Here is a 55,235-nt window from a genome sequence, read left to right as displayed (position 1 = left end):
TTGTCGGTCGGGGTTTCTGCAGCCTCGACCGCAGCCGCTGCGACGCCCGAACTGCCGCCTGAGCAGGCGCAGACGCCGGCCTCGAAAGAGGTCGTGCGGCTCGCCGACTGGGTGATCGCCTCGGGCGACTACAACGGTCTGCCGTTCATCATCATCGACAAGGTGTCGGCCGAGGTGTTCGTGTTCGGCGCCGACGGTCGGCTGCGTGGCGTGGCGCCCGCCCTGCTGGGGCTGGCCCGCGGAGACGATTCGGCGCCGGGAATCGGCGAGAAGGAACTCGCCAAGATCACCCCCGAGGAGCGCACGACGCCTGCCGGCCGATTCGTCGCGGGCTTCGGCGAGGAGCCGGGTGACAAGGACATCTTCTGGGTGGACTACGAGACCGCGGTCTCGCTGCACCAGGTGGTGACGAACAATCCTCGGGAACATCGTGCGCAGCGGCTGCAGTCGCCAGGCGCCGACGATAATCGCATCACGTTCGGCTGCATCAACGTGCCGGTCGAGTTCTACCAGCAGATCGTGCTGCCGACCTTCACCGGCACCAAGGGCGTGGTCTACGTGCTGCCCGAGACGCGCCCGCTGGAGCAGGTCTTCCTGGACTTCCAGCCGCAGGACGATTCCCGCTCGCAGCTGGCCGCCACCAGCGCGCCCGGCGTGGACGCGTCCGACACGGTCGCCGGCGGGCCGACGAACGTCTTTCCGTACACGAACGCACATCGCTGAGGAGGGTGAAGCGCGCCGGGCGCTTGTGTCACGGCGTCCCACCGCCGTGCTCGGATCCGCCCTCGGGATGGGCGGGAAAAAATGGTCGGAGTGGCAGGATTCGAACCTGCGACCCCCGCGTCCCGAACGCGGTGCTCTACCAGACTGAGCCACACTCCGACTTGGGAGGGCGCCTTATAGAGGCGATCGTTCTGCACCGCAAGCGGGTCAGAAAGACCTTTTTTGGGGCGTTGCATCCGGCGAACTGTTGGGCTATCTCCACGCCCTCGCCGCGGGGGACACATCCTCCGTAGCCGTTCCTGCTGGGGAATGGTGTAATGGTAACACTGCGGTTTTTGGTACCGTCATTCTAGGTTCGAGTCCTAGTTCCCCAGCCAACGCTCCCTAAAATTCAGAGACGTCCGCAACGGCCGCGCAGCCGCCAAGCGTGGCGACACGCTCGAACTTCAACTTCGCTTCGTGCGGGCTCCAGGCCGGCCTTGGAGGTGCGGCGGTTCGCTGGGGTGGCCAAGCCCCCTGGCAGCCCCTGAGGGCGCTCTAGGCGCCGCCCAGGACCATGCCGGCGGCGTCCGGCGCGCTGGCGTCGCCGCCATTCAGCGCCTTGCGCATCCAGACGATGTCGACCCAGCGGCCCTTCTTCCGGCCGAAGCCCTTGCCGACGCCGGCGTGCTCGAATCCGAGCGACTTGTGCAGGCCGATCGAACCCGCGTTCTCGGAATCGCCGATCACTGCGACCACCTGGCGGATGCCGAAGTCTTCGCAGGCCTGGATGACTGCGCCCAGCACCGCCCTGCCAACGCCGCGGCCCAGCGCGTCGGGCGCGATGTAGACGCTGTCCTCGACCGTGTAGCGATAGGCCGCGCGCGGCCGGAACGGACCGGCATAGGCGAAGCCCAGCACCCGGCCGGCGTCCTCGGCGACGAGATAGGGCAGGCCGCGCTCGACGATCGCCTGACGGCGGGCGGCCATGTCCTGGATGGTCGGCGGGACCTCCTCGAAGGTGCCGAAGCCGTTGAGAACGTGATGGCCGTAGATCTCGGCCAGCGCCGTGGCGTCCTCCGTCGTCGAAGCCCTGACGATCACTGTTCCCAACCCCGTTCCTGCGCCCAGATCGCAAAGGCGTAATCGAGCGCGATCTCCTTGAGGAAGTCGAAACGGCCCGAGGCGCCGCCGTGGCCGGCCTCCATGTTGATTTTGAGCAGGATGGGAGCATCGCCGCTCGTATGGTCGCGCAGCTTGGCGACCCACTTCTGCGGCTCCCAGTAGGTGACGCGCGGATCGCTGAGCCCGCCCGTCGCCAGGATCGGCGGATAGGGCTTGGCCGCGACCTGGTCGTAGGGGCTGTAGCTCGCGATGCGGTCGTAGGCGTCGACGTCCTCCAGCGGATTGCCCCATTCAGGCCACTCCGGCGGGGTCAGGGGCAGGGTGGTGTCGCTCATGGTGTTGAGCACGTCGACGAACGGCACGGCGGCGATGATGCCGCTCCAGAGGTCCGGACGCATGTTGACCACCGCGCCCATCAGCATGCCGCCTGCCGAGCCGCCATAGGCGACCATCCGACCAGCCTTGCCGTAGCCGTTGGCGCTCAGGTGTTCGGCGCAGGCGATGAAGTCTGTAAAGGTGTTGATCTTCTTCTCCTTGCGGCCGTCGAGGAACCAGCCCCAGCCTTTGTCCGAGCCGCCGCGGATATGCGCCACCGCCCAGATCCAGCCGCGGTCCACGAGGCTGAGGCTGCGGATCGAGAAGGTCGGCTCCATGGCATGGCCGTACGAGCCGTAGCCGTAAAGCAGCAGCGGCGCAGAGCCGTCGAGCGGCGTGTCCTTCAGCATCAGCACCGTCACCGGCACCAGCGCCCCGTCAGGGGCGGCGGCGTAGAGGCGGCGCGCGACGTAGCGGGCGGGATCGTGGCCGGAGGGGATCTCCTGGGTCTTGCGCAGGGTCCGCTCACGGCTGGCCATGTCATAGTCGAACCACTGCCGCGGCGTGGTCGGCGACTGGTAGACCAAGCGGGTCAGCGTGGTCTCGTATTCCAGTCCGCCTTCCAGCGAGAGGGCGTAGGCCTCCTCGTCGAAGGCGATCTCGTGGCTGGCGCCGTCACGGGCCATGATCACGATGCGATCGTTGGCGTTCACCCGCTCCAGCCGCGCCAGGAAGCCGGCGAAGGCTGCGAAGCCGGTGATGAAGCGGCCGGGCTCATGGGCCACGAAATCGGTCCAGGTGGCGCGGGCCGGAAGTGGCGCAGACGACTGAACGAGCTTGAAGTCGACCGCGCCGTCGGCGTTGGTGCGGATCACCCAGCGGTCCGACCAGTGGTCGAGCTCGTACTTCACGCCTTCCTGGCGCGGTTCGGCGACGATCGGGGCGGCCGTCGGATCGGCGGCTGGGATCAGCCAGAGCTCGGTGGTCTCCTGGTTGCCGACGTGGATCAGCACATGGCTACGGTCCGACGCCAGACCGACGCCCAGGAACATGCCTTCGTCGGCCTCTTCGTAGACCAGTACGTCTTCGCCGCCGCGGGCCGGGCGGCGATAGACCTTCGAGGGGCGGGCGTTCTCGTCGCGCCAGATCCAGAAGATCCATTCGCTGTCGGGTGAGAACACGAACGAGCCGTAGGCGCTGTCGATCGCGTGGTCGAGCGTCTGGCCGCTCTCCAGGTCCTTCACGCGGATCGTATAGTACTCGGAGCCCTGCTCGTCGGCGGCCCAGGCGTAGAGCTTGTGGTCAGGGCTGTGGCTGGCGGCGCCGACCTGGAAAAAGGCCTTGCCCTTGGCCAGGGCGTCCTCGTCCAGCAGGACTTGTTCATCGCCGCCGCCGCGCGCGCGGCGGCCGTGGACGGGGTGCTCGGCGCCGATCTCGTAGCGGGCGTAGTATTCCCACGGGCCGTCGGGGGCCGGGACGCTGGAGTCGTCCTCCTTGATGCGGCCCTTCATCTCGGCGAACAACTGGGCCTGCAGCGCCTCGGTCTTTTCGAGCAGCGCCTTGGTGTAGGCGTTCTCGGCCTCCAGGTGCTCGCGGATGTCGGAGCGCAGGACCTTGGGGTCGCGTAGCACCTCGCGCCAGTTGTCGTCCTTCATCCAGGCATAGTCGTCGGTGCGGGCGCGTCCGAGCTGTTCGATGACCTTGGGGACGCGGGCGGCGGCGGGGGGCTTGGGAGCGCTCATGGCAAGCTACATGCGCCGCCGCGGCCTGCGTCTCAAGACCTAGAGCAGAACCGCGTCCACCGCCGTGCAGGCGAACTCCTCGATCGTGTTCTCCACCGCCAGTTTCTCGATCACCGCGTCCTTGAGGATCATGGTGTAGCGGGCGCTTCGTTCGCCCAGATGGAAGCTGTCGGCCCGCACGTTGAGGCCGAGCTTGCGGGTCAGTTCGAGGTTGCCGTCGGACAGGAAGCGGATCTTGCGGCCAGGATCGAGGTCCTGGGCCCAGCGGTCCATGACCCAAGGATCGTTGGGCGTGATGCAGGCCAGCAATTGGAATCCCGCCGCTCGCAGCCGCTCGGCGTTGCTGATGAAGTCGGGGAGGTGCTTCTGGGCGCAGGTGGGGCTGAAGGCTCCGGGCATGCCCATGAGGATGGCGCGCTTGCCCGCGAACAGCCGCTCGGTCGACAGGACCGCCAACTCGCCGTTCTGGAGTTCTGCAAGGGAGGCCGGGGGGATCCGCAGCCCGGCGACGATACGCTTCAACATGCTCGGCTCAACTCTCCGTGCGAGTCTTGCGCTGGCCTCCCTACTGACCGCTTAATTGCGCACACGGAGGCGCCGCGCGGCAATCGGGCGCGGTCCAGCGGACTTTCCGCTAACGGCGTTCTTAACTAAGTAACGCTCATCGTCGGGGAGCGTACGAGTTCTTTAGTTTCTAGGGGCGAATGCCTTGGATCTTGCAGTTGAGCTGATACACGCGACCGTCCAGCTGGAGCAGCCGTTGGGCGATGGAACGCGCACGGTGGGCACTGGGTTCCTCATTGCGGAAACTGGTCCCGACGGCGCGCCGCGCACGGTGCTGGTGACCGCCAACCACGTGCTGGCCAAAATGCCGGGCGCCGAGGCGCGGATCGGCTATCGAATCTCCAATCCGGACGGCAGCTGGAGCTACTCGCCCCAGACGCTGAAGATCCGTGACGCCAACGGCGCGGAGCTTTGGACCAAGCATCCCTCGCGGGACGTCGCGGCGATCTCGATCACCGCGCCGGAAGCGTTCGCCAAGTCGGCGATCCCGCTGCAATGGCTGGCCGGGGACGACACCTTCCAGTCCAACCATGTCGGCGCGGGCGACGAGATGATGGCCCTGGGCTTTCCACGCGGGCTGGCGGCGAACCAGGCCGGCTTCCCGATCCTGCGATCGGGGCGCGTCGCCTCGTTCCCGGTGGCGCCGGCCCAGGTGTTCCCGACCTTCCTGCTCGATTTCACCGTGTTCCCGGGCAATTCCGGCGGCCCTGTCTTTATGTCGCAGGCGGCCCATCGCCGGGTCGGCGGCGTCGATGCTGGTCAGGACGTCCAATTCATCGCCGGCTTGCTGACCCAGCAGGTCGAGCTGAACAACGAGCGGCTGGAGATCGGCATCGTCACCCACGCCAAGTTCATTCGCGAGACGATGGCGCTGATGGACAACCCGCACGCGCCGATCACCGTCGCGCGGTCCGAACCGATGACCGGTGCGCGCGCGGCCTCGGCCGAGGAAGCGGTTTCACCGCAATAAGAAACGCCGCCCGTCGTGGAGACGGGCGGCGCTCTCATATTCTGACGATCGGTCGGCGCGCTTAGGCGCCGTAGACCACCGAGATGGTCTCGGCGATGCAGGCGGGCTTGGTCTCGCCTTCGATTTCGATCGTGCACTCGTTCTTCAGCTGCATGCCGCCGGCCTTGGCTTCGGCGCCGATCAGCTTCTGGCGCATGCGCACGCGCTTGCCGACGCGGACCATGTTGATGAAGCGGACCTTGTCCGAGCCGTAGTTGATGCCGCGGGTCACGCCCTTGATCGGCAGCATGCCGGCGCCCAGGAACGGGATCAGCGACAGCGTCAGGTAGCCGTGGGCGATCGGCCCGCCGATTTCCTTCGTCGCGCGCTCGACGTCGACGTGGATCCACTGATGGTCGCCGGTGGCTTCGGCGAATTGGTTGACTCGTTCCTGGGTGATTTCCACCCAGTCCGACACGCCGACTTCCTGACCGACCAGGCCGGCCAGATCCTTGAACTCCACCGGGTTCATCGTTTGCTCCCAAATCAATTGAAACAGATGTTCGAGGTCTAGCACCTGTCTGGGCGCTCGCAACGCCTTTACGCCGCCGCCAGGGACATTAAAGAGCGCCCTATGCAACGAGCTCTCAGCGTCAGCCGGATGACCGGCAACAAGTCGACCTTCCCCGACTGGTACCAGGCGATCGTCCGCGAGGCGGACATGGCCGAGGTCAGCCCCGTGCGCGGCTCCATGATCATCAAGCCGTGGGGCTACGGCGTCTGGGAACGGATCCAGCAGACCATGGATCGGCGGATCAAGGAGATGGGCGTCGACAACGCCTACTTCCCGCTGTTCATCCCGCTGGGCTTCTTCGCCAAGGAGGCCGAGCACGTCGAAGGCTTCGCCAAGGAGATGGCGGTGGTGACGCACCACCGGCTGAAAAGCATCGACGGCAAGCTGCAGCCCGATCCAGACGCCAAGCTCGAAGAGCCGCTGATCGTCCGTCCGACTTCGGAAACGATCATCGGCGATGCGTTCTCGCGTTGGGTGAAGAGCTACCGAGACCTGCCGCTGAAGATCAACCAGTGGGCCAACGTCGTCCGCTGGGAGATGCGCACGCGCCTGTTCCTGCGCACGTCGGAGTTCCTCTGGCAGGAAGGGCATACGGCCCACGCCGACCGCGAGGACGCGCTGAAGTCCACCCTGCTGGCGCTCGAGATGTACCGGGAGTTCTCCGAGAACGTCCTGGCCATGCCCGTCGTGGCCGGCGAGAAGCCGGAGAACGAGCGCTTCCCGGGCGCGGACAACACCTTCTCGATCGAAGCGATGATGCAGGACGGCAAGGCCCTTCAGGCCGGCACCTCGCACTACCTGGGCACCAGCTTCTCGCGGGCCCAGAACATCCGCTACCAGAGCGACAGCGGTGAGATGGAGTTCTGCCACACGTCCAGCTGGGGCACGTCCACGCGCATGATCGGCGGCGTGATCATGACCCACGGCGACGACGACGGCCTGCGCCTGCCGCCGGCCATCGCCCCGCGCCAGATCGTCATCGTGCCGATGCTGCGCGGCAAGGAAGAGGACGCCCAGGTCCTGGCCTATGCCGAGGCGCTGGTGAAGGACCTCAACGCCCAGGTCGCGCTCGGCGAGCCGATCCGCGCGCTGCTGGACGTCAAGGACCAGAAGTCGAGCGACAAGCGCTGGAACTGGGTGCGCCGCGGCGCGCCGGTGATCGTCGAGCTTGGCCCGCGTGACGCGGCCGGCGGCCAGGTCAGCTTCATGCGCCGCGACCGTCTGCGCGACGGCGACAAGGTGAAGTCTCAGGCCCTGGCCCGCGACGAGTTCGTCGCCCAGGCCCCGGCGCTGCTGGCCGAAATCCAGCAGTCGCTGTTCGACGAGGCCAAGGCGCGCCTGGACGCGAACATCCGCAGCGATCTGACCAACTTCGAGCAGGTGGCGGAGTACTTCGGCCAGCTTTCCGACGAGGACGAGGAAACCTCGGCTTTCAAGGGCTGGGTGCGCGCCTCCTGGAGCCGTCCGACCGGCGACGAGCTGGAAAAGGTCGTTACCCGCCTCAAGGCCCTGAAACTAACCCTGCGCAACGCCCCGGCCGACCAGCCGGCCTCGTTCGGCGCCTGCGTCTTCACCGGCGCGCCGGGCGTCGAGGAAATCCTGATTGGGCGGTCCTACTAGGCGCAGACTATCGGCGAGGCGTAGGCGCCTCGCCGATATCTCGAAGCTCAGTATGCCTCGAAGCTATCCAGGCCTAGAAGCTTGAAGATCTCGTCGACACTCTCGGCGGCGCGCACCTGCTCCATCAGCGGAAGCAACACCGTTTCCTGTTCGTCGAAGAGGCAGTAGTCATCCGGAAAGGCTTCGAGCGACTTGCAGGCGCGAGCCTTAACTTCGTCCAGGGCCGCCTCTTCAAGTCGGACTAGGCTGTACTCGATCCTGTACAGTCGACCGGACAGCATTGCCTTTATGAGCCAGGGAATTAGGGGGCGCGCGCGGCCCTTGTCGTGGATTGCCGTGACTCGCCAGCAACCGCCGTCGCCATCGATGACCTCCATCCCCAAGGATTTGCCCTCACGCAGCGTCTGCACTCCGCAGGTCGTCAGCGACCTTCGATCGGGGAAGCCCCAAATCTCTCGGTCGGGCGTGAAGCCGATCACCGGGAAGTTGAAGTCGACAAGATCGGACGTAATCGAGCTATCAGCGGACGAACTCATCTGCGCGAAGTCCCCCTCGGTTGGAGGAGGTTTTGCACGCTATCGGCCAGGTTCGCCGCCGCCGCCGTTGGCAGCGCTTTCTGCCAGTCGGTGGTGCCATACCAGGCGCGGCGAATGGGATCGTATCGGGGCTGGCCCTTCCAGCTTCCCGTCAGGCGCCGATGCTGCTCGACCGGCAGGACCTTGAGGAGTGCGTAGTGATTGCGAGGATCCTGGGCGGTGCGGCTCAGGCCCTTCAAGGGGATGGTGTGATGGATCTCCTGCCCTTTGCCGGCCAAGCCCTTCGCCCGAATTTGTTTGGCCGCGGCGTTCGCCGAGACGGAGCCCTCCTTGAGCACCTTGATGCCCTTGCTCGCGGCTCGAACGCCCTTCGCCGCGATGCCGACCGGCAAGAGGTCTGCCACCGCCATCGCGCCATTGAAGGCCGCGCCGGCATAGTCGCCGTCTTGATAATCGGCGACAGCCTCCCATGCGGGGCCAACTACGGGAATGAACGATTGCGCCAGATTGGGCCTGGCGATCTTCGTCGTCCCGGTCTCTGCTTCTTCGCGTCGCCTCCTAAGGGCGGCCATATCCGCATCATAGAGTTCGCCCTCCGGGTCAGGTACGGAGTGCGGCTGCCCTTTCGGCATCGTCGTCATTGGGGGTTCCTGTCGATCTCAACATCGGCGGCCCGCCTCAAGAGGCGGGATGCCGGTGTCACTGTCGCATAGATTGCAGATGCGACAAGAACAAAATAAGAACATATGCACTGAGCGCTCGCCCCTCAGACGATGCGCGAGCCTTCCTTGCCCCAATAGGCGTCGCGGATCAGGCGCTTGTAGAGCTTGCCGGTCGGGTGGCGCGGCAGCTCCTGCATGAACTCGATGAGGCGCGGCGACTTCACGTGGCTGAGGTTGGCGCGGCAGAAGGCGGCGAGCTCGGCCTTCAGGTCTTCGCCGGCAGCGCTCCAGTCCATCGGCTGGATGACCGCCACGACCTTTTCGCCCATCTCCTCGTCCGGCGCGCCGACAACGGCGGCGTCAGCCACCTTCGGGTGGGTGATCAGCAGGTTCTCGAGTTCCTGCGGATAGATGTTCACGCCGCCTGAGATGATCATGAAGCTCTTGCGGTCGGTCAGGTAGAGGAAGCCTTCCTCGTCGACCCAGCCGACGTCGCCCAGCGTCGTCCAGCCATGCTTGTTGGTGTTCTCGGCGATCTTGTCGGGCGCGTTGTGATAGGTCAGCGGCGCGCCGCCGCCGAAATAGACCACGCCCTCGGTGCGCGGCGGCACCTCTTCGCCATCCTCGCCCACGATGTGCAGTTCTGCGGTGGTGGCCTTGCCGACCGAGCCCTTGTGGGTCAGCCAGTCCTGCGGGCCAATGTAGCAGAAGCCGTTGCCCTCGCTGCCGGCGTAGTACTCGTGGATCACCGGTCCCCACCACGCCATCATCTGCTCCTTGACCGGGATCGGGCAGGGGGCCGCGGCGTGGACGGCGGACCGCATCGACGAGACGTCGTACTTGGCGCGCACTTCGGGCGGCAGTTTCAGCATCCGAACGAAGTGGGTGGGCACGAACTGGCCGACGTCGATCTTGTGCTTCTCGATCAGCGCCAAGGCGTCTTCCGGATCGAACTTCTCCATCACCACGACGGTGCCGCCCAGACGCTGGACGCTCATGCACCAGCGCAACGGCGCGGCGTGATAGAGCGGCGCGGGCGAGAGGTAGACGCTGTCGGGCTGAAAGCCGAACAGCATCTGGGCCATCATCGCCAGCGGGTAGGGCGCGTCGATCGGCGCGCCGGTCAGCGGCGGCTTGATGCCCTTGGGCCGGCCGGTGGTGCCCGAGGAGTAGAGCATGTCCGCGCCGCTGCTCTCGTCGGCGATCGGCGTGGCCGGCTGCTTGTCGCGGGCGGCTTCGAAGCTCTCGTAGGGCGCGCGCGGCTGGCCGACCATGAACAGCTTCACGCCCGGCAGCAGCGCTGGGAGTTCGTCCACCACTCCGCCGACGGCGGTCGAGGTGATCAGCACCTTCGCCTCGCAGTCCTTCATGATGTACTCGATCTCGCCGGCGGTCAGCTTGGACGAAACGCAGGCGTAGTAGAGGCCCGCGCGCTGGGCGGCCCAGGCGATCTCGAAGAACCGCGGATGGTTCTCCATCAGGATGGCGATGACGTCGCCGGTCTTCAGGCCCATGGAGCGGAAGAGCTGCGCGCCCTGGTTCGACCGTTCGTCCAGCTGCTTGTAGGTCACGGTCTCGCCTGATCCGGCCATGACGTAGGCGGCGCGGTCGGGATGGGTCTGGGCGTGGCTGGCCGGATGCATGAACTCTTCCTTATGGCGGCCGGACGCTCTCTGGCGTCTCGACCGTCCTCCCAAAGTTATCGTTGTTAAGGCGAGTATGCGGGCCTTGACGGACCGTCCGTCAAGCGGTGCGGACTAGACGAAATTCAGGGAGGATCAGATGGCCACGCACAGTTTCGAGACCCTCGGCTACGGCGTCGAGGATGGGGTGGCGACGATCACCCTGAACCGTCCGGACAAGCTCAACGCCTTCAACACCCAGATGATGAAGGACCTGATCGCGGCCTTCGACGTGACCGACGCCGACGATGCGGTGAGGGCGGTGATCGTCACCGGCGCGGGGCGCGCCTTCTGCGCCGGCGCCGACCTGTCGGCGGGTGGTGAGACCTTCGACTACGACAAGCGCGGCGGCGAGGATCGGGCGGCGCGCACCCGGGAGGGCGTCCAGCGTGACGGCGGCGGCCTGGTCTCGCTGCGCATCTACGACAGCCTCAAGCCGGTGATCGGCGCGATCAACGGACCGGCGGTGGGCGTGGGCGTCACCATGCAGCTGCCGATGGACATCCGTATGGCCTCGACCGACGCCCGCTTCGGCCTGGTGTTCGCGCGCCGCGGCCTGAACCCGGAAGCGGCGTCCTCGTGGTTCCTGCCGCGGCTGGTCGGCGTCCAGACGGCGCTGGAGTGGTGCTACACCGGCCGGGTGTTCCCGGCGCAGGAAGCCTTCGATCGCGGCCTAGTGCGCTCGCTGCATGCGCCGGACGACCTGCTGCCGGCGGCCAGGGCCCTGGCCAAGGAGATCGTCGAGAACACCGCGCCGGTCTCGATCGCCCTGACGCGGCAGCTGCTGTGGCGGATGGCCGGCGCGGCCCACCCGATGGAGGCGCACCGCGCCGACAGCCGCGGCATCCAGACCCGCGGCGCGATGGCCGATGCGCGCGAGGGGGTGATGTCCTTCCTCGAAAAACGGCCGCCGTCGTTCCCGAACAAGGTCTCCAGCGACCTGCCCAATATCTGGGAGCATTGGTCGGCGCCGTCGTTCAAATGAACGTACGGTTAAGCGCCATGTGATTCGATAGCGGCAGGTATTCGTTCGGACCTTGCATGAACCTGCCGACGCCGATGACCGAGCTTGACGCCCCGCCCGCCTCGCGGGCGCGGGCGAACTTGCTCAAGCGGCTGGCCGACGTGGTCTGCCTGCCGATTTCGCGGATCAACGCCTTCGAGCGGGCGATGACCGCCGACCTGCTGGCCGACATGCTTCGCGAGGCCGAACCCTTCGAGCGCAAGAAGGTCGCGAGGCGGATCTCCGGTCTGGCGGAAATCCCGGCCAGTCTGGCGCGGCTGCTGCTGCGCGACGAGGTCGACATCGCCGAGGAGCTGCTGCTCAACGCCGCGGCGCTGTCGGACGCCGATCTGCTTGACTGCGCCCGGCTGATGAACCTCGAGCACAGGCGGCTGATCGCGTTGCGGCGCGGGGTCAGCGAGGTCGTCTGCGACGTGCTGATCGAGTTCGGCGAGGTATTGGTCCTCGAGTGCCTGCTCAAGAACGACGAGGCGAAGTTCTCGACAGGCGGCATCGAAGCGGTGGTCGCGTTGACCCGCGGCGACCCGCGGCTGACCACAATGCTGCTGCGGCGGCCCGAGCTGCGCCCGGCGCATGCCTACGTACTCTTCTGGTGGGCCGACGCCGAGGCGCGTCGCGTGATCCTCCAGCGCTTCGCGGTGTCTCGCGAGGTGCTGCAGGACGCGACCAGCGACATCTTCGCCATGGCGGCAGCCGAGCACTGGCAGGATCCGCTGTCGCGCAAGGCGCTGCAGTTCATCGAGCGGCGGCAACGCAACCGCGCGGCCGTCGAGCGCAGCCCCTATGACAACCTGGAGGCGGCGGTCACCGCGGCCGCCGACGGCCTGACGCGCGAGGTCGCCGAGGAGATCTCCTACCTGTCCGGCCTCAAGCCGATGACCGGGGCCAAGATCTTCACCGATGCGGGCGGCGAGCCGCTGGCGATCCTCTGCAAGGCGACCGGCCTGCCCAAGTCGGCGATCCGCGCGCTGTGGCGCGGGCTCAAGCGCGACGAGACCGAGGCCGACGGCGCGCCGTCGGGCGCGCTGGAACGCGCTTTGCTGGTCTACGACATGATTGCGGTCGACCGCGCGCAGACCGTACTCAGGTATTGGAACTGGTCTCTGACCTCTGCGCTCACGCCAGCTCTGCTGCGCGCCATACGCGACGGCGACGAAGACGGCTTTGACGAATACTCAGGTCCGCAGAAGGCCGCCATGCTGGCGTTTTCCAAGGACTTTGGCCGCTGATCACTACAGCTTGCGACGCATTGCCGCGTCGCAATAGTAGGTATTGCACAACCGATCGGTGCATCGCGACGCTTAGACTTAACGATAAGCGTGTTCCAAGAAGAACAGCATCGTATTGTATGCTTGTGCTTCAGTTGGGTTCCAGATATTAACGCGTCCACTGATGTCGTGAATCAGTCATCCCCCAACTTGGTGCACCCGCACTCACGGAACCGAGAAATATGGACGAGAAGTCGGAAGTCATTGAGATGACGGCGGATATTGTTTCCGCTTATGTCGGGAACAATTCGGTGGCCGCGGCCGACCTCCCGAACCTAATCCAGAGTGTCCATCGGGCGCTGGCCGGCATTTCCACCGGTTCCGACGTTCAGGAAGTGGCTCCCAAGGAGCCGGCCGTGCCCGTGCGCCGGTCGATCACCCCTGATCATCTGGTCTGTCTGGAAGACGGCCGGAAGTTCAAGTCGCTCAAGCGCCACCTGCGCACCAAGTACAACATGAGCCCGGAAGAGTACCGCGCGAAGTGGGGTCTTCCGAAGGACTACCCGATGGTCGCGCCGAACTACGCCAAGGCGCGCTCGGACCTGGCCAAGCAGATGGGCCTGGGACAGGGCGGCCGGCAGGCCCCGCGCAAGCGCTCCAAGTAAGCGTCTCGCCAAGACGGACTATTGAACGCCCGCCCTCACCGGCGGGCGTTTTTCATGGCGCATGAGGCCGCTGCGTCGCTGCGCCACGGTCAAGCTGCGCCACCTTTCGGCCCGATTTCTTTCCTCGCGATTAGGATTTCCCCTTGCCGGAGAATCACCCTCTGGGCGATAAGTGATTCGTCGTGATTCCAAGGGGTTGTTAAGGAATCTGAATATGGCCGCACAGATGGGGGCTTCAGCGGCGGCCGCGCGCGCACACGAGGAACTGTATGCCTACTGGGCCGGATTGCGGCGCAGCGGGCGTCTGCCGGGGCGCGACGACATCCACCCCGACGACTTCAAGCGCCTGCTGCCGACGATCAGCCTGATCGACGTGCGCCGCGACCCGTTGGAGTTCCGCCTGCGTCTCGCCGGCACCGGGCTCTACGGCGTGTATGGCCGCGAGATCACCGGCCGGACGCTGGCCGAAGCCTACAGCGCCAACGCCGCCGACTACTGGCGCCGCGAACTGACCAAGGTGGTGGAAGAGCGCCGACCCTCGGTGGGCGTGCATAGCCTGGCCTGGCGCGGAGCGGCGCACATCTCGATCCTGTGGCTGCGGTTGCCGCTGGCCTCGAACGGCGCCGACGTCGACATGATCCTCGGCTACGACGCCGTTGTCGGCGTCCAGGGCGACACGGTCTCCAGCGGCATCCGCGCCGCCTGAGCCGTCAGGCCGCGGTCAGGGCTTCGGCGTCGCGGTGAATCCGAGCCGCCATCGAGGCGAGGCCGTTGGAGCGCTGGGCCGACAGGTGGCCGGCCAGTCCAAGTCGGTCGAAGGCGGATTTCACGTCAAAGGCGACGATCTCGTCCGGACGCCGGCCGGAAAACAACCGCAGCAGCACCGCGATCAGGCCGCGCACGATGTGGGCGTCGGAATCTCCACGGAACGTCACCGCGCCGTCGGCCTGGGGCTCGGTCACGAGCCAGACCTGGCTGGCGCAGCCGCGCACCTTGTTGGCGTCGCTGCGCTCGGCGTCCGAAAGCGGCGCCAGCTCGCGGCCCAGATCGATGACATAGCGATAGCGCTCTTCCCAGTCGCCAAGGAGGTCGAACTCTTCGACCAGGTCGGCCAGGGCGTTGTCGATCGTGCTCATAACAAAGGCGACTTAGGCGCCGGGGCGGGCTTGCGCAACGGCTTTCGCCGTTGGTGCTCCTAGCCGGCGGGCAGGCGGACGCGCGCGGTCAGCCCCTGGCCGGGCGCCGAGCTCAACTGTAGCCGGCCGCCCATGGCGGTGCACAGCAGTTCGACGATCGGCAGACCCAGGCCGGCTCCCTCGCTACGCCGGGTCAGCGCATTCTCGCCCTGTTCGAACGGGCGCAGCAGGCGGGGAATGTCTTGCGGGTCGACGCCGGGGCCATCGTCGACGACGGCGATCTCCACATGGTCGCCGGCCAGGGTGGCGTAGACGCGCACGACCGCGCGGTCAGGGGAAAAGATCACCGCGTTCTGGATCAGGTTGCCAAGCAGGTTGCGCAGTCCGCGGGCGTCGGCGGTGACCGACGGCAAGGCGCCACGCTGCAGAACGATCACCTCGACGCCGCGCGGGCCGGTGTCCTCGCGCAGGCCGTCGAGCACGTCGTCGAGCGCGTGATCGAGCGACTCCGTCCGCAGGTCGAAATCCATGGCCCCGCCTTCCAGCCGGGCGATCTCAAGCACCTGGTTCACCAGCCGCAGCAGGCGCGCGCCGCTGGTGTGGATGATGCTCGCATATTCCTTGTACTGCGGGGCGCCGAGCGGGCCGTAGAGCTCGGACTGCAGGATCTCCGAGAAGCCGAGGATCGAGTTCAGCGGCGTACGCAGTTCATGGCTGGCCATGCGCAGGAACGAGCGCTTGGCTTCGTCCGCGATGACTTCCCGACGTTGGCGCGCGGCCGCTCGGGGGGCCGGCTCAGAGGCCGAAGCCCGAGACGCGTCGGGCGGAAGATGAGCCGCATGGGCCATGTGCAAACTCTACGAGCCTCGCGGTCCGGTACTGGGGGGACCCTAGCCAGTCCGCGCTTACGATTTGGTTTCGACGGCCGGCGTCGTCGCCGGACTATGTACCCAACTCGGGTCGCCCGCGACGCGAGCGGCCTCGCAGGGACTCGCCCGCGCCGCTAGAGTTAAGGACAACAATCCTCTGTCGAGTCGCCCGCCAAAGGAGCTGCGAGCCCGCCCGTGATCGAAAGTCCGCCCGCCAGGACTCTATCGACGACCAGGTCCGCAGGCCTGGCCTCGATCCTTGCGATCGTCGGCCTTGGGGCTGCGGCGGCATGCGCGGCTGCGCTCACCGGCGGCGTGGGCAGCCCGCTGGCGGTCTGGTGCCTGGCGCCGCTCGTGGCGGCCGTCGGCGTCGGGCGCGGCGAGCGTCTGGCGCTGGGGGCGGCGGTCTCGCTGGCCGCAGTGGGCGTCGCCGCAATCGGGGGGCTGACGCTTTCGGGTTACGTGCTGGTCCCGGGGGCCGCGGCGGTGGTCAGCGCCTTCGCGCTTACCTCGACCGTGCTCGGCCTGGCCGCCGCGCTGGTGGTTCTGCAGCGGAACATGGGGCGCGAGGACCGGCGCCAGCGCCTGGCCTTGGCGCAGCTTCGCCAGGTGCTGGACGAGCAGCCCTTCCTACTGGCGACCCTCGATCAAAGCGGTCTGATCGGCCGGACCTGGGGTCGCGAGCCGGCCGGAGCGCGCGGCGTCTCCAGCACCGGGCTGACCATCGTCGACCTGGCGAGCGAAGCCGATCGTCCGCGGCTACGCCAGGCGCTGGCGGCCGCGCGGGCGGACGGTGCAGCCGAGGTCGCATTCGCACCGGCGGCTGAGCCGCAGGCCTGGCTGGCGCTCAGCCTGCGCCGCACCACCTCCGGCCGGCTGATCGGCGTGCTGCGCGACGCCGCCGCCGCCCACGCGCGCGAGCTGGAGCTGGAGCAGGCCCGCAGCGACGCCGAGGCTCAGAACGCCGGCAAATCGCGCTTCCTGGCCAATATGAGCCATGAGCTTCGCACCCCGCTCAACGCGATCATGGGCTTCTCGGACATCATGCGTCAGCGGCTGTTCGGGCCGCTGTCCGATCGCTACGCCGAGTATGCCGAGCTGGTTCACGAGTCGGGCGGACATCTGCTCGACCTGATCAACGACGTCCTCGACATGTCGAAGATCGAGGCCGAACGCTTCGAGCTGGCCCGAGAGGCGTTCGACGGCCGCGAGGCGGTGTCGAGCGTCCTGCGGCTGATGCGCGGTCAGGCCGACCGGGCCGGCGTGCAGCTGCGCGGCCTGCTCCCACGCGAACCACTGGACGTGTTCGCCGACCGCCGGGCCCTGAAGCAGATCGCGCTCAACCTGATTTCCAACGCCCTGAAGTTCACGCCGCGCGGCGGATCGGTGACGGTGACCCTGCATGCCGACGGCACGGTCATGGAGCTGTTGGTCGCCGACACCGGGGTCGGGATCGGGCCGGACGACGTCACGCGGCTGGGGCGGCCGTTCGAACAGGCCGGCGGCGCTGCGCAGCGTGCCGCGGGCACGGGCCTTGGCTTGTCGCTCGTGCGCTCGTTCGCCGAACTGCACGGCGGCGAGATGATCATCGAGAGCCGGCTGGGCGAGGGGACGACGGTCTCGGTCCGCCTGCCGGTGATCGATCAGCCGGCGGCGGCGAACGCGCCCTAGCGGCTCGCGACCTGCAGGAAGGCGCGCCCGGCGGCGAAATCGCCGACTTCCACATAGGCGCGGCGGACGACCTCGCCGTCAGGGCCAGCGAACAGAAACTCGACCGCCACGGCCTCGCGCGGGTCAAGCTCGGCCAGGGCGTGGGCCGCCGCGGCCGGAAAGCGGAACGCCCACCCGGACTTGAAACTCTTGGGCAGCAGGTCCTGCCCGGCCGGGCTGCGCGCCTCGGCGGTGTAGGTGTTGCGGGCGGTGGCTGGCGGCAGGCGTCGGGCCAGCGGCAGTTTGCTCAGCGGCTGGCCGCGGGCGTCGAGATAAGGCCCGAGGGTCGCATCGGCGTCGCGCAGCACAAGCCGCGCGCCATAGGGGGTCTTGCCGTCGGCGAAGTTGGCGACCGCCATCAGCGCATTGGCGCCTTCGCGGCCGGCCAGGCCGAAGACCATCTTGTTCCAGCCGAAGCTGGCCGATTGCTGCAGGCGCCAGCGGACGCCGCCGGAGCGGTCGGCGCGCCATTCCGCCATCTCGCCGGGATAGGTCATCCGGGTCAGCTGGGCGTAGCCTTCGAAGGCCTCGCGCACGCGGCTGGCGGCCAGGGTCATGTCGGGCGACTTGCACGGCGTGGCTGCGGCCTTGGCTCGGGCGCGCCGTTCCAACTGGGCCAGTTCGGACTTGTCGGCGCCGGAACGGATCGCCGCGCCATGGGCCTGCATGCGGCCAGCCGCCAGCGCCGCGCCGACCGGCGGCGCGAACAGGCTGCACCTGGCGTCGGCGGCGGTCATCACCGTGCGTTCGTAGAAGAGGTCGGCGGCCGCGGCTGCAGCCGAGACTCCGGGCGCTGCGAGAAGCCCCCCCGCCGCGGCCAGCCCCATCCATCCACACACGACGCGCCGCGCGGTTCTGCGCGTACTCGTCATGCCTTCTGTTTTTCTCGTATAGGTTCGAGATCTTGCGGCCGAGCCTAGTGTCCCGGTCTTTCCGTTCCGTTATCGAGACGCCGTTCGACGACCATGCTGCTTTCTTCCGACATCTGGGTCGCGGCCCTGATCCGCCGCGTTGAGCTGGGCGGCGGCTTTGCAGTCGTGGTGCGCAAGGGGGACGCGCGGGCCGGCAGCGTCCTGGTCAAGGTGCTGAACCGCGGCGACGGCACGAGCCGTCTCTATGCCGAAGCCACCCGCGGCGATGGCGAGCGGGTCTGGATGCGTCCGGCGCTGTCGGACCAGGAGGCGGACCTCGACCGCTACATCGAACGCGCGATCCGCATCGACCCCGATATCTGGGTGGTGGAGATCGAGGACCGCGAAGGCCGCCACTTCCTGATCGAGCCGGTCGAACAAGGCTAACCGGCGCGGTTAGCGCGCGATTCACCGCCTTTCTCAACGGGGGCGAAAGCACGCTCGTGGCACACAGCAGCGTTCCACGAACGCGAGCGCTTGCTTGGTATGCTCTTCCTGCTGAATGACGTCGTCCTGAACCTGAGTGGAGCAAAGCTCTCGCCGAAAATGGCGGGTCGCAGGTTCCGGGCGTTGCCGTTCAATGTGGTCAGCAAGCTGGGGCAGGAGCTCTATGCCGAGGATCCGCTGCTGCACTTCGACCGGCCGGAGCGGGCCAGGCGGCTCGCGACCCTGATCATCGCCAAGGCCCCCTCGATCAACGCCGCGCTGTTCGTCGCGCCCGCCTATGGCTGCGCGCCTGAGGACGTGAGCCTGCGCTACGCCAATGTCGACTTCGAGGTGATGGCGCGGCTGTCGAGCCGCCAGGACCAGGGAATGCTGGACACCGTGTGGACCGATCGCCAGGTCTGGCGGCGCCTGGCCGCATAACGCGGGCTTTCGCCCAGCGCCGCGCTGCGCTAAGCGCCGTCCATGAGCACCTCTCCCGCCGCCGAGGCCGCGCGCCGGCGCACCTTCGCCATCATCTCCCATCCGGACGCCGGTAAGACGACCCTGACCGAGAACCTGCTGCTGGCCGGCGGGGCGATCCGGGCGGCCGGGGCCGTGCGCGCCCGCGGCGAGAACCGCCGCACCCGTTCTGACTGGATGAAGATCGAGCGCGAGCGCGGGATCTCGGTCTCGGCCAGCGTCATGACCTTCGACCACGAAGGCCTGATGTTCAATCTGCTCGACACGCCCGGGCACGAGGACTTCTCGGAAGACACCTATCGCACTCTGACGGCGGCCGACGCCGCGGTCATGGTGCTGGACGCCGCCAAGGGCATCGAGCCGCAGACCCTGAAGCTGTTCGAGGTCTGCCGCCTGCGCGACATCCCGATCGTGACCTTCATCAACAAGATGGACCGCGAGGCGCAGGATCCGATCGAACTGCTCGACGAGATCGCCTCCAAGCTGGCGCTCGATCCGGCCCCGCTGTTCTGGCCGGCCGGCTCGGGCGGGCGCTTCAAGGGCATGCTGGACCTGCGCAACGAGCAGTTCGTCCCCTTCGCCAAGAAGGGCTCGGATTCCGAAGACGGCCATCCGGCCCCCATCGCCTTCAAGGGCAATGCGATCGTCAGCTACCTCGATCCGGAGGAGCAGGCCGAGCTGGAAGAGAACGCCATGCTCGTGCAGGAGGCGTCCAAGCCGTTCGACCCCAAGGCCTTCCTGGAAGGCCACATGACCCCGGTGTTCTTCGGCTCGGCGCTGCGCCACTTCGGCGTCGACCAACTGCTGGCCGGCCTGGGCGCCTATGCGCCGGCGCCGAAGGCCGTGGCCGCCGTGCGCGGCGGCGAGCCGACGCACGTCGCGCCGGGCGACAAGGAGGTCACCGGTTTCGTGTTCAAGGTCCAGGCGAACATGGACCCCAACCACCGCGACCGGATCGCCTTCCTGCGGCTGACTTCGGGCCGGTTCAATCGCGGCATGAAGCTGAAGGTGCAGAACACCGGCCGCCAGCTCTCAGTCAACGCGCCGATCATGTTCTTCGCCTCCGACCGCGAACTGGCCGAGGAGGCGTTCGCCGGCGACGTCATCGGGATTCCTAACCACGGGGTGCTGCGGGTCGGCGACAGCCTGTCGGAGACCGGGACGCTGCGCTTCGCCGGCCTGCCGAACTTCGCGCCGGAAATCCTGCAGCGCGTGCGGGTCAAGGATCCGCTGAAGGCCAAGCACTTGAAGAAGGCGCTGGAAGGCCTGGCGGAGGAGGGGGTCACCCAGCTGTTCCGGCCGGTGATCGGCTCGGACTTCATCGTCGGCGCGGTCGGCCAGCTGCAGTTCGAGGTCATGGCCGACCGTCTGGCCAACGAGTACCAGCTCGAGGTGATCTTCGAGGCCTCGCCCTATGCCGAGGCGCGCTGGCTGTCGGGCGCCAAGGCCGACGTCGAGGACTTCGCGAACAAGCACAAGGGTGCGATGGGGGCGGACATCGACGACCAGCCGGTGTTCCTGGCCAAGTCCGCCTGGGAAATCGGCTATGTCGCCGAGCGTTTCCCCAAGATCGGATTCGAGCGTTCGAAGGAACGTGCTTAACAGCCGTTAAGCAAGTTCGGCGCCAGAACGCGGCTGGCGCCGAACACATTTTATTTAGTTATTGTTAACCATAAGCCGCACGTTAACCACTTGTTTACGAAGTCGGCTCCGGCTTTGCTGTTTCCGGTCTGAACCTTCCGTAGGCGTCCCGTGTTGAGACGTCGCGAGGTGATCGGAGCCTTCGCATGTTCGAGTTCGGTCGAGAGCTGAAGCGTCTGTTCGGCGCAGACGCGGTGAACGCCCCCCGCGACGGGCTGACCGGCGGCGACGCCTCGCTGCTGGAATTGCTCGACCTTCGGATGATCGCCGAAGAGGGCCGCGCGGCCGACATCGCCGCCGGCCGGGTCGGCGCCAAGGATAAAGCCCAGCGACGCCTGGAGAGCGCGATCGTCTGGCGCGAGGTGGCCCGCCGCTCGGGCGACGCCGCCATCCTGCGCAAGGCCGCCGCCACCGCCGAAGCGGCCGCCGAGGCCTTCGATCGTGAACGCCGGCCCGACGGCTGGGCCCGCGCCCGCTGCGAGCAGGCGTTCTGCGCCATGCTCGGCGCCGAGCTGTTCGGCGACGAGGGACTGAACGCGGCGGCCGATGTCGCCTTCCGTGAGGCCCGCGCCGCGGCGCGGGGCGGGCTCTCGCTCCCGCTGGCCGACATCGGCATCGCCGCCATCGAGGCGCGCGAGCAGATGGCCACTGGCGACGCCCGGGCCGCCCGAGCCGTGGCGCTGCGCTTCGCTGCCCCGATCGCCGGCCTGCAGAGCCTGACCCGGCGTTGCCGCGCCGCCCGCCTGCTGGCGGTGGAGGCGCGCCTGGTGCTGGCCGACATCCTGATCGGCTGGGGCGCTCGGCTGCGCGACGACGACATCCTGGCGCTCGGACGGCAGGAGGCCGAGCGCGCCGCCGAGGGGCTGGATGCGGCCTATGAACCGCTGAGCTGGGCGCGCGCCGCGGCGCTGCGCGGCCAGGCGATGGCGCTGCAGGGCGAGAACGCCGGTGAGGTCGAGGTGCTGGCCCAGGCGGTGGGGGCCTTGGCCGACGTGGTCGGCGAACTGTCGCGCGAGCACAGCCCGCTGGATTGGGCCCGGGTGCAGACGGCGCTGGCCCAGGGCCTGCAGGCGCTGGGCGAGGCGGGCGCTTCGGAGCGCGCCTACGAACAGGCCGTCACCTGCTACGACCGCGCCGCCCATGTGCTGAAGAGCACGCCGGGTCTGTCGCTGCGGGCGTTCGGAGCCTCGAACCGGGCGCTGTGCCTGGCGCGTTCGGCCGAACTGTCGGGCGACCTCACCGTGCTGGACGCGGCCGAGGCCGCCTTCAAGATCGAGCTTGCGGCGATTTCGGCCAAGCGCGAACCGGCCGCCTGGGCGCTGCTGCAGGTCAATCTGGCCCGCCTCTATGAAGCGCGCATGGACATCACCGGTCTTGACCGCGGTGAGCGGGCGAGCGCGGCCATGGCGTTGAACGCCGCCCTCGACGTGTTCGGAGAACTTGGCCTGCGCTCGCTGAGCGTCATCGCCGCCGACGCGCTGGAGCGGCTGTCGAACGCGGGTGCTTCCGCGCGCACGCACTACTAGCAAGGGTTGCAACCCGCAACGCTCGACGTCAGCATATCGTCGTGCGGCGGGGGGCGACATGAACAGGATTCTGGTGACTGCGGGGCTCATCGGTCTCGCGATGTCCTCTGGCGCGGCGCAGGCTGGTGAAACGGTCGCCGATTGGTTGAGAATGCCGTCGGCCGAAGAGCTTCTGAGCGTCTTCCCAAGGCGTGCCTGGATCAACAATGTGAGCGGCCAGGCGATCTTGGTTTGCCGTGTCAGCGAGCAAGGCGCGCTGTTTGGCTGCGCCGTCGACAGTGAGACGCCGGAAGGACAGGGATTCGGGCTCGCGGCCCTGGCGCTTACGCCCCAGTTCCTGATGCAGCCGGCTATGACCGACGGCCGGCCGGTGGTGAGCACGGTCCGCATTCCAATCAACTTCAAGATGCCCGCGTCATCGAGCGCTCGACTGCCTGAGCAGAATGAGCCCACGCGCCTCCAGGCGCTCAGCAACGTCTCTTGGGTCGCGGCGCCGAGCTACTCGGAGGTGGTGGCCGCCTATCCCCAGGTGGCTCGTGAGAATCGCACCGAGGGTCGCGCCACCTTGACCTGCCGCTTCAAGCGGGAAGGCAGGTTGACGGCCTGCCAAACGACCGTCGAAGAGCCAAAGGGGCAAGGATTTGCGGCCGCCGCTCGACGGTTGTCGGAGAGCTTCGTCGGCCCCTCGGTGCTGGCTGATGGACGCAAGACGGAGGGGATCTGGACCATGATCCCGTTCACGTTCGACATCGACATGCTGGACGCCGGCAAGCGCGTGATCGGGCGGCCGCAATGGGCGGCCCTCCCGACCGGCGATCAAGTCATCGCCGGATATCCGGCCGCGGCGATGAAGGCGAACGTCGGCGCGGCTCGCGTCGTCATAGCCTGCGATGTTGTGGAAGGTGGGCAGCTGGCTGGCTGCGCGACCCAGAGCGAGGAGCCGGGCGGCTTGGGATTTGGCGAAGCAGCGTTGGCCTTGGCCGGCGCGTTCCAGGCCAGGCCTTGGACCGCGGAAGGCCTCCCGACTGTGGGCGGCCGAGTGCGGATTCCGATCCGTTACGAGTTCCCGGCCGAGGCGCCGCCGGCCCGCTAGGCGGCGGCCATGTCGCCGGCCTTGCGGCGCATCCGCCAGAAGCGGATCGTGCGCTGGGCGGCCTCACGGGGGAGGTTCTCGTAGAGTTCGCCGTACTCGCGCGCGCGGCCCATGGCGTTGGCGTCGCGGTCGAGGATCAGCACCGCGAAGGTCAGGTACAGCGAGCGCTCGAATCCGGCCGCCTTGCAGACGATGGACAGGGCGTCGAGTTCGCGGCGCTCCAGGATCCGGCGGGCGGTGTGGAAGTCGATGTCGGCGAGTTCGCTGAGCGCCACCAGGAACTTGGTGGTCTCTCTCGCGCGCAGGAAGCCGGCCAGCACCTGGGGCGTGATCGCCCCGCGCAGGCGCAGGACGCGGATCTGCTTTTCGGCGTCGGCGTAGTCGGAGGGCAGGGCGCCATCGCGGAACGCCAGCTGTTTGCGGCCGGCGGCCAGGGCGGCGTCCAGCTGGGCCGGATCGACCGACTCGTTGCGGGCCAGGATTTCGCCGCGCAGCCGCGCCTCGACGACGAAGTACATCTCGTTCAGGAGGTCGACCGGCAGCGACTTGCGGGTGACCACGGCCTCGTGCAGCGCCGGGTTTTCGACCGCGCGGTCGACGACCATTTCCTGCACCTCGCGCGACATCGCCGCGCCTTCGTTAGCTAGCAGCACCCCCAGGGTGGCGTCGTCGCCGCGCTCGACGATGGCCTCGGACACCGCCTCGGACACGGTCGGCCGTTGCGAGATGGCGCGCAGGTGGTCCTGGCCGCGGGTCCGGGCCACCGACAGCAGGTCGTCGTCGGTCAGCGCCCGGGAGTTTTCCAGCACCGGCCGGGCGACGTCGATCGAGACGTCGCGGGCCAGGTCGCGCAGCAGCCCCCGCGGCGGGCTGGCGGCGCTCGACATGCGCTGCGCCAGTTCGCCGCGCACGGCCTCTTCCATCTCGCCGGCCAGCTGGCTGAGCACGTCGTCGAACAGCTCCAGCTCCTCGCCGCCGCGCACATCGTCGCTGGTGAAGAACAGGTCGGTGACCCCGCGCAGCAGCTCGCGCCGGCGTTCGCTGGACGGCTCCTTGGCCATCTCGATCAGGTCGTGAAGCTTGCTGCGGGCCATGTAAGCGTCTTCTTCAGAAGGCGCCCGGACGGGCGTCCGGCGCATCGTCGTCGTCGGTCTTGGCGCTCGGCGGCGCGTCGGGCGGGCCGATCAGCACATAGCGATTACCGGCCGGGGGCTCGGGGATCGCGTCGGGCGTCATGCCGTAGCCGCGATGCACGGAGTAGAGGCGGGGCGCGCCGCCCATGCCGGGCTGCACCAGAGCGGCGACGCGCTGGGGCGGCCGCGCCTGCGGGGCCGAAACCTGTGCCTGGGGCGGGACCTGAGCCTGAGCCCGAGGCTGAGCCGACTGAGGTTGGGCTTGAACTTGCTGAGCCGGGCGCGGTGAAGCGGCGGGCCGCGCGGTTTGCGCCTGCGGAGGAGGCGGCGCTTGCGGCGGTGCCGGTTGCGGCTGCGCAGGCGCGCGTCCGGAGGGCGGCGGCTCGCTATAGATGCTGGCCGGCGGAGCCTTGGCGGTGGTTTGGGCCTGGGGCCGGACCTGCGGCGCCTGGACCTGAGGCGTCTGGACCTGAGACCGCTGGACCTGCGGAGCCGGCGCGGCGGCGCGGGGCTGCAGCGGCAGGGGAACCTGCGGCGTAAAGGGCGTGTAGGCTGGCTGCTGGGGGCTCGAGGCGGGCGCGACCGCAGCGTTCTTGACGAGCGGCCGCTTGTTGGCCCAACTCAGCATGGGGCCTTGATAGGTTGCGGCGGCGACCTGGCTTGGTCGCGCGGCGGGGGCCGGCCCATAGCGGTCGCCGGCGGTCTGAGCCGCGGCGGTCAGCGGGCAGGCGAGGCCGACGATGATGGCGAGAACGGCGCGCATGCCGCCATCGTTAACCGCGAGCCGCTTAAAGCTCGCCTAACGGCTGAGCTTAACGCCCGCGCCACCATGTGAGGCCGACCCGCTCGGCCCGGTCGAGCAGCGCGTGCAGCGCCACGCCCATCAGCCCCAGCACCACCAAGGCCGCGATCATCCGCGCGGTCTGCAGCTTGTTGCCGGCGTCGAGGATCTGCCAGGCCAGTCCGCGCACGCCGCCCGACCCGGCGCCGAACTCGGCGACCACGGCCCCGATGATCGCCAGGCCGGCGCCGACCTTGTGGCCTTCCAGCAGGAACGGCACGGCCGACGGCAGGCGCAGCCGCATGACCCGCTGCCATCGGCCGGCGCCATAGAGATCAAACAGGCGCTCCAAGTCCGGATCGGCGGCCCGCAGGCCGGTCACGGCGCCGGAGAAGATCGGGAAGAACGCCACCAGCACGGCCAGGGCGATGATTGCGCGCTCGGGATGATCGATGCCGGCCCAGATCAGCACCAGCGGGGCGATGGCCACGACCGGGGTCACCTGCAGCACGGAGGCCAGCGGCCGAACGGCGGCCTCCAGCAGCGGATTGAGGCCCACGATCACCGCCAGGCCGACGGCGACGAGGCTGGCGACGACGAGGGCGATCAGCGCCGTCGACAGCGTGACCCAGGCCGCGGCCGCCAGACTGGGCAGGTTCTCGACCAGGGCGATCGCGACTCCCGAGGGCGGCGGCAGGAAGTAGGCCGGAATCCCCATCGCCCGGACGGCGATCTCCCAGGCCGCCAACAGCACGGCGACGAGCGCCAGGGGGGCGAGAATGCGGCTCATCGGGCCGCCTCCATGCCCTGGGCCAGCAGGCCTGACACCTGTTCTACCGCGGCGCGGAAGACTTCCGAGGTGCGGAAGCCCTGTGGGCGCGGCAGCGGCGCGTCGATCTTGGCGACGCCGGCGAGCCGCCCCGGCCCGCGGGTCAGCACCGCCACGCGGTCGGCCATGTAGACGGCCTCCTCGACGTTGTGCGTCACGAAGACGATCGCCGGTCGCGACGCGTCCCAGAGGCTCAGGACGTCGTCGGCCAAAGTGCGGCGGGTGATCTCGTCCAGGGCCGCGAAGGGTTCGTCGAGCAACAGCAGGCGTGGTTCGGTGACCATGGCCCGGGCCAGTGAGGCGCGCATCGCCATGCCGCCCGACAGCGTCGCCGGCCGCGCGGTCTCGGCGCCGGACAGACCCACGCGCCCCAGCGCTTCGCGTGCGCGCCGACGCGCCTCCTCGGTCGGCGTCCCGCTCAGTTCGAGCGGCAGGGCGACGTTGGCCTGGGCGGTCAGCCAGGGGGCCAGCGTGGGGGCCTGGAACACCACCGCCGTCTCGCCGCGCCCTGGCGTGCGCTCGAGCGTCCCGCGGGTCGGGCCCTCGAGACCGGCCAGCAGACGCAGGGCAGTGGACTTGCCGCAGCCCGACGGCCCGACCAGCGCCAGGATCTCCCCGGCTTCGACGCTCAGGTTAATCGGCCCCAGCGCCCGGCCACGCCCCGGATAGTCGACCTCGACGTCCTTCAGCGCCGCGAGGGTCACGCCTTTTCCTCCCCTGCGTAGCGGGGGAGGGGGACCGCCCGAAGAGCGGTGGAGGGGGCAAGCCCCAATCTCAACGCCCGCCGCCCCCTCCACCGGCTACGCCGGTCCCCCTCCCCCGTGAACGGGGGAGGAAATCGCGAATGCATCGTCAATGAAGCGCTCCAACACGATCGGCGGCGAGCCGGCGCAAGCCGTCGGCGACGTCGTCTACGTCTTCGTACACGGATGAGGCCGTGATGCGGTGAACCGTAATGCCCTCGGCGCCGAGCCAGCCGTCGCGTTGGACGTCGTGGGCGCGCTGTGCGTCCTCGCCATGCAGGTGCCCGTCGATCTCGACCGCGAGTCGCGCCGCTGGGCAGAAGAAGTCGAGGATGTAAGGCCCGATCGGATGCTGACGACGAAACACCGCGTCGCCCGTGCGTCGACGCCGTAGCCGCGACCACAGCATCACTTCGGGCTCCGTCATTCGTCGGCGCAGAGACCTAGCCCGTTTCAACGTCAGAACGGGAGCGCGCACCTCGGACTACTTCGCGGCCGGCGTCACGAACTGCAGCGTGTAGGCGCTCTTGTAGTCCATGTCCTTGGGGTAGACCCCCTGGCTGGACGCGACGTTGAAGAACTCGGCCCAGCGGGCGTCGGTCATGACGCCGACGCCGCCGGCCTGGGCGTCGCCGGAGTCGACGATGCCGTACGACTTCAGCTTCTCGCGCGCCTGGTCGAGGACGTCCTGAGTCATTTCCGGGTTGTCCTTGCGGATCAGCGCGTCGCCGGGCGCGGCGTCGCCGTAGAGGTAGCTCTTCCAGCCGGCGGCCGACCCCTCGACGAAAGCCTTCACGGCGGCGGGGTTCTTGGCGATCAGGCTGTCGGGAACCAGGACCATGGTCGCGTAGCCGGGATAGCCCTCGTCGGCAAGCAGGAAGACCTTCGGCTTCAGGCCGGCCTGCTTCTCGATGGTGTAGGGCTCGGAGGTGACATAGCCCTGCTGGACCACGCGATTGTCGGCCAGGAACGGGGCGGCGTTGAAGGTGTACTTGCGCACCTGGTCGTCGGTGAAGCCGTACTTCGACTTCAGCCACACCCAGAAGGCGGTGACCGAGGCGTCGGACAGCAGGATCGGGCGGCCCTTGAGGTCGGCGATTTTTTCCAGGCCCTGGTCGGGATGGGCGATCAGGACCTGCGGGTCCTTCTGCATCATCGCCGCCACGGCCTTCACCGGGATCTTCTCCTTGGCGAGGTTCATGACGATGAAGCTGTTGGAGCCCATGCCCGCCTCGACCGCGCCGGAGGCCAGCAGCTGCGGCACGTTCACGCCGGGCCCGCCCTGCACGATCTGCACGTCCAGGCCGCGCTTGGCGTACTCGCCGGTCGCCACGGCCTGGTAGAAACCGCCCTGTTCGGCCTGGGCGCGCCAGTCGGTCGCGAAACGGATGGTGGTGCGCCCGTCGGGGGCCTTGGCCGCCTCGTCCTTCTGGCTAGGAGAACAGGCGCAGACGAGGGCCGCGAGCGCGACGGCGGCGAGGCGCAGGAGTTTCATCGACTTCCCCAACTTTCAGCGCGGGGAGCCTAAGCGCAGGCGCGCGCCGTTCCAAGGCCGCGCGACGCTAAAGTTCAGGCCGCGGCGACGCCGCCGGCCTCGCCCAACCAGCGGGTGAGGACATCGTGCAGGGCCTGGATCTGGATGGGCTTGCCGACCGCCACGTTCATCCCGGCGCGCAGGCAGGCGGCTTCCATCTCCGGCATCACGTCGGCGCTCATGGCGATGATCGGCACGCCGGCGCAGGCGCCGCCCAGGGCGCGGATGGCGCGCGTCGCCTCCAGGCCGTCCATGCGCGGCATGTGCACGTCCATCAGGATCAGGTCGCAGCCGCTGGTCTTGGCGGCGGCCACCGCCTCCTCGCCGTTCTCCGCCAGGATCACCTCGCAGCCGAGCAGGCCGAGCACCGTGGCCCCGAGCTCGCGGTTCATCGGGTGGTCGTCCACCAGCAGCACGCGGGCGGCGAGCGGGGCGGCGGCCTGGGACTCGGCGACCTCGCGCACCCCGCCGGCCGCGCGTTGGGCCGGGAGTTCGAACCAGAAGGTCGCGCCGGCGCCCGGCTTGCTCTCGACACCGATCTTGCCGCCCATCAGTTCCGTCAGGCCGCGACAGATCGCCAGGCCCAGCCCGGTGCCGCCGTGGGTGCGGCTGACCGAGGAGTCGCCTTGGCTGAAGCGCTTGAACAAACGCACGGCCTGTTCCGACGGGACGCCTGGGCCGGTGTCGGTGACGCGGAAGCGCAACAGCATGCCTTCGGCCGTCTCGATGGCCTGGAGGTCGAGGCGCACGCGTCCCTGGTCCGTGAACTTGATGGCGTTGGACAGCAGGTTGAGCAGGATTTGCCGCACCCGCAGGTCGTCGAGCATCACCGGCGCTTCGACCGGACCGATGAAGCCGAGCTGCAGGTCGAGGCCCTTGCGGCGGGCGGCCTCGGCGACGATGGCCAGGGCGTCCTGGGCGACGCTGCGCGGGCTGATCGGCGCGGGCGACAGTTCGACTTCGCCGGCCTCGACCTTTGAGAAGTCGAGGATGTCGTTGACCACGGTCAGCAGCGAGGCGCCGGCACGGTCGATCAACGCCAGCTGGCGGCGGGCCGGTTCGGGCAGGTCGTCGCGCTTGAGCAGCACTTCCGTGAAGCCGACGATCGAGCTCATCGGGGTGCGGATTTCATGGCTCATCGTGGCCAGGAATTCGGTCTTGGCCTGACCCGCGGCCATCGCCCGGCTCTGGGCGGCGCGGGCGATGCGCGTGCGGCTGGCCCACAGCCGCTTCATCCGCTTCTGGTCGGCGATCACCATCGCGGTGGCCAGGCTGGTGAAGAAGTTGATGGCGATCAGGAACTGCAGGCTGCGGGTCCGCTCGGCCAGGCTCCAGGTCGCGCCGATCGGCGCCCCGGGCAGAGTGACGATCAGGCTCGACAGCACCACGGCCATGATCATCGCGCCCACCGCCGCGCCGCGCGGTCCCAGCCGGAAGGCGAGCAGGGCCATGAGCGGGAACAGCAGCAGCGGCAGCGGGAAACGCAGGGGCAGGACGCTGACGAAACTCATCGCCGCGACCAGGCCGTAGAGGCAGAGCTGCTCAACCGGCGAGCGGCGGAAATCGCGGACCATGTCCGGGCGCACGACCATCAGGCAGGCCGGCAGCATGATCGCCATGCCCAGGGCGTGACCGTAGAACCAGCCCGAAAGGACGGTGTTGAAGCTGCGGCCGTAGAGGGTGAAGACGTCGGCCGCGAGGATCGCGGTCAGGCCGGCGGCCGGCGCGACGGCCAGCAGCAGCAGGCGCGCCACCCGGGTCATGCTGGTCAGCCGCATGGTCTCGCCGCAGACCTTCCGCGCCAACCACGCGGTGGCGGCGGCTTCCCCGATGGTCAGCGCCGGGAAAGTCGCCGCCGCGACGAGGGGATTGCCGACCACCAGGTTGTAGGCGAACTGCACGGCGAAGCACGCGACGGCCGCGGCCAGACCCCAGCGCCGGGGCAGCAACAGGAAGCCGGCCGCAAGAATGCCGCCGGCCAGCCAGATCGTGGCGATGCCGCCGCCCTCGCGGGTCAGGTTCAGGCTGAACGCCATGCTGGCGCCGTAGGCCACAGCCACGCCGCTGGCGAGCGCCAGATTGTAGAACCAGGTCCGAGCCGTCATGGGTTTCCCGCGCGTCCAGGCGATGCTGCGCCCGCTGTGGACACCAAACGCTTAAGGCGCGCGCGGAGCGGGACGGTATGTCGCAGGCGCCCGGAAAATGGGCGACGCCGATAGCAAGAGGGCGACGCTGCAGTCACCCGCAGCGTCGCCCCCTCATCCAGATCCCCCTGGGATCCATGCCTCGAGCTCGACCCCGGGACGACGTGGCGTGGGGGTTCCCCACCGGGTTCCGTCGTTGTCCTGACGTCTCTGGAGGAGAGGTTCCGGGTCGCCCTGGTTCCGATCCTCGCCGTCCGCCCGCTCGGCGAACTGGTCCCCCGTTCGCCCGCGCCGCAGTTCCCCTCGGCCTCGTGACGGTCTCACCGGCGCTGCTGGCGTGCAACTTTTGCGCGCCTTGGGCCTGTGCACGACCTTCGGTGAAATGGTTAATAAGTTGTGCTAAACCGGGGAGCGCGCCGCGCCGAGCCTCTGCGCGGGCAAGGGTTGCGCGGCGATCCACAGGATTGGGCCGCGGAAGGCGCGATGGCGCTAACCCTATTGCCGGACGACGAACTATGCGACCTCCTGCAGGTCGAGGTTGCGAAGCAGGGAGCGGTTGGGTGCGCGCGCGGTTCGGATGGGGAGTGACGCTGGCGGCGCTGGCGCTGGCCCATGGCGCGTACGCCGACATGAGCGATGGCGCGCTCAACCCACGCGAACGCCGTGCGGTCGCCGCCAGCGGTCTCCCAGCTTCCTCAGTGGTCTATGCCAAGTCGGACCTCGTGGTGGCGATCCGCAACCGCGGGACGCCGAGCGAGGGCGGCGGCGTGTTCGAGGGCGTCGTCCTGCAGGGGGAGGTCATCTCGGACGAAGCCGAGCGTGTGATCGGCTACCGCTCCATGCGCTCGACCGTGAACGTCGATTGCGTGCGGCGGCGGGACATGGTGGTCAAGATGACCGTCTTCACCGAACCGCAGGCCAAGGGCGTGGCGATCAATCGCCATGTTCCGGGCGGCTGGGTGCAGCCCTCGCCGGACGCCTACCTGGCGCAGGTGATCCGCGCGGTCTGCGGACCGGCGCCGCAGATGGCGGCGGCGCCGCCCGTGTCGGAAAAGCCCGCACCGGCCAAGCCCGCGCCGAAGGCCACGCCGGCCAAGTCCGCCAAGCCTGCCAAGGGCGCGCCGGCGGTGATCGTCGAGCTTCCGCCGAGCCCGCCGGCCGGACCGCCGGTTCCCACCGAAGAAGCGCCGATGCGCACGTCGGTCGAGGCGCGTCGGATACGGCCGGCGAGCGCGGTGCTCGCTGCCGTTCCGGCGACTCCGCCCGCAGCCGCATCGGTGGAAGCGGCGTCGCAGCCGGCGCTCGACCTGCGGCCATTGACCCCGGCGGCGGTGCGCGAAGGCGCCGCTCGACCTGCGCCGACCCCAGCCCGCGCCCCGCCCCCGGCTTCAAAGCCGAAGACCGCCGGCAAGGTCGCCGTACAGATCGCCGCCGCGGCCAGCGAGCCGCAGGCCCGCGAGGCCCTGGCCAAGATCAAGGGCAAGGTGAGGCCGCCGCTTACCACCGCCGTGCGCAGCGTCGTGGTCGACGGCAAGACCTTCCACCGGGCGCTGGTGACCGGGTTCCAGACCCGTGCCGAAGCTCAGGCGTTCTGCAACGGCCTTAAGGGCGACTGCTTCATCCGCTAGCGGGCCAAGGCCTCGCGGCGCTCTTCCAGTTCCAGCCACTCTTCCTCGGACGCCGAGAGCTCCTGGCGGGCCGCTTCCAGCGCAGCGTTCAGCTTGGCGAAGCCAGCCGGGTCGCGGGTGTAGAGGTTCGGATCGGCCATGTCGGTTTCGAGCTTGGCGATCTTGCCCGGAAGGGCGGCGATGGCCGCGTCCAGTTCCTGCAGGCGGCGCTGGTCCTTGTAGGACAGCTTGCTGGGCTTGGGCGGCTCGGCGCGCGGGGCGGGGGCCGGCTTCGGCGCGGCGGACGTCTGGGCTGCGCCATCGGCGACGGATTTGAAGAAGCCCGGGTTCTGCGAGAGGAAGTCCTGCCAGCCGCCGGGGGTCTCGACGACCTTGCCGTGACCGTCCAGGGCGATGGTCGAGGTCGCCAGCCGGTCGACGAAGTCGCGGTCGTGGCTGACCAGGATCAGCGTGCCCTCGTAGTCGGCCAGCAAGTCCTCCAGCAGGTCGAGCGTGTCCATGTCGAGGTCGTTGGTCGGCTCGTCCAGCACCAGCAGGTTGGCCGGCGTGGCCAGGGCCCGGGCCAGCAGCAGGCGGTTGCGCTCGCCGCCCGACAGGCTGCGGACCGGTTGGCGCAGCTGGTTGTCGGTGAACAGGAACTCCTTGGCGTAGGCGGCCACGTGCTTGGGCTGGCCGCGCACCATGACCTGGTCGCCGCCCAGCGGCGTCAGCACGTCGCGCAGCATCATGTCCGGCTTCAGTTCGACGCGGCCCTGGTCGATGTAGGCGATCTCCAGGTTGACCCCGAGGTTCACCGAACCGCTGTCGGGCGGCAGTTCGCCGAGCAGCAGCTTGACCAGGGTGGTCTTGCCCGCGCCGTTCGGGCCGACGATGGCGACGCGGTCGCCACGCAGGATCCGGGTCGAGAAATCCTTGACCAGGGTGCGGTCGCCGAACGCCTTGGCGATGTTCTTGACCTCGGCGACGCGCTGCCCCGACAGGCCGGACGAGGCCAGGCCCATCGACAGGTCGCCGCGCACCTCGCGCATGCGCTCGACCTTGGTCTTGCGCAGCTCCATCAGCGCCCGGCGACGGCCCTCGTTGCGGGCCCGGCGGCCGGTGACGCCGCGGCGCAGCCAGTACTCTTCCTTCTCCAGCTGCTTATCGAGCCGGCGGCCCTCCTCGGCCTCGGCGGCGAGGATGCGCTCGACCCACTCGTCGAAGGCGGCGAAGCCTTTTTCGAGGCGGCGCACCCGCCGGTGTTCCAACCAGAAGCAGCGGTTGGTGACGCGCTCCAGGAAGGCGCGGTCGTGGCTGACGATGACCAGGGCGGCGCGGGTGTTCGCCAGCTCGGCTTCCAGAGTCTCGATGGCCAGGATGTCGAGGTGGTTGGTCGGCTCGTCCAGCAGGATGACGTCCGGTTCCTCGGCGAACGCGCGGGCCAGGGCGGTGCGGCGGATCTCGCCGCCCGACAGGCCGTTGGCGGGCTTGGCCGGGTCGATGCCGAACAGCTCCAGCGCCGCTTCGCCGCGGTGCGGCTCGGCGCCGCCGGCGATCACGTAGTCGAGCAGGGTCTCGCCGCCGATGTCCGGTTCCTGGGGCACGTAGGCGATGCGGATCGAGGGCTGGACCGTGCGCTCGCCTTCGTCGGCGGCGATCTGGCCGGCCAGGATCTTCAGCAAGGTCGACTTGCCCGCGCCGTTGCGGCCGACGAGACAGGCGCGCGAGCGTGGCTCGACAGCCAGGTCGACGCCGTCGAACAGCATCTTGGGACCGTCGGCGAGGCGGACGTCCTTGAGGGCGAGAACGGGGGGCTTCATGGGCGCCTGCACATATAGGGAGCCGCGCGCCGAGGCGACCCCTCAGTTCGGCGCAGGCTCAGGCTCCGGTTCGGGGAAGTCCGGCACCGGCAGCTGCGGGATCGGCTGCGGCGGCGGAGCGACGTCACGCTCGGTGGTCTCGAAATCGTAGGCCAGGCCTTCGTAGAAGCCGTTGCGCGGGTCGTCCTCGTAGACCGGTTCAGGGTCGGGCAGCAGCCATTCGAACTCGCGGCTCGGCAGGTTCATGTGGGCCGTGACCATGTAATCCTTCCAGATGGCGGCGGCGACCTGGCCGCCGGTGACCTGGTTCATCGGGTGGTCGTCGTCGTTGCCGACCCAGACCCCGGCGACGTAGTCCGGCGTGAAGCCGATGAACCAGGCGTCGCGGAAGTTCTGGCTGGTGCCGGTCTTGCCCGCCGCCGGCCGTCCGAAGTTGGCCCGCGTCCCGGTCCCGGCGGTCACCACCTTCTGCATCATCTTCACCATCATGCTGGCCCAGTGAATGTCGTAGGCCGGTACGGGCGACGAGGTCTGGTGGGTGTAGATCACCTGGCCGTCGGTGGTCTGGATCTGGGCCACGATGTAGGGCCGCAGCCGGTTCCCGCCCGTCTGGAACACCTGGTAGGCGGAGGTCATCTCGATCAGCGGCACCTCGTAGGCGCCCAGCGACACCGAGAGGTTCGGGTTCGGCGGCAGGGTGGTGATGCCGAACCGTCCGGCCAGATTGGCGATCGCCGCCGGGCCGACTTCCTGGCCGAGCTGGACCGCTACGGTGTTGAGCGAGCGCGCGAGGGCGGACTCGACCGTCACGGTCCCGGCGTACTTGCCGCCGTAGTTCTTGGGCTCCCAGTCGCCGATCTTCACCGGCTCGTCGACGCGGGTGTCGGTGGGCAGCACGCCCTTTTCCAGCGCCGCGGCGTAGATGAACGGCTTGAAGCTGGAACCCGGCTGGCGCTTGGCCTGGACGGCGCGGTTGAAGACGCTCTTGGTGTAGTCGACGCCGCCGACCATGGTCCGGATCGCGCCCGTCGAATCCAGGGCGATCATCGCGCCCTGGCTGGCGCCGCTGGCCTTGCCGTCGACCTCAATGATCCTTCGCAGCACCTGGGCGCCGGCCGCCTGCAGTCGCGGGTCGACAGTCAGGGTGACGTTGAGGTCGGGCGAATTCTCGCCGACCATCCGCAGCACCTCGGCCTGGGCGTAGTCGATGAGGTAGCCGTTGTCGCCTTCGTTGGCCAAGGCGGTGGCGGCGAGCTTGGGGGGAGCGGCGAGGGCGGCGCGCATCTCCGCGTCGCTGATCCAGTTCTCGCCGCGCATCCGCTCGAGCACCAGGCGCTGGCGTTGCAGCGCCTTGTCCATGTTGCGGTGAAGCGCCATCCGCGACGGGGCCTTGGGCAGCGAGGCCAGCAGTGCGGCTTCCGAGAGGTTCAGCTGAGTGGCGGGCTTGCCGAAATAGGTGCGCGAGGCGCCGTCCAGGCCAAATGTGTTGGCCCCGAAGTAGATGCGGTCGAGATAGAGCTCGAGCACCTCGTCCTTAGTCAGCATCTGTTCCAGCTTGTAGGCGAGCGCCGCCTCCTGGATCTTGCGCTTCAGGTTCTGCTCCGGACTTAGGAACATGCCTTTGGCGAGCTGCTGGGTGATGGTCGAGCCGCCTTCGACGACGCGTCCGGCCTTCTGGTTGGCGCGCGCGGCCCGGGCGATCGCCCAGGGATCCACCGCGCCATGCTGGTAGAAGCGCCGATCCTCGGCCGCCAGGAACGCCTTGGGGACATAGTCGGGCAGGGCCGCCAACCGCACGTTTTCGCCGTACTGCGGCCCGCGCGAGGCGAGGAACTGGCCGTTCATGTCGTAGAACTTGATCGCCGGCGCCCGGGTGGAGGCGTAGATCTCCTGGCGGGTCGGGACCTGCGGCAGGTCCTGCAGGTAAGTCTTGCTGATGTGGTTCCAGGCCACTCCGGCGGCGATCAGGCCAGCGACGACCAGCACCAGCATCGCGACGGCGGTCCACTTGAGCACCGCCCACAACAGCGACCGCCCGTCACGCTTGCCTTTAGGCGCCGAACCGGTCAGGTCAGCCTCAGGCGGCTCCCGGCGCTGGCCGAAAGGCGTCTTGGCGCGGTTGGGGTCGTTGTTGTCGTCGGTCACGGGTAATCTGGGGCGGCTGGATTTGGATTGTGTAGGGCGCCTGTAGCATGGCTTCGAGGCCTTTCTGGGAAACGAAGTCGCTCGAGCAGATGACGGTGCGCGAGTGGGAGAGCCTGTGCGACGGCTGCGGGCTCTGCTGTCTGGTGCGCTTTGAGGACGAGGACACCGGCGAGGTCTTTCCGACCCGCGTGCACTGCAAGCTCTTCGATTCCGAACGCTGCACGTGCACGAACTATCCCGAGCGCAAGAAGCACGTGCCCGACTGCATCAAGCTGACGCCGCAGAACATCGACGCGCTGCAGTGGATGCCGCTCAGCTGCGCCTATCGCCGCATCAACGAAGGGCGTGGCCTGGCGTCGTGGCACCCGCTGGTCTCCGGCGATCCGGAGAGCGTGCACGCGGCCGGCGTCTCGATCCGTGGCGAGACGATAAGTGAGGAAACGTTGGAGGATCCGGAGGACGCCATTCAATATGCGGCGTGGGATCTTCTGGAGGAGCGCGGCGGAGACTAGTTGCGGCTCCCTCGTTGTGGTAAATATGTCACAACGAGGCTTGCGCCGCCCGCCAAACGGCCTAATTGAGTGCCCCGTAGTATCTCCCCGAAGTTTGAGAGGTCCCTTCCTTGGCGCGCGACCCCTATCAGGAGCTGGGCGTCTCTCGCAGCGCGAGCGCTGACGAGATCCGCAAGGCGTTCCGAAAGCTCGCCAAGCAGCACCACCCCGACACCAATCCCGGCAACAAGGCCGCCGAGGAGCGCTTCAAACAGGTCAGCGCCGCCTTCGACATCCTGGGCGACGCCGAGAAGCGCAAGAAGTTCGACGCCGGCGAGATCGATGCTGACGGTCGCGAGACGATGCGCGGCTTCGGCGGCGGCGGTCCGTTCGGTCAGCAGGGCAATCCGTGGGGCGGGCAAGGCCGGCATTCCGAGACCATGGAGGGCGGCGACCTCGGCGACCTGTTCAGCGAGATCCTTGGTCGGCGTGGCGGCGGCGGTGGCGGCTTCGGCGGATTCTCCCAGCGCGGCTCGGATGTGCGCGCCAAGCTGGAAATCGACCTCGAGGAAGCGATCCACGGCGCAAAGAAGCGCATCGCCTTCTCGGACGGCCGAACGATCGACGTCACCATTCCGAAGGGCGCCGAAGAAGGCCAGACCCTGCGCCTGAAAGGCCAGGGCTCGCCGGGCCGCGCCGGACCGGGGGACGCGTTCATCGAGCTGGTCATGCGGCCGCACCCGATCTTCCGCCGTGAAGGCGAGGCGCTGGTGATGGACCTGCCGGTCGCGATTCCCGACGCCGTGCTCGGCGGCAAGGTCGAGGCCCGCACCCCGGACGGCGCGGTGACGCTGACCATTCCGAAGGGCGCCAACAGCGGCCAGTCGCTGCGATTGAAGGGCAAGGGGCTGTCGGACAGCCGAGGCAAGCGCGGGGATCTGCTGGCGCGCATCGTGTTGATGCTGCCCGACAAGCCAGACCAGGAGCTTGAGAGCTTCGCCGAGCGTTGGCGCAAAGAGCGTCCGTACACGCCCAGGAAGAAGTAGTTTTCGCCGTCGCCAGTGACAGCGTCGGCGCGGACCTTCATAAACCCCGTATTCAGGCCCGGTTCAGTGATCTGGATCTAATGCTGCGGTTCATGAAACGCCTCCTTGTCATCGCCGCGTTGCTAGCGGCCGCTCCTGCGGCGGTCGCCCAGCCGTACCCTGACTACGGTCGCCCGTCCTATGGCGGCAGGCACGATCAGGACGCGGCCCGCGACGCCGTGCGCGGCGGCCGTCAGGTGCCGCTGTCGCAGGTAATCGCCAACATCGCTTCGCGCACGCCGGGTCGCCAGCTCAACACGACCCAAGGCGATGCGGGCGGACGCCCCGCCTACTTCGTGCAGTGGCAGACCAACGACGGCCGCGTGATTATCTTCGTGGTCGACGCCCAGAGCGGCCAGATCATCTCGCGCCAGGGCGGCTAAGGAGTTCCATGCGTATTCTACTGGTCGAGGACGATCCGGACCTGTCGCGCCAGCTCAAGGCGGCGCTCGGCGACGCCGGCTATGCGGTGGACCATGCGGCAGACGGCGAGGAGGCCCAGTTCCTGGGCGAGACCGAACCCTACGACGCGGTGATCCTGGATCTCGGCCTGCCCAAGGTCGACGGCGTGTCTGTGCTGGAGCGCTGGCGGCGCGAGAGCATGGCCGTGCCGGTGCTGATCCTGACCGCGCGCGGCGCCTGGAGCGAAAAGGTCGCCGGGTTCGACGCCGGCGCCGACGACTACCTGACCAAGCCGTTCCACACCGAGGAGCTGTTGGCGCGGCTGCGGGCGCTTCTGCGCCGCTCGGCCGGACATGCTGCGCCTAGCCTGTCGCTCGGCGGCTTGCGTCTCGACCCGCGAGCGGCCCGCGCCAGCGTCAACGGCGAACCGCTGCGCCTCACCTCGCTGGAGTACCGCCTGCTTCACTATCTGATGATGCATCAGGGCCGGGTGATCAGCCGCACCGAGCTGGTCGAGCATCTCTACGACCAGGACTTCGACCGTGACTCCAACACCATCGAGGTGTTCATCGGCCGGCTGCGCAAGAAGATCGGCGCCGACCGGATCGAGACCGTCCGCGGCCTGGGCTACCGCCTGACCGCTCCGGCTGAGGAACTGGGGGGCGGGGCGGCCGGCTCGTGACCATGCCGACCCTCGGCCAGCCCTCGCTCGTCCGGCGGCTGGTGATCCTGGCCGCGGGCTGGAGCTTGGCCGTTTTGGTGGTCTGCGCCCTGGTGCTGGCGCTGCTTTTCCAGCAGGCGGCGCTGCGGCGCTTCGACCAGGGCCTTTCCGAACTGATCGACAATCTTACCGCCGGCACCACCATCGCCGAGAAGGGCGAGGTCGTGGCGCCGGCCCTGACCGACCTCCGGGCCCTGCGCGCGTTCTCCGGCAAGTACTGGCAGATCGCCGAGCCGGGCGAGGGCGGCAAGCTGCGGGTGCTCGTGCGCTCCCGCTCACTCTGGGACAGCGAGCTCAAGTCGCCGGCGGACATCGTCGGCCGCCTGGACGCCAAACCTGGCCAGCCGGTTTCCTACGACACCTTCGGGCCGCTCAACGAGCCGCTGCGGGCGATGGCCACGCAGGCCAAACTGCCGGGCCGCGCCGCGCCGGTGGTGTTTATGGCCGCCGAGGACCGCAGCCCGGTCGACCGCGACGTGCGCGGCTTCGTCACCGCCACCGCCATCGCCTTCGTGCTGCTGGCGGTCGGCATGATCGCCGCGGTGGTGATCCAGGTAAGGGTCGGCCTCAACCCGTTGTTCGCCCTGCGTCGCGAAGTGGCGTCGGTACGGCGCGGCAAGGCCGAGCGGGTGGAGCGCGCCTATCCCAGCGAACTGTCGCCGCTCGCCGACGAGCTCAATGCGCTGATGGCCCACAACCAGGAGGTCGTCGAGCGCCAGCGCACTCACGTCGGCAACCTCGCTCATGCGCTGAAGACCCCGCTGTCGGTGATGCTGACCGAGGCGCGCCAGACCGGCGGGCCGCTGGCCGAGGTCGTCGAGGGCCAGGCCGAGGCGATGCGCATGCAGGTCGATCACCACCTACGTCGGGCCCGCGCCGCGGCGCGCACCCAGGGATCGGGCGAGCGAACCTCGGTGGCCGACGTGCTCGACGAACTCTCGCGCACCCTGGAGCGGATCTTCGTCGACAAGGGTGTCGAGATCGACTGGGACGCTGACGACGACCTCTATTTCCTCGGCGAGCGTCAGGATCTGCTGGAACTGGCCGGCAACGCGATGGAGAACGCCGGCAAGTGGTGCAAGGGAAAGGTCCGGGTCCGCGCTGGCGCTGCGCCGGGCGAGCGCCTGCGCCTGACCGTCGAGGACGACGGCGAAGGGCTGACCCCCGAAGAGCGTGAAGCCGTCGTGCGTCGCGGGGCGCGGCTCGACGAAAGCGCGCCTGGTTCGGGCCTTGGGCTGTCGATTGTCGACGAACTGGCGCGCGCCTATGGCGGCTCGCTGAAGTTGGGCGAGGCCCGACTTGGCGGACTTCTGGTCGAGTTGGATCTACCGCGGGCTGAGGCCTGATTTTGCAGGACTTTTCGTAAAGCCTTAACTCGCCGGAGCGATGGTCTGGCCGTGCGGGAGAGGTGCGCCCGCAGTGGAGCGTCTTCCCATATGGCCGGCCTGCCCGACGCCAAGATCGACATCGTCCGCACCCTTGTGGCCGGGGCTCCCGACAAGGTGATCAGCGGCCTGCGCAACGCGCTGGCGGCGGCGGAAGGCGACACCGCCCTGGCCGGCGTGCGCCGGGTGGTCGAGGCCGAGGTCGCCGAGCGCACATTACGGAACAAGGCCCTGCAGCCGATTGCGCCGCTGTTCTTCGACCGGCGCGGCGATCCAGAGCGTTTCGCCTTCCCGCCTCGCGCGCTGCCGATGCTCTGGCGCGGGCTGCGCGACGTCGCCCCCGAGGACGTTGCAGCCGCAGCCTTGGTCATGGCCGACTTCGAGCCTGGAGTGACTTCGAACGAGGCCTTCGACCGCCTGACGGCGCGCCTGGTCGATGAGATCGATGCGCGCACCCAGCGCGACATCGTTGCGGCGCTGGACGTCGTCGAGGCCGATCGCGCGGGCGGGGCGGCTATGCTGCGCACCTGCCTGGTCATGTCGCCGGTCGTTCGCCGCGCGACCGAAAAGCTGCCCGAGTGGATCGGCCGTACGACCCAGGAGCGGGCGGCGGCCGCGCGGCTCGCCTATCGCGACGCCTGCCGGGCGGGCGACGACGCCGGTCCGCGGTTCTTCGAGATGCTGGGCGCGCAGCTCGCCGAGCCCTGGACCATCTTACGGATCGTCTCGGCGGTGATGGACCACCCGACCGAGAGCTACCTCTCGGGGTCAGAGCTGGCGGTGTTCGCGACCCGGCTGATGGACTCGGTCGACGCCAACTTGAGGACGGTGGCGGCTTTCGACCTGAACGGGGGCGCCGCGACAGGCGAGGCCGCTGCGGCCTCTGTCGAGATTCTAACCCTGCAGGTCACTGAGCTGGAAAACGCCATCGACCTGGCGCGCGAGGGCGGCTGGGGCGGCCGGATCCAGAAGCAGAAACAGTCGTTGGCGTCGGTCGTCGAAAAGCGACTGCGTGAGCTGCCGCGGCTGCAGACGGCGGCCCTGCCGAGCCAGAAGGTGCGGGTGGCGCGGGCCCTGATCACCGAGCCGGAGCTGAGCTCGCCGCCCGATCAAGGCCACGTCGAGCGTTGCCGCAGTCTGCTCAGCTTCGCCGAGGGCATTCGCGCGAGCGCCAACTACGGCGGCTTCGCCTCCACGCGCGCTAAAGTGATGGAGGCCGCCGGCGAAGCGCTCGACCAATACGTCGAGGACGTGCTGGCCCGCGTGCGGGAAGGTGAGGCGCCGGATCGTGAGATCGCCGCCCTGAAGCTGCAGGTCGCCGCCGAGTTCGCCGGCTTGATCCACGAACCCCGCGCGAGAGAAATCGTGCGTCGCCGCGCGGCGAGCGCATTCGGGGCGGTCACCGCGCCGCGCCCCGCCTGGGAAGACCCGGCCCGACCGCTCTAAACTCTGCCTGAAACTTGGGCTGCGCCGATCGGACCTGTGGAACTGACGGCGTCTTTCGGCTAAAGCCGCGCCATGATCGCGTTCTGGGTGGTTGCGGGCGTGCTTTCTGCGCTCTGCGCTGGTCTCGTCCTCTGGAAATCGGCTCGCGCGGCGGCGCTCGCCGGCGCCGATGATCCGACCGCGGCGGTCTACCGACGCCAATTGCGCGAAATCGACGACTTGGCCGACCGCGGGCTCATCCCCGCGTCCGAACGCACCATCGCCCATGCAGAGGCCGCGCGTCGCCTGTTGGGGGCGTCCGACGCCAAAAGCGCGCCATGGTCGGTCGACCTCTCGCAACGCAAGATCGTGCTGGTGTTCGCCGCCCTGACGCCGCTGCTGGCGCTGGGTCTCTACTTCGGTGTCGGCTCGCCGGGCATGGGCGACCAGCCGTTCAAGGCGCGCGTCGCCGCCTGGCGCGCCGCCGATCCGTCGGAACTGACCCCGCCGGAAATGGCGGTGGTGCTGAATTCGCTGATCGCCGAGCGCGGCGGCGACCCTGAGGCCTACGGCTTCCTGGCCCAGGCCGAGATGGCGTCCGACAATCCCGACGCAGCGGCGCGCGCGATGCGCCGTGCGATCGAGTTGGCTCCGGACCGCGCCGATCTCTGGGAAGGGCTCGGCGAGGTTCTGGTCGTCCAGGCTCAAGGCGAGGTCTCGCCTCAGGCGCAGCGCGCCTTCCAGGAAGCGCTGAAGCGTGACCCGAAGTCGGTCAGCGCCCGCTTCCATCTGGCCCGCGCCCAGGTCGCCGGCGGCCAACGCGCCGAGGGCCTAGCCGCCTGGCGCGCGCTCGCGACGGACCTGCCGGCCACCGATCCGCGCCGCGCCGCCGTGCAGCAGGTCATCGCCGAGGCCGAAGGCGCGCCAGCGCCGAAGTTCGACAACGACCAGATGGCCGCCGTCAAAGGGATGGTCGCGAGCCTCGCCGCCAAGCTCGAAGCGGAGCCCGACGACCCCGAGGGGTGGGTGAAGCTGGTCCGCTCCTACGCCGTGCTCGGCGACGCCGCCAAGCGCGATGCGACTTTGACGGAAGCCAAGGCGCGTTACGCCGGCAAGGCCGATATTCTCAAGGCCCTGGACCTGGCGGCTAAGACGGAACCGATGCGATGAGCGGCTGGCTGCCCAAATCCCCGAAGGCGCGCCGACGCCTTTATCTGGTCGCGGCCATCGCGCCGGTGCTGGCGCTCGCGGTCGGCCTGACCCTGTGGGGTCTCTCGGACTCGATCTCGTTCTTCTACACGCCGGCCCAGGCCGCCGAGGCCAAGCCGCCGGTCGGCCGCTCGATCCAGTTGGGCGGGCTCGTGCAGCCGGGCAGCGTGGTCAAACACCCGGACGGCCGTGTGGAGTTCGTCGTCGCCGATCAATTGGCCACCACCAAGGTCAGTTATTCGGGCGATCTGCCGGACCTGTTCCGCGAAGGTCAGGGGATCGTCGCCACCGGCGCTTTCCAGGCCGACGGCGATTTCAAGGCCAAGCAGGTGCTGGCCAAGCACGACGAGAAGTACATGCCGCGCGAGGTCGCCAAGGCCATCAAGGAGCAAGGCGAATGGCGCGGCGAAGGCGCGCCGGCGCCCAGCTATTCGGCGGAACCGGCCGCGCGATGATCGTCGAAATCGGGGCGTTCTCTCTGGCGCTGGCCCTGGCGCTGTCCGTCGCTCAAGCGCTTGTCGGCGGTCTGGCGCGCTGGCGCCGTTCGCCGGTGATGGCCGGCGCCGGGCAGGGCGCGGCGATCGGCGCCTTCGTCGCGCTGCTCGTCGCCTTCGCCGCGCTGATGTACGCGTTCGTGACGTCGGATTTCTCGGTCGCCAACGTCGCCGCCAACTCCCATACCGCCAAGCCGCTGCTCTATCGGGTGGCCGGGACCTGGGGCAGCCACGAGGGCTCGATGCTCCTGTGGTGCCTGGCCCTGACCGGTTGCGGCGCGGCCGTCGCGATCTATGGCCGCGATCTGCCGGCGGGGCTCAAGACCCTGACCATCTCGGCGCAGGGCGTGCTGGGCGTCGTGTTCCTGGCCTATACGGTCTTCGCCTCCAACCCGTTCAACCGCGTCATCAACGCGCCGGTGGAGGGCCGCTCGCTCAATCCGCTGCTGCAGGACCCGGCGCTCGCCTTCCACCCGCCGGCGCTCTACGTCGGCTATGTCGGCATGTCGGTGGTGTTCTCGTTCGCAGTCGCCGCCCTGATCGAGGGCCGCGTCGACGCGGCCTGGGCGCGCTGGGTGCGCCCCTGGACCCTGGCGGCCTGGAGCGCCCTGACTGTCGGCATCGCGCTTGGCTCGTTCTGGGCCTACTACGAGCTCGGCTGGGGCGGCTGGTGGTTCTGGGATCCGGTCGAGAACGCCAGCTTCATGCCCTGGCTGATCGCCGCAGCGCTGCTGCATTCGGCCATCGTCACCGAAAAGCGCGGCGCGATGGCTGGCTGGACGGTGTTCCTGGCGCTGGCCGCGTTCACCTTCTCGATGCTCGGCGCCTTCCTGGTGCGCTCGGGCGTGCTGACCTCGGTGCATGCCTTCGCGGTCGATCCAACCCGCGGCGTGCTGCTCCTGACCATCCTCGGCGTCACGGCCGGGGCCGGCTTCGCCCTGTTCGCCTGGCGCGCGCCGCTGTTCGCGCGGGGCGGCGTCTTCGCGCCGGTCAGCCGCGAGAGCGCGCTGGTGCTGAACAACATCCTGCTGGCGGCGGCCACCGCCACCGTGCTGCTGGGCACGCTCTATCCGCTGATGCGTGAGGCTGCGACCGGCGAGGCGATCTCGGTCGGGCCGCCGTTCTTCAACCTGACCTTCACGCCGCTGATGGCCGCCCTGGCGATCCTGCTGCCGGCCGGGCCGCTGCTGGCCTGGAAGCGCGGCGACCTCAACGGCGTCGTTCAACGCCTGTGGCTGGCGGCACTGATCGCGGTCGGCTGCGGCCTGGCCGCCTACGCCCTGATCAGCCCGCGCAAGGCGTTCTCGGCGGCCGGCGTGGCGATGGGCGCCTGGCTTGTGGTCGGGGCGTTGGTCGAACTGGTCGAGCGCACCCGCATGTTCCGCGCCTCGGCCGCTGAAACCTGGCGGCGCCTCATCGGCCTGCCGCGTGGAGCGTGGGGCATGACCCTGGCGCATCTGGGCCTCGGCGTCTTTGTGCTCGGGGCCTGCTTCGAGACCGGCTGGAAGCTCGAGGCGGCCGAGACCCTGCCGATCGGCGGGCGGCTGAACCTTGGCGAGTACAGCCTGGTGCTGGACGATATCCGCGGCGTCGAAGGCCCGAATTACGAGGCCGAACGCGGCCTGCTGCGCGCCTTCAAGGGCGACACGCAGATCTGCGCGCCCAAGCCCGAGCGCCGCTTCTACCCGGCTGGCGGCCAGACCACGACCGAGGTCGCAATCTGCACTCGCGGCCTCGATCACCTCTACGTCGTGCTTGGCGAGCGTCGCGACGCCGCCGGCGAGCCGGTCTGGCTGGTGCGCGGCTACTGGAACCCTTGGGCGCTGCTCATCTTCATCGGCCCCGGCATCATGGCGCTCGGCGGCGTGGTCTCGCTGTCCGACCGCCGGCTGCGCCTGGGCGCCGGGCGCAAGCAGCAGGCGGTGGCGGCATGAAGCGGCTGGCGGCGATCCTGGGGGCGGTGCTCTGCATCGCCGCAGCGTCGGATCCGGCCGAACGGCTGCCCGATCCGGCGCAGGAAGCCCGCGCCCGCGAGCTGTTCCGGGAGGTTCGCTGCCTGGTCTGCCAGAACGAGTCGATCGACGACTCCAACGCCGAGTTGGCGGCCGACCTGCGCCGGCTCGTTCGTGACGAGGTCAAGGCCGGCAAGACGGACGCCGAGGTCCGCAAGCACCTGACCGATCGCTACGGCGAGTTCGTGCTGCTCAAGCCTGCCTTCTCGCTGGGCAACGCCGCGCTCTGGGGCGCGCCGCTGGTGGTGGTGTTGCTGGGCCTGTGGCTGCTGTTCCGTACCCTGCGGAACCGGCCGGCCGACGAGGCGCTATCGCCCGAGGAAGCTGCGCGCCTGGACGACCTGTCGCGCGATTGAACAGCGTGACAAGATTGCGCCAAACATTGAACGCTATGAAGAGCCGAGCGTGACCTAAACGTAACTTGAGAGACATTGCGCTCTTTGGCATCGAACATAGGTTGTCGGGGACGTGCCCGTGCTATCTGACACCGGGCGCCCACAGGGAAATTGAAGGCTTATGACCTCGAAGAAGACCGGTTATCTCCTCGGCGCCCTGGCGGGCGTCGGCGTCGCGACTGCGGCTCTCGCCGGCGCGAACCTTGCGGATCAGCCGCGGGCCGATTCCAGCGTCGATCGCAGCCTGCTGATGCGCACCTCGACCGCGCCGATCTTCGCGCCGCCGCCGGGCGCGCCGCTGTCCTTCGCCGACATCTTCGAGAAGGTTTCTCCCGCCGTCGTCTCGATCAACGTCACCTCCGACGTCGACCCGTCGGCCCTGCGCCGCGTTCCGGGCTTCGAGAACTTCCCGTTCGACATCGTTCCGCGCCAGCCGCCGGGCGGCGGGGGCGGCGACGACGAGGAGGGCCAGGGTCAACAAGGCCAGCAGGGCCAGCAGGGCCAGGGTCGTGGTCAGCCGCGCCTGCCCAGCCAGCAATCGTCGGGCTCGGGCTTCTTCATCTCGGGCGACGGCTACATCGTCACCAACAACCACGTCGTCGAGAACGCCAAGGAGATCAAGGTCGTGCTCAAGGACGAGCGCGAACTGGACGCCGTGGTCGTCGGCCGCGACGAGGGCACCGATCTGGCCGTGCTCAAGGTCAAGGGCAGCGGCTTTCCGTATGTGAACTTCGAAAACGCCGGCAAGCCGCGCGTCGGCGACTGGGTCATCACCGTCGGCAATCCGTTCGGGCTGGGCGGCACGGCGACCGCCGGCATCATCTCGGCCTACGGCCGCGACATCGGCGAGACCTTTGTCGACTACATCCAGATCGACGCGCCGATCAACCGGGGCAACTCGGGTGGTCCGACCTTCGACGTCTACGGGCGGGTGATCGGCGTCAACACTGCGATCTTCTCGCCGTCGGGCGGCTCGGTCGGGATCGGCTTCGCCATTCCTGCGGACGTCGCCGACTCGATCACCAAGCAGCTGATCGCGGGGGGCAAGATCACCCGCGGCTACATCGGCGCGTCGATCCAGAACTTCACCGCCGAGATGGCCGAGGCCCAGGGGATGGGCGCCCAGCGCGGGGCCATCGTCGCGAATGTGACCCCGGGCGGTCCCTCGGAGCGCGGCGGCCTGCAATCGGGGGACATCGTCACCTCGGTCAACGGCGTGAACGTCAAGACCTCGTCCGAGCTGACCCGCGAAGTGGCCAAGGCCAAGCCGGGCGACGTGCTGCGGCTGGACGTCCTGCGCGCCGGCAAGCGCAAGAACGTCGAGATCCGCTCAGGCGTGCGTCCGACCGAACGCGAACTCGCGGCGAACGACAACCAGCAGGGCGGCCAGAACCGCGGCGGCGGCGACAAGCCGGAGGCCCAGGCCCAGCGCCCGGTCGTCCTCGGCCTGGCCCTGTCTCCGATCGACGAGGCCTCGCGTCGTCGCCTGAACCTCGACCCGGGCTTCAAGGGCGTGCTGATCGCCAGCGTCGATCAATCGTCGGACGCCGCTCAGCGCGGCCTGCGCAAGGACGACATCATCGTCCAGGCGAACGGCGAGGCTATCACTACGGCGAGCGAGTTCTCTGCGGCGGTCACCGCGGCCAAGAAGGCCGGGCGTCAGAGCATCCTTGTCGGGGTGCATCGCGGCGGCCGTACGTCCTTCCTGCCGCTGAAGATCTCCGGCTAGGCTGAGCGGACCTGGGGGCCTGAGTCGATGCGGATACTGATTGTCGAAGACGATCTCGAAGCGGCCGAGGTCATGGACCGCGGCCTTACCGAGGCAGGTCATGAGTGCGTTCGCGCCAGCGACGGGGAGGCGGGCCTCTCCGCCGCCCAGGCCGGCGAGTTCGACGTCATGATCGTCGACCGGATGATGCCGCGGATGGACGGGGTGTCGATGGTCCAGGCGCTGCGGCGCGAGGGCGATCAGACCCCCGTGCTGTTCCTGTCGGCGCTCGGCGAGATCAACGACCGCGTCGAGGGCCTGAAGGCCGGCGGCGACGACTACCTGGTCAAGCCCTACGCCTTCGTCGAACTGATCGCCCGGGTCGAGGCGCTGTCTCGGCGCCGGGAGACCGGCTCGGTGCAGACGCTCCTGCGGGTCGGCGAGCTGGAGATGGATCTCATCGCCCGCACCGTGCACCGACAGGGCAAGGAGATCGACCTGCAGCCGCGCGAGTTCCAGCTGCTGGAGTTCATGATGCGCCATGCCGGCCAGTCGGTGACGCGCACCATGCTGCTCGAAAAGGTCTGGGAGTATCACTTCGACCCGCAGACCAACGTCATCGACGTGCACGTCTCGCGTCTGCGTTCGAAGATCGACAAGGGCTTCGAACGCGCGATGCTGCAGACCGTCCGCGGGGCGGGCTACCGCCTCGATCCGTAGGGGCAGGCGCGCGCCATGCGCCTGCCGAGGCTCTTTCGAACCACGCCGTTCCGGCTGACGCTGCTGTTCCTGGCGCTGTTCGCAGCGGCCGCCAGTGCGTTCCTGGCCTACATCTATCTGGCGACCGCGGGCGAGGCGACGCGGCGCACCGACCAGAACATCACCCGTGAAATGCGTTCGCTGGTGGCGGCCTATGACCGTGCCGGCGTTGATGCGGTGAACCAGTCGCTGATCGAGCGCGCGGCCAGCGAGCGGCCGTTCCTCTATCTGCTGATGAAGCCTGACGGCGCGCGGATCTCCGGTTCGATCGCCGAGTCGCCGATCGAAGACGCCGGCGCGGCCGTCGGTGTTTCGACCCGCGCCAGTTTCTCGGTCACCGACGCGGACGCCCAGGGCCGGCTGGTGAAGCATCCGGCCCGCGGCATCCAGGAGCGGCTGAGCGGCGGTGAGATCCTGTTCGTCGGCGCCGACATCAGCGAAGACCAAGCCTATGTCGTGAAGATCACCCGCGCGCTCTGGGGGGCCGGGGCGCTGGTGATCGTGCTCGGCCTGGCCGGCGGCCTGCTGGTCAGCCGCAACGTCTCGCGCAGCATGGGCGCGCTGAACGACGTGGTGGCCGCGGTTCGCAACGGCGATTTCGACGCCCGCGCTGCGGTGCGCGGCGCCCGCGACGAGTTCGACGAGCTCTCTGAGGGCATCAACGAGATGCTCGATCGGCTGCAGCGCTCAATGGCCGGCCACCGCCACGCCGGCGACGCCATCGCCCACGACCTGCGCTCCCCACTGACCCGTCTTCGCGCGCGGCTGGAGACGGCCTATCTCGACGTCGAGGCCGGCAAGGGCGACGCCGAGGAGGCCCTGGCCCAGGCGCTCGACGACACCGACGGCGTCCTCAAGACCTTCGGCGCGGTTCTGGCCATCGCCCGCCTGCAGGCTGCGGGGCAAGCGCCTGATCAGAGTCTGTTCGACCCCGCCGAACTGGCCGCGGACTTGGCTGAACTTTACGAACCGACCTGCGAGGACAAGGGCCTGGAGTTCGGGGCAGAGTTCGCCAAGAACCTTCAGGTCCGCGGCAACCGCGAGTTCCTGGCCCAGGCGCTGGCCAACTTGCTCGACAACGCGGTGAAGTACACACCGGCCGGCGGGGCGATCATGTTGCGGGTGAGACGCCGGTCGTCGGGGGAGATCGAGTTCTCGGTCACCGACACCGGTCCGGGCGTCCCCGACGAAGATCGCGCTCGCGTGGTTGAGCGCTTCGTGCGGCTGGAGAACAGCCGCAGCGAGCCCGGCTCCGGCCTCGGGCTGTCCCTGGTCGCCGCCGTCGCCGAGGCGCATGGCGGCCGGCTCGAGCTTTCGGAAGGTCCCGGCAAGGTCGGCGAGATGGGGCCTGGGCTGCGGGTGGCGCTGATCCTGCCGCGAGCGGGCTGATCCTCCCCCACCGTGGGTGGCGCGCCGCCGCCGCCCGGCTAATGTCGTTCCCCGATGACTCGATTGATTGACGCCATTCGCCCCTGCGGTCCGATCGCCGACGAGAAGGCCGCCGAGCGCGCCCGAAACGTGCTGGAGGACGCCGCGGCGCGCGACAGCTGGAGCGCGCAGCTCGAACGGGCCTGGCCGTCGTTGGCGCCCGTGTTCGGCGCGTCGCCCTACCTGACCGGCCTGGTGCGCAGGGATCCGATCCGACTGCGTGATCTGCTCGACAGCGAGCCCGAGGCGCGGTTCGATGACCTGCTGGCCCGGACTGCCGCGCTCGCCGACGCCGACTGGGACGCGGCCAAGGCCGGGCTGCGCAAGCTGAAGGCCGAGGCGCACCTGCTGATCGCGCTGGCCGATCTCGGCGGGGTCTGGAATCTCGATCAGGTGACCGGCTCGCTCACCCGCTTCGCCGACGCGGCGCTGCACTCGGCGCTGACGGTCGCCGCGCGCGGCGAACTCGACGCCGGCCGTCTGACCCGTGTTGGTACGGGCGAGGAGGGGCCTGTCCCCGGCTGGTTCTGCATCGCCATGGGCAAGCACGGCGCCTATGAGCTCAACTATTCCAGCGACATCGACATCTCGGTCTTCTACGAGCCCGACGTGCTGCCGTTGGCCGATGGCGTCGAGACCCAGGCCTTCGCGGTCCGCCTGACCCATCGCCTCGCCGACATGATGCAGGACAAGACCGGCGACGGCTACGTGTTCCGGGTCGACCTGCGGCTGCGGCCCGATCCGTCCTCGACCCCGCCGGCGGTGCCGGCTCCGGCGGCGTTCGACTACTACGAAAGCGTCGGCCAGAACTGGGAACGGGCAGCCTTCATCAAGGCCCGCGCGGCGGCCGGCGACATCGGCCGCGGCCAGGCGTTCCTCGATGAGCTAGCGCCCTTCATCTGGCGCAAGAACCTAGACTTCGCGGCCATCGCCGACATCCATTCAATCAAGCGGCAGATCCACGTCCACAAGGTCGACGACCGGCTGACGGCCAAGGGCGTCGACCTCAAGCTCGGCCGTGGCGGCATTCGCGAAATCGAGTTCTACGTGCAGACCCAGCAATTGATCCTGGGCGGCCGCCATCCGGAGCTGCGCTCGCCGCGCACGCTCGATGCGCTGCGCGCCCTGGAGGCGGCCGGCCACGTTTCGCCTCAGGCCGCCGACGAGCTGACGGAGGCCTATCGCCAGCTGCGAAGCGCCGAGCACCGGGTGCAGATGCTGGCCGACGAACAGACCCATCGGCTCTCTGAGTCCGACGGCGAGCGCAAGCGGGTCGCTGCGCTCTCCGGCTTCGACCGCGTGCGCAGCTTCGACACCGCCATCGAGCGCACCCTGAAGACGGTCAACCGCCGCTACGGCGAGCTCTTCCCGGATGAAGAGCAACTGTCCTCTCGGTTCGGCAGCCTGATCTTCACCGGCGTCGAAGACGACCCGGAGACGCTGGCGACCCTGGCGCGGATGGGCTTCTCGCATCCCGCAACCGTCTCGCAGACGATCCGCAGCTGGCACCACGGTCATATCCAGGCGACCCGAACCGCCCGCGGCCGCGAACTCTTCACACGGCTGGCGCCTAGGCTGCTCGACGCGGCCCAGGCCAGCGGCGCGCCGGACGCCGCCTTCACCCGCTTCGAGGCGTTCTTCTCCAAGCTGTCGTCGGGCGTGCAGCTGCAGTCGCTGTTCCTGGCCCAGCCAAAGCTGTTCGAACTGATGGTCCAGGTCATGGCCTTCGCCCCGCGGCTGGCCAGCACCCTGGCGAGGCGGCCGGCCGCGCTTGACGCGCTGCTCGACGGCGCCTTCTTCGCCAGCATCGACAGCGACGAGGACCGCAGCGTCATGGCGCATGCGGTCAGCCGCGCCGACGGCTTTGAGGAGGTGATGGACGCCGTACGCCGCATCCACCGCGAGCAGGCGTTCCGGGTCGGGGTGCAGGTGATGAGCGGCGCGGCCAGCGCTGAACTCGCCGGTCGCGCCTTCGCTGATCTCGCCGACATCTGCATGGAGGCGCTCGCGCCTGCGGCGCTGACCGAGGCCGAGCGGCTGGGCGGGCATTTTCCGGGCGAGGTGGCGGTGATCGCGCTCGGCAAGTGCGGCTCGCGCGAGATGAGCGCCGGGTCGGACCTCGACCTGATGACGCTCTATCGCGCCGCCGAGCCGGGCGCGGCCTCGTCCGTGAAGGAGTGGAGCGCCGACGTCTTCTACGGCCGCTTCACCCAGCGCCTGATTGCCGCGCTCTCGACGCCGACCGGCGAGGGCGAGCTCTACGAAGTCGACATGCAGCTGCGCCCTTCGGGCACCAAGGGACCGGTGGCGGTCAGCTTCACCGCCTTCGAGGACTATTACGAGCGCGAGGCTGAGACCTGGGAGCTCTTGGCCCTGACGCGAGCCCGAGTGGTCTGGGCCAGCTCGCCCGATTTCGCCGAAGCCGCTGCGGGGGCCGTCGAAGCCGCCCTGCGCCGGTCGCGCGACCGCGACCGCACCGCGACTGATGTGCGTGACATGCGCACGCTGCTGGAGCAGGAGCGGCCGCCGAAAGGGGAGTGGGACCTGAAGCTGTCGCCCGGTGGTCTGGTGGACATCGAGTTCGCGGCTCAGTTCCTGCAGCTGGCTCATGCGGCGGACGGCGGGCCGCTGCGCCAGAACACCGCCGAGGCGCTGGCGGCGTTCGACGGGCTAGCCCCGGCCGACGCACTGGCGGCGCTGCGCAAGGCGTGGACGCTGCAGCAGAACCTCACCCAACTGCTCAAGGTGGCGCTCGGCGATAACGCCGACCCGACGGACGAGCCGAAGGCGTTCCGCACGTTGCTGGCCCGCGCCGGCGACGTCCGTGACTTCCGGGCGCTCCGCACGAAGTTGGAGACGGCCCGAAGAGGCGCGCGGACCGCCTACGAAACGATTGTCGGGGCCTGAGCGACGGATCGGACGGGGCGGCGCGTTGAACGGTCGGCAGGGCGCGAGATGCGACCTTCGACAGAACAGAGGCCGTGACGGCGATTGAACGACATTGCAGGCTCCCATCCCTCGCAGGCGAGGTGACGTTTGAGCGACCCGGACGAGGAGCTGCTGACGCGCGTGGGCGACGGCGACCCGGCGGCGGTGCGCGCGCTCGTCGCCCGCAAGCTGCCGCGGCTGCTCGCCCTGGCAGGGCGGATGCTGGGCGATCCCGCCGAAGCCGAGGACGTGGCCCAGGAGACGTTCGTGCGGGCATGGAAGCAGGCGCCCAGCTGGCGCCCGGGCGGCGCACGGTTCGACACCTGGCTGCACCGGGTGGCGCTGAACCTCTGTTACGACCGATTGCGCCGCCGCAGGGAGGTCGTGACCGACAACCCGCCGGAACAGGCGGACGAGGGGCCGGCGCCGGACCGCGGCCTGGAAGCCAAGGATATCGGGGACCGGGTCGCGGCGGCCATGCAGCGCCTGCCGGACAGGCAGCGCGAGGCGATCGTGCTGTGTCACTACCAGGAACTCTCGAACATCGAGGCGGCGAGCCTGATGGGCGTCAGCGTCGAGGCCCTGGAAAGTCTATTGGGGCGGGGGAGGCGCGCCTTGCGCGCGGCGTTGGCGGACATGGTGGGAGGTTGATCGCATGACCCACGAACGTTTCGAGATCCTAGCTCAGGCCTATGGCGGCGATATCGCCCGCTGGCCGGCCACCGAACGCGACGCCGCCGCGATGCTCATGGCCGTTGAACCGGAATTTGCGCGCATCGTGCTCAGCGATGCAGGCGAACTCGACGCGACGCTCGCTCTCTGGGCGCCGATGGCGGTCTCGCCGGCGCTGCGCGAGGCGGTGGTGGCTTCCGCCCCGGCCCCGCGCCGTCGTTGGGGACTGAGCGCCTGGTTCCTGCGCGCGGGGGTCGGCGCCGGTCTGGCCGCCGCCTGCGCGGCCGGCCTGGTCGTCGGTGTGATGCTTTCGGACCTGACCCAGGCGCCGGCCTCCGAGGACACGGTGAGCGCTGCGGTCAGCAATTATGACGACCTGTCGGGTCTGGTGACGTTGGAGGGCGCTTAGATGAGCCGCAAGACCTTGCTGATCGCCCTCTTCGGTTCCTTGGCGCTGAACCTGTTCCTGGTCGGCGCGGTGGCAGGCGGCCTGGTCGTCGGGCAGAAGGTGCGGGCCGAGCGGCCGCATATGGCCCAGCGTCCGAACCCGCCGCTCTGGCGGGCCGGTGACGCCCTGCCGCCGGATCAGGCGCAGGCGTATCGCCGGGCATTGCGCGACCAAGGTCCGGAGGTGCGTGAGGCCATGCAGGCGGCCCGGGCCGCGCGGATGGAGACCTGGCGTTCGATCGGCCAGGAGCCGTTCGATCCGGCCGCCGCCAAACGCCGGCTGGCCGACATTCGCGCTCAGGAAGCCGACGCCCGCGGCCAGATCGAGAACGACACGATCGACTTCGCCGCAGGACTGTCGCCGGAGGAACGGAAGGTCCTGGCGCGTGGGCTGACCGAGCGGCCGCGGGGACCGCAGCCGCCGACCGATCGCCCCCGCTAGGCTGCCGCGAACCCGCCGACCGGTTGGACGGCGTCCACCCGGCGCAGGGGGATGGTGAACGAGACCATGGTGCCCTCGCCCGGAGCGCTCTGCATGTCGAGCATGCCGCCGTGCATCTCGACCAGCGATTTGGTCAGGGCCAGGCCCAGGCCGGTGCCCTGGGTGGTCTTGGAGTGCTGGCTCTCGACCTGTTCGAACGGCCGCGCCAGGCGCGCCAGATCATCCTGGGCGATGCCGATCCCGGTGTCCTGGACACTGACCCGGATGCTCTCGCCGGTCGGGTCCCGCCGGCCCTCGGCGCGCACGGTCACGCGGCCGCCGCGCGGCGTGAACTTGATGGCGTTCGACAGGAGATTCAGCAGCACCTGCTTGACCGCCCGATAGTCGGCTTCGACCTCGGGCAGGTGCGGGAAGTCGATGGTCAGCGTCAGGCCAGCGGCCTCGGCCCGATTGCGCACCAGGCGCGCGGCGTCCTCGGCCACTTCCTCGAGCGCCAGCGGCTCGAGCTTCAGGCTCATTTTCCCGGCCTCGATCTTCGACATGTCCAGGATGTCGTTGATCAGCGCCAGCAGATGCTGGCCCGATGACAGAATGTCCTGGGCGTAGCCCCTGTACCGGGCGTCGCCGAGCGTGCCGAACATCTCGCCGACCATGATTTCGGAGAAGCCGTTGATGGCGTTCAACGGCGTGCGCAGCTCGTGGCTCATATTGGCCAGGAATTCGCTCTTGGCCTTGTTGGCCCCCTCGGCGCGGACCTTCTCCATCTCGTACTTGCGGGCCAGTTCCGAGAGCTGCTCCTGGCTGCGTTCCAGGTTCTCGACCGCGCGTTGCAGCTGCTCCTCGTTGAGCCGGCGAGCTGCTTCCTGGGTCTTGATCGCAGTGATGTCGGCGGCGGTCATGACCAGGCCGCCTTCGGCGGTGCGGCGTTCGGAAATCTGGATCCAGCGGCCGTCGGCCAACTGAGCTTCGCGCACGCCCTTGCGGCCATCGGGGCTTGGGCCTTCCTGCTGGATCGCCAGCTGGGCGAAGCGGCTGACCTCGTCGCGCAGGGCGCCGGGCTTCAGCAGCCGCGGCTCCAGCGAGAAGACGCTGCGGAAGTTCTGGTTGCAGAGCAGCAGCCGACCATTGCGGTCCCACAGCACGAAGGCTTCGGAGACGCTCTCGATGGCGTCGCGCAGCCGGCCCTCGGCGGCCTGGGCGCGGGCCTGGGCCATCCGTTCTTCGGTGACATCAAGCGCCACCCCGATGATCCGCGAATAGCCTTCATGGCCCGGGCGGGAGAAGGCCTGGCCGCGGGCGTCGATCCAGATCGGCCGGCCGCCTTGCAGCGAGGGGA

Annotated in this window: 51 protein-coding genes and 2 tRNA genes (2 of these 53 cut by a window edge); 32 read left to right on the top strand and 21 right to left on the bottom strand. The window is 68.9% G+C overall.

Annotated features, from left to right (window positions below; all coding sequences use genetic code 11):
• A protein-coding gene (locus ACSQ2H_RS16640) for a L,D-transpeptidase (RefSeq protein ID WP_436062497.1) crosses the window boundary here: on the top strand, positions 1-723 show its 3' portion. 48 nt of this gene lie to the left of the window's left edge; 723 of the gene's 771 nt are visible here — the last part of the coding sequence; its start codon lies beyond the left edge, outside the window; its stop codon occupies positions 721-723.
• Positions 724-805: 82 nt separating this feature from the next.
• Here the strand turns inward: ACSQ2H_RS16640 and ACSQ2H_RS16635 are convergent.
• Positions 806-882 (bottom strand) — tRNA-Pro (locus ACSQ2H_RS16635).
• Positions 883-1,026: 144 nt separating this feature from the next.
• Between ACSQ2H_RS16635 and ACSQ2H_RS16630 the strand changes: the two genes are divergently transcribed.
• Positions 1,027-1,100: transfer RNA gene (locus ACSQ2H_RS16630), tRNA-Gln, on the top strand.
• A gap of 160 nt (positions 1,101-1,260) precedes the next feature.
• On the opposite strand, the gene ACSQ2H_RS16625 is transcribed toward ACSQ2H_RS16630, so the two are convergent.
• Genes ACSQ2H_RS16625 through ACSQ2H_RS16615 form a run of 3 tightly spaced genes read right to left on the bottom strand, consistent with a single transcriptional unit; the run spans position 1,261 to position 4,409 of the window.
• A complete protein-coding gene (locus ACSQ2H_RS16625; protein WP_436062496.1) occupies positions 1,261-1,806 on the bottom strand; it encodes an N-acetyltransferase family protein in 546 nt (181 codons plus the stop codon).
• The gene (locus ACSQ2H_RS16620) at positions 1,803-3,884 is read right to left on the bottom strand and encodes a S9 family peptidase (RefSeq protein WP_436062495.1); all 2,082 of its coding nucleotides are present in this window, start codon (positions 3,882-3,884) and stop codon (positions 1,803-1,805) included. The genes ACSQ2H_RS16625 and ACSQ2H_RS16620 overlap by 4 nt, the downstream gene beginning before the upstream one ends.
• Positions 3,885-3,923: 39 nt before the next feature.
• Positions 3,924-4,409 (bottom strand): peroxiredoxin family protein, encoded by a 486-nt coding sequence (locus ACSQ2H_RS16615; RefSeq protein WP_436062494.1) that lies wholly within the window; start codon positions 4,407-4,409, stop codon positions 3,924-3,926.
• Positions 4,410-4,593: 184 nt separating this feature from the next.
• Between ACSQ2H_RS16615 and ACSQ2H_RS16610 the strand changes: the two genes are divergently transcribed.
• A complete protein-coding gene (locus tag ACSQ2H_RS16610; protein ID WP_436062493.1) occupies positions 4,594-5,418 on the top strand; it encodes a trypsin-like serine peptidase in 825 nt (274 codons plus the stop codon).
• 61 nt (positions 5,419-5,479) lie between these two features.
• Here ACSQ2H_RS16610 and ACSQ2H_RS16605 read toward each other — a convergent pair whose 3' ends face one another.
• On the bottom strand, positions 5,480-5,929 hold the full coding sequence (locus tag ACSQ2H_RS16605) for a MaoC family dehydratase (protein ID WP_436062492.1): 450 nt from the start codon (positions 5,927-5,929) through the stop codon (positions 5,480-5,482).
• A 102-nt stretch (positions 5,930-6,031) separates the two neighbouring features.
• Here ACSQ2H_RS16605 and ACSQ2H_RS16600 point away from each other — a divergent pair, with 102 nt between their 5' ends.
• Positions 6,032-7,591 carry an aminoacyl--tRNA ligase-related protein gene (locus ACSQ2H_RS16600; protein WP_436062491.1) on the top strand — a complete coding sequence of 520 codons (1,560 nt, stop codon included), beginning with the start codon at positions 6,032-6,034 and terminating at the stop codon, positions 7,589-7,591.
• Positions 7,592-7,638: 47 nt separating this feature from the next.
• On the opposite strand, the gene ACSQ2H_RS16595 is transcribed toward ACSQ2H_RS16600, so the two are convergent.
• The 3 genes from ACSQ2H_RS16595 to ACSQ2H_RS16585 all read right to left on the bottom strand — a co-directional run bounded on the left by ACSQ2H_RS16595 (position 7,639) and on the right by ACSQ2H_RS16585 (position 10,432).
• Entirely contained in the window at positions 7,639-8,127 is a 489-nt protein-coding gene (locus ACSQ2H_RS16595; RefSeq protein WP_436062490.1) for a hypothetical protein, read from the bottom strand.
• The gene (locus ACSQ2H_RS16590) at positions 8,124-8,768 is read right to left on the bottom strand and encodes a hypothetical protein (RefSeq protein ID WP_436062489.1); all 645 of its coding nucleotides are present in this window, start codon (positions 8,766-8,768) and stop codon (positions 8,124-8,126) included. The genes ACSQ2H_RS16595 and ACSQ2H_RS16590 overlap by 4 nt, the downstream gene beginning before the upstream one ends.
• Before the next feature lie 125 nt (positions 8,769-8,893).
• Positions 8,894-10,432 (bottom strand): acyl-CoA synthetase, encoded by a 1,539-nt coding sequence (locus ACSQ2H_RS16585; RefSeq protein WP_436062488.1) that lies wholly within the window; start codon positions 10,430-10,432, stop codon positions 8,894-8,896.
• 139 nt (positions 10,433-10,571) lie between these two features.
• Between ACSQ2H_RS16585 and ACSQ2H_RS16580 the strand changes: the two genes are divergently transcribed.
• The 4 genes from ACSQ2H_RS16580 (at position 10,572) to mopJ (ending at position 14,074) form a co-directional block, all read left to right on the top strand.
• Entirely contained in the window at positions 10,572-11,456 is an 885-nt protein-coding gene (locus ACSQ2H_RS16580) for a crotonase/enoyl-CoA hydratase family protein (protein ID WP_436062487.1), read from the top strand.
• A 56-nt stretch (positions 11,457-11,512) separates the two neighbouring features.
• Positions 11,513-12,724, top strand: a complete 1,212-nt coding sequence (locus ACSQ2H_RS16575) for a DUF2336 domain-containing protein (protein WP_436062486.1) — start codon at positions 11,513-11,515, stop codon at positions 12,722-12,724.
• 221 nt (positions 12,725-12,945) lie between these two features.
• Complete coding sequence (locus tag ACSQ2H_RS16570; RefSeq protein WP_056015959.1) at positions 12,946-13,368, top strand: MucR family transcriptional regulator; 423 nt, start codon at positions 12,946-12,948, stop codon at positions 13,366-13,368.
• Positions 13,369-13,582: 214 nt separating this feature from the next.
• Complete coding sequence (mopJ, locus tag ACSQ2H_RS16565) at positions 13,583-14,074, top strand: motility/cell cycle regulatory protein MopJ (RefSeq protein WP_436062485.1); 492 nt, start codon at positions 13,583-13,585, stop codon at positions 14,072-14,074.
• Positions 14,075-14,078: 4 nt separating this feature from the next.
• On the opposite strand, the gene ACSQ2H_RS16560 is transcribed toward mopJ, so the two are convergent.
• Together ACSQ2H_RS16560 and ACSQ2H_RS16555 are read right to left on the bottom strand one after the other, a co-directional pair.
• Positions 14,079-14,504 (bottom strand): SufE family protein, encoded by a 426-nt coding sequence (locus ACSQ2H_RS16560; RefSeq protein WP_436062484.1) that lies wholly within the window; start codon positions 14,502-14,504, stop codon positions 14,079-14,081.
• A gap of 59 nt (positions 14,505-14,563) precedes the next feature.
• Positions 14,564-15,352 carry a sensor histidine kinase gene (locus ACSQ2H_RS16555; protein WP_436062483.1) on the bottom strand — a complete coding sequence of 263 codons (789 nt, stop codon included), beginning with the start codon at positions 15,350-15,352 and terminating at the stop codon, positions 14,564-14,566.
• A 216-nt stretch (positions 15,353-15,568) separates the two neighbouring features.
• On the opposite strand from ACSQ2H_RS16555, the gene ACSQ2H_RS16550 reads away from it, so the two are divergent.
• The gene (locus ACSQ2H_RS16550; RefSeq protein WP_436062482.1) at positions 15,569-17,044 is read left to right on the top strand and encodes a sensor histidine kinase; all 1,476 of its coding nucleotides are present in this window, start codon (positions 15,569-15,571) and stop codon (positions 17,042-17,044) included.
• On the opposite strand, the gene ACSQ2H_RS16545 is transcribed toward ACSQ2H_RS16550, so the two are convergent.
• Entirely contained in the window at positions 17,041-17,955 is a 915-nt protein-coding gene (locus ACSQ2H_RS16545) for a hypothetical protein (protein WP_436062481.1), read from the bottom strand. The genes ACSQ2H_RS16550 and ACSQ2H_RS16545 overlap by 4 nt on opposite strands.
• A 93-nt stretch (positions 17,956-18,048) precedes the next feature.
• Here ACSQ2H_RS16545 and ACSQ2H_RS16540 point away from each other — a divergent pair, with 93 nt between their 5' ends.
• From ACSQ2H_RS16540 to ACSQ2H_RS16520, 5 genes are all read left to right on the top strand, one after another.
• Entirely contained in the window at positions 18,049-18,381 is a 333-nt protein-coding gene (locus ACSQ2H_RS16540) for a DUF1491 family protein (RefSeq protein WP_436062480.1), read from the top strand.
• A gap of 99 nt (positions 18,382-18,480) precedes the next feature.
• Positions 18,481-18,861: a hypothetical protein gene (locus ACSQ2H_RS16535; protein WP_436063582.1), complete on the top strand. Its 381-nt coding sequence runs from the start codon at positions 18,481-18,483 to the stop codon at positions 18,859-18,861.
• A 42-nt stretch (positions 18,862-18,903) separates the two neighbouring features.
• Positions 18,904-20,502 carry a peptide chain release factor 3 gene (locus ACSQ2H_RS16530; protein ID WP_436062479.1) on the top strand — a complete coding sequence of 533 codons (1,599 nt, stop codon included), beginning with the start codon at positions 18,904-18,906 and terminating at the stop codon, positions 20,500-20,502.
• 185 nt (positions 20,503-20,687) lie between these two features.
• Positions 20,688-22,067 carry a hypothetical protein gene (locus tag ACSQ2H_RS16525; protein ID WP_436062478.1) on the top strand — a complete coding sequence of 460 codons (1,380 nt, stop codon included), beginning with the start codon at positions 20,688-20,690 and terminating at the stop codon, positions 22,065-22,067.
• A 58-nt stretch (positions 22,068-22,125) separates the two neighbouring features.
• Entirely contained in the window at positions 22,126-23,160 is a 1,035-nt protein-coding gene (locus tag ACSQ2H_RS16520) for an energy transducer TonB (protein ID WP_436062477.1), read from the top strand.
• On the opposite strand, the gene ACSQ2H_RS16515 is transcribed toward ACSQ2H_RS16520, so the two are convergent.
• From ACSQ2H_RS16515 to ACSQ2H_RS16485, 7 genes are all read right to left on the bottom strand, one after another.
• Positions 23,157-24,254 carry a DUF2336 domain-containing protein gene (locus ACSQ2H_RS16515; protein ID WP_436062476.1) on the bottom strand — a complete coding sequence of 366 codons (1,098 nt, stop codon included), beginning with the start codon at positions 24,252-24,254 and terminating at the stop codon, positions 23,157-23,159. The two genes, ACSQ2H_RS16520 and ACSQ2H_RS16515, sit on opposite strands and share 4 nt — an antisense overlap.
• 13 nt (positions 24,255-24,267) lie before the next feature.
• Positions 24,268-25,056 carry a hypothetical protein gene (locus ACSQ2H_RS16510; protein ID WP_436062475.1) on the bottom strand — a complete coding sequence of 263 codons (789 nt, stop codon included), beginning with the start codon at positions 25,054-25,056 and terminating at the stop codon, positions 24,268-24,270.
• A gap of 49 nt (positions 25,057-25,105) precedes the next feature.
• On the bottom strand, positions 25,106-25,864 hold the full coding sequence (locus tag ACSQ2H_RS16505; RefSeq protein WP_436062474.1) for an ABC transporter permease: 759 nt from the start codon (positions 25,862-25,864) through the stop codon (positions 25,106-25,108).
• Positions 25,861-26,607: an ABC transporter ATP-binding protein gene (locus ACSQ2H_RS16500; protein WP_436062473.1), complete on the bottom strand. Its 747-nt coding sequence runs from the start codon at positions 26,605-26,607 to the stop codon at positions 25,861-25,863. Before ACSQ2H_RS16500 ends, ACSQ2H_RS16505 begins: the two co-directional genes overlap by 4 nt.
• A gap of 148 nt (positions 26,608-26,755) precedes the next feature.
• Positions 26,756-27,124: an endonuclease domain-containing protein gene (locus ACSQ2H_RS16495; protein WP_436062472.1), complete on the bottom strand. Its 369-nt coding sequence runs from the start codon at positions 27,122-27,124 to the stop codon at positions 26,756-26,758.
• 6 nt (positions 27,125-27,130) lie between these two features.
• Positions 27,131-28,141, bottom strand: a complete 1,011-nt coding sequence (locus ACSQ2H_RS16490) for an ABC transporter substrate-binding protein (RefSeq protein ID WP_436062471.1) — start codon at positions 28,139-28,141, stop codon at positions 27,131-27,133.
• A 74-nt stretch (positions 28,142-28,215) separates the two neighbouring features.
• The gene (locus tag ACSQ2H_RS16485; RefSeq protein ID WP_436062470.1) at positions 28,216-30,285 is read right to left on the bottom strand and encodes an ATP-binding protein; all 2,070 of its coding nucleotides are present in this window, start codon (positions 30,283-30,285) and stop codon (positions 28,216-28,218) included.
• Between the two features lie 599 nt (positions 30,286-30,884).
• Between ACSQ2H_RS16485 and ACSQ2H_RS16480 the strand changes: the two genes are divergently transcribed.
• Complete coding sequence (locus ACSQ2H_RS16480; protein WP_436062469.1) at positions 30,885-31,952, top strand: SPOR domain-containing protein; 1,068 nt, start codon at positions 30,885-30,887, stop codon at positions 31,950-31,952.
• Here ACSQ2H_RS16480 and ACSQ2H_RS16475 read toward each other — a convergent pair.
• Together ACSQ2H_RS16475 and pbpC are read right to left on the bottom strand one after the other, a co-directional pair.
• Positions 31,949-33,751 carry an ABC-F family ATP-binding cassette domain-containing protein gene (locus ACSQ2H_RS16475; protein ID WP_436062468.1) on the bottom strand — a complete coding sequence of 601 codons (1,803 nt, stop codon included), beginning with the start codon at positions 33,749-33,751 and terminating at the stop codon, positions 31,949-31,951. The genes ACSQ2H_RS16480 and ACSQ2H_RS16475 overlap by 4 nt on opposite strands.
• A gap of 42 nt (positions 33,752-33,793) precedes the next feature.
• On the bottom strand, positions 33,794-35,896 hold the full coding sequence (gene pbpC / locus ACSQ2H_RS16470; protein ID WP_436062467.1) for a multimodular transpeptidase-transglycosylase PbpC: 2,103 nt from the start codon (positions 35,894-35,896) through the stop codon (positions 33,794-33,796).
• Positions 35,897-35,943: 47 nt separating this feature from the next.
• Here pbpC and ACSQ2H_RS16465 point away from each other — a divergent pair, with 47 nt between their 5' ends.
• From ACSQ2H_RS16465 to ACSQ2H_RS16385, 17 genes are all read left to right on the top strand, one after another.
• Entirely contained in the window at positions 35,944-36,408 is a 465-nt protein-coding gene (locus tag ACSQ2H_RS16465) for a YcgN family cysteine cluster protein (protein WP_436062466.1), read from the top strand.
• Positions 36,409-36,518: 110 nt separating this feature from the next.
• The gene (locus ACSQ2H_RS16460) at positions 36,519-37,433 is read left to right on the top strand and encodes a DnaJ C-terminal domain-containing protein (RefSeq protein ID WP_436062465.1); all 915 of its coding nucleotides are present in this window, start codon (positions 36,519-36,521) and stop codon (positions 37,431-37,433) included.
• 92 nt (positions 37,434-37,525) lie between these two features.
• Entirely contained in the window at positions 37,526-37,855 is a 330-nt protein-coding gene (locus ACSQ2H_RS16455) for a PepSY domain-containing protein (RefSeq protein WP_436062464.1), read from the top strand.
• An 8-nt stretch (positions 37,856-37,863) separates the two neighbouring features.
• Entirely contained in the window at positions 37,864-38,556 is a 693-nt protein-coding gene (locus ACSQ2H_RS16450) for a response regulator transcription factor (protein WP_056015905.1), read from the top strand.
• Positions 38,557-38,558: 2 nt separating this feature from the next.
• Positions 38,559-39,941, top strand: coding sequence for a sensor histidine kinase (locus tag ACSQ2H_RS16445; protein WP_436063581.1), 1,383 nt, complete (start codon positions 38,559-38,561; stop codon positions 39,939-39,941).
• A 90-nt stretch (positions 39,942-40,031) separates the two neighbouring features.
• The gene (locus tag ACSQ2H_RS16440; RefSeq protein ID WP_436062463.1) at positions 40,032-41,426 is read left to right on the top strand and encodes a hypothetical protein; all 1,395 of its coding nucleotides are present in this window, start codon (positions 40,032-40,034) and stop codon (positions 41,424-41,426) included.
• Positions 41,427-41,498: 72 nt separating this feature from the next.
• The gene (gene ccmI, locus ACSQ2H_RS16435) at positions 41,499-42,575 is read left to right on the top strand and encodes a c-type cytochrome biogenesis protein CcmI (protein WP_436062462.1); all 1,077 of its coding nucleotides are present in this window, start codon (positions 41,499-41,501) and stop codon (positions 42,573-42,575) included.
• A complete protein-coding gene (ccmE, locus tag ACSQ2H_RS16430; protein WP_436062461.1) occupies positions 42,572-43,069 on the top strand; it encodes a cytochrome c maturation protein CcmE in 498 nt (165 codons plus the stop codon). The genes ccmI and ccmE overlap by 4 nt, the downstream gene beginning before the upstream one ends.
• The gene (locus ACSQ2H_RS16425; RefSeq protein WP_436063580.1) at positions 43,066-45,042 is read left to right on the top strand and encodes a heme lyase CcmF/NrfE family subunit; all 1,977 of its coding nucleotides are present in this window, start codon (positions 43,066-43,068) and stop codon (positions 45,040-45,042) included. The genes ccmE and ACSQ2H_RS16425 overlap by 4 nt, the downstream gene beginning before the upstream one ends.
• Entirely contained in the window at positions 45,039-45,476 is a 438-nt protein-coding gene (locus ACSQ2H_RS16420) for a cytochrome c-type biogenesis protein (RefSeq protein WP_436062460.1), read from the top strand. The genes ACSQ2H_RS16425 and ACSQ2H_RS16420 overlap by 4 nt, the downstream gene beginning before the upstream one ends.
• Positions 45,477-45,636: 160 nt before the next feature.
• On the top strand, positions 45,637-47,244 hold the full coding sequence (locus ACSQ2H_RS16415) for a Do family serine endopeptidase (RefSeq protein ID WP_436062459.1): 1,608 nt from the start codon (positions 45,637-45,639) through the stop codon (positions 47,242-47,244).
• Between the two features lie 27 nt (positions 47,245-47,271).
• On the top strand, positions 47,272-47,943 hold the full coding sequence (locus tag ACSQ2H_RS16410) for a response regulator transcription factor (RefSeq protein ID WP_436062458.1): 672 nt from the start codon (positions 47,272-47,274) through the stop codon (positions 47,941-47,943).
• A 15-nt stretch (positions 47,944-47,958) separates the two neighbouring features.
• Positions 47,959-49,371, top strand: coding sequence for an ATP-binding protein (locus ACSQ2H_RS16405; protein WP_436062457.1), 1,413 nt, complete (start codon positions 47,959-47,961; stop codon positions 49,369-49,371).
• Between the two features lie 54 nt (positions 49,372-49,425).
• The gene (locus ACSQ2H_RS16400) at positions 49,426-52,317 is read left to right on the top strand and encodes a bifunctional [glutamine synthetase] adenylyltransferase/[glutamine synthetase]-adenylyl-L-tyrosine phosphorylase (RefSeq protein WP_436062456.1); all 2,892 of its coding nucleotides are present in this window, start codon (positions 49,426-49,428) and stop codon (positions 52,315-52,317) included.
• 129 nt (positions 52,318-52,446) lie between these two features.
• Positions 52,447-52,989 carry an RNA polymerase sigma factor gene (locus ACSQ2H_RS16395; protein WP_436062455.1) on the top strand — a complete coding sequence of 181 codons (543 nt, stop codon included), beginning with the start codon at positions 52,447-52,449 and terminating at the stop codon, positions 52,987-52,989.
• 4 nt (positions 52,990-52,993) lie between these two features.
• Positions 52,994-53,419: a hypothetical protein gene (locus tag ACSQ2H_RS16390; protein WP_436062454.1), complete on the top strand. Its 426-nt coding sequence runs from the start codon at positions 52,994-52,996 to the stop codon at positions 53,417-53,419.
• The gene (locus tag ACSQ2H_RS16385) at positions 53,420-53,899 is read left to right on the top strand and encodes a periplasmic heavy metal sensor (protein WP_436062453.1); all 480 of its coding nucleotides are present in this window, start codon (positions 53,420-53,422) and stop codon (positions 53,897-53,899) included.
• Here the strand turns inward: ACSQ2H_RS16385 and ACSQ2H_RS16380 are convergent.
• On the bottom strand, positions 53,896-55,235 hold the 3' portion of the coding sequence (locus ACSQ2H_RS16380; protein WP_436062452.1) for an ATP-binding protein. 1,195 nt of this gene lie beyond the right edge of the window; the window shows 1,340 of its 2,535 coding nt (coding positions 1,196-2,535); its start codon lies off the right edge, out of view; its stop codon occupies positions 53,896-53,898. The genes ACSQ2H_RS16385 and ACSQ2H_RS16380 overlap by 4 nt on opposite strands.

Origin of the sequence: Phenylobacterium sp. LjRoot97 (assembly GCF_964254345.1) — a bacterium.
Classification (GTDB): Bacteria; Pseudomonadota; Alphaproteobacteria; order Caulobacterales; family Caulobacteraceae; genus Phenylobacterium.
The sequence above is the reverse complement of the archived record's forward strand: the minus strand, read 5'-3'. Positions and strand labels throughout refer to the sequence as shown.

Coding starts and splice junctions, on each gene's coding strand:
- ACSQ2H_RS16620 (WP_436062495.1), bottom strand. CDS start 3,884: ATGAGCGCTCCCAAGCCCCCCGCCGCCGCCCGCGTCCCCAAGGTCATC.
- ACSQ2H_RS16615 (WP_436062494.1), bottom strand. CDS start 4,409: ATGTTGAAGCGTATCGTCGCCGGGCTGCGGATCCCCCCGGCCTCCCTT.
- ACSQ2H_RS16605 (WP_436062492.1), bottom strand. CDS start 5,929: ATGAACCCGGTGGAGTTCAAGGATCTGGCCGGCCTGGTCGGTCAGGAA.
- ACSQ2H_RS16600 (WP_436062491.1), top strand. CDS start 6,032: ATGCAACGAGCTCTCAGCGTCAGCCGGATGACCGGCAACAAGTCGACC.
- ACSQ2H_RS16595 (WP_436062490.1), bottom strand. CDS start 8,127: ATGAGTTCGTCCGCTGATAGCTCGATTACGTCCGATCTTGTCGACTTC.
- ACSQ2H_RS16590 (WP_436062489.1), bottom strand. CDS start 8,768: ATGACGACGATGCCGAAAGGGCAGCCGCACTCCGTACCTGACCCGGAG.
- ACSQ2H_RS16585 (WP_436062488.1), bottom strand. CDS start 10,432: ATGCATCCGGCCAGCCACGCCCAGACCCATCCCGACCGCGCCGCCTAC.
- ACSQ2H_RS16580 (WP_436062487.1), top strand. CDS start 10,572: ATGGCCACGCACAGTTTCGAGACCCTCGGCTACGGCGTCGAGGATGGG.
- ACSQ2H_RS16575 (WP_436062486.1), top strand. CDS start 11,513: ATGAACCTGCCGACGCCGATGACCGAGCTTGACGCCCCGCCCGCCTCG.
- ACSQ2H_RS16570 (WP_056015959.1), top strand. CDS start 12,946: ATGGACGAGAAGTCGGAAGTCATTGAGATGACGGCGGATATTGTTTCC.
- mopJ (WP_436062485.1), top strand. CDS start 13,583: ATGGCCGCACAGATGGGGGCTTCAGCGGCGGCCGCGCGCGCACACGAG.
- ACSQ2H_RS16560 (WP_436062484.1), bottom strand. CDS start 14,504: ATGAGCACGATCGACAACGCCCTGGCCGACCTGGTCGAAGAGTTCGAC.
- ACSQ2H_RS16555 (WP_436062483.1), bottom strand. CDS start 15,352: ATGGCCCATGCGGCTCATCTTCCGCCCGACGCGTCTCGGGCTTCGGCC.
- ACSQ2H_RS16545 (WP_436062481.1), bottom strand. CDS start 17,955: ATGACGAGTACGCGCAGAACCGCGCGGCGCGTCGTGTGTGGATGGATG.
- ACSQ2H_RS16540 (WP_436062480.1), top strand. CDS start 18,049: ATGCTGCTTTCTTCCGACATCTGGGTCGCGGCCCTGATCCGCCGCGTT.
- ACSQ2H_RS16535 (WP_436063582.1), top strand. CDS start 18,481: ATGCTCTTCCTGCTGAATGACGTCGTCCTGAACCTGAGTGGAGCAAAG.
- ACSQ2H_RS16530 (WP_436062479.1), top strand. CDS start 18,904: ATGAGCACCTCTCCCGCCGCCGAGGCCGCGCGCCGGCGCACCTTCGCC.
- ACSQ2H_RS16525 (WP_436062478.1), top strand. CDS start 20,688: ATGTTCGAGTTCGGTCGAGAGCTGAAGCGTCTGTTCGGCGCAGACGCG.
- ACSQ2H_RS16520 (WP_436062477.1), top strand. CDS start 22,126: ATGAACAGGATTCTGGTGACTGCGGGGCTCATCGGTCTCGCGATGTCC.
- ACSQ2H_RS16515 (WP_436062476.1), bottom strand. CDS start 24,254: ATGGCCCGCAGCAAGCTTCACGACCTGATCGAGATGGCCAAGGAGCCG.
- ACSQ2H_RS16510 (WP_436062475.1), bottom strand. CDS start 25,056: ATGCGCGCCGTTCTCGCCATCATCGTCGGCCTCGCCTGCCCGCTGACC.
- ACSQ2H_RS16505 (WP_436062474.1), bottom strand. CDS start 25,864: ATGAGCCGCATTCTCGCCCCCCTGGCGCTCGTCGCCGTGCTGTTGGCG.
- ACSQ2H_RS16490 (WP_436062471.1), bottom strand. CDS start 28,141: ATGAAACTCCTGCGCCTCGCCGCCGTCGCGCTCGCGGCCCTCGTCTGC.
- ACSQ2H_RS16485 (WP_436062470.1), bottom strand. CDS start 30,285: ATGACGGCTCGGACCTGGTTCTACAATCTGGCGCTCGCCAGCGGCGTG.
- ACSQ2H_RS16475 (WP_436062468.1), bottom strand. CDS start 33,751: ATGAAGCCCCCCGTTCTCGCCCTCAAGGACGTCCGCCTCGCCGACGGT.
- ACSQ2H_RS16465 (WP_436062466.1), top strand. CDS start 35,944: ATGGCTTCGAGGCCTTTCTGGGAAACGAAGTCGCTCGAGCAGATGACG.
- ACSQ2H_RS16455 (WP_436062464.1), top strand. CDS start 37,526: ATGAAACGCCTCCTTGTCATCGCCGCGTTGCTAGCGGCCGCTCCTGCG.
- ACSQ2H_RS16450 (WP_056015905.1), top strand. CDS start 37,864: ATGCGTATTCTACTGGTCGAGGACGATCCGGACCTGTCGCGCCAGCTC.
- ACSQ2H_RS16445 (WP_436063581.1), top strand. CDS start 38,559: ATGCCGACCCTCGGCCAGCCCTCGCTCGTCCGGCGGCTGGTGATCCTG.
- ACSQ2H_RS16440 (WP_436062463.1), top strand. CDS start 40,032: ATGGCCGGCCTGCCCGACGCCAAGATCGACATCGTCCGCACCCTTGTG.
- ccmI (WP_436062462.1), top strand. CDS start 41,499: ATGATCGCGTTCTGGGTGGTTGCGGGCGTGCTTTCTGCGCTCTGCGCT.
- ccmE (WP_436062461.1), top strand. CDS start 42,572: ATGAGCGGCTGGCTGCCCAAATCCCCGAAGGCGCGCCGACGCCTTTAT.
- ACSQ2H_RS16425 (WP_436063580.1), top strand. CDS start 43,066: ATGATCGTCGAAATCGGGGCGTTCTCTCTGGCGCTGGCCCTGGCGCTG.
- ACSQ2H_RS16420 (WP_436062460.1), top strand. CDS start 45,039: ATGAAGCGGCTGGCGGCGATCCTGGGGGCGGTGCTCTGCATCGCCGCA.
- ACSQ2H_RS16415 (WP_436062459.1), top strand. CDS start 45,637: ATGACCTCGAAGAAGACCGGTTATCTCCTCGGCGCCCTGGCGGGCGTC.
- ACSQ2H_RS16410 (WP_436062458.1), top strand. CDS start 47,272: ATGCGGATACTGATTGTCGAAGACGATCTCGAAGCGGCCGAGGTCATG.
- ACSQ2H_RS16405 (WP_436062457.1), top strand. CDS start 47,959: ATGCGCCTGCCGAGGCTCTTTCGAACCACGCCGTTCCGGCTGACGCTG.
- ACSQ2H_RS16400 (WP_436062456.1), top strand. CDS start 49,426: ATGACTCGATTGATTGACGCCATTCGCCCCTGCGGTCCGATCGCCGAC.
- ACSQ2H_RS16390 (WP_436062454.1), top strand. CDS start 52,994: ATGACCCACGAACGTTTCGAGATCCTAGCTCAGGCCTATGGCGGCGAT.
- ACSQ2H_RS16385 (WP_436062453.1), top strand. CDS start 53,420: ATGAGCCGCAAGACCTTGCTGATCGCCCTCTTCGGTTCCTTGGCGCTG.